Annotated in this window: 52 protein-coding genes (2 of these 52 only partly in view); 34 read left to right on the forward strand and 18 right to left on the reverse strand. The window is 70.0% G+C overall.

Annotated elements, in window-relative coordinates:
- On the forward strand, positions 1-96 hold the end of the coding sequence (locus tag PSESU_RS06890) for a rhomboid family intramembrane serine protease (protein WP_013535039.1). 522 nt of this gene lie to the left of the window's left edge; the window shows 96 of its 618 coding nt (coding positions 523-618); its start codon lies off the left edge, out of view; it ends in the stop codon at positions 94-96.
- A 46-nt stretch (positions 97-142) separates the two neighbouring features.
- On the opposite strand, the gene PSESU_RS16130 is transcribed toward PSESU_RS06890, so the two are convergent.
- Entirely contained in the window at positions 143-853 is a 711-nt protein-coding gene (locus tag PSESU_RS16130) for a hypothetical protein (protein ID WP_155942732.1), read from the reverse strand.
- 73 nt (positions 854-926) lie between these two features.
- Here PSESU_RS16130 and PSESU_RS15675 point away from each other — a divergent pair, with 73 nt between their 5' ends.
- On the forward strand, positions 927-1,145 hold the full coding sequence (locus PSESU_RS15675) for a hypothetical protein (protein WP_049782298.1): 219 nt from the start codon (positions 927-929) through the stop codon (positions 1,143-1,145).
- 26 nt (positions 1,146-1,171) lie between these two features.
- Here PSESU_RS15675 and PSESU_RS06900 read toward each other — a convergent pair whose 3' ends face one another.
- Positions 1,172-1,354 (reverse strand): hypothetical protein, encoded by a 183-nt coding sequence (locus PSESU_RS06900; protein WP_013535041.1) that lies wholly within the window; start codon positions 1,352-1,354, stop codon positions 1,172-1,174.
- A 130-nt stretch (positions 1,355-1,484) separates the two neighbouring features.
- Between PSESU_RS06900 and PSESU_RS06905 the strand changes: the two genes are divergently transcribed.
- From PSESU_RS06905 to cfa, 3 genes are read left to right on the forward strand one after another with little or no spacing between them, the layout of a single operon-like run.
- Positions 1,485-1,769, forward strand: coding sequence for a GNAT family N-acetyltransferase (locus PSESU_RS06905; RefSeq protein WP_013535042.1), 285 nt, complete (start codon positions 1,485-1,487; stop codon positions 1,767-1,769).
- A 52-nt stretch (positions 1,770-1,821) separates the two neighbouring features.
- Complete coding sequence (locus tag PSESU_RS06910; protein ID WP_013535043.1) at positions 1,822-2,667, forward strand: DUF3298 and DUF4163 domain-containing protein; 846 nt, start codon at positions 1,822-1,824, stop codon at positions 2,665-2,667.
- A gap of 10 nt (positions 2,668-2,677) precedes the next feature.
- The gene (cfa, locus tag PSESU_RS06915; protein WP_013535044.1) at positions 2,678-3,799 is read left to right on the forward strand and encodes a cyclopropane fatty acyl phospholipid synthase; all 1,122 of its coding nucleotides are present in this window, start codon (positions 2,678-2,680) and stop codon (positions 3,797-3,799) included.
- Between the two features lie 167 nt (positions 3,800-3,966).
- Here cfa and PSESU_RS06920 read toward each other — a convergent pair whose 3' ends face one another.
- From PSESU_RS06920 to PSESU_RS06945, 6 genes are all read right to left on the reverse strand, one after another.
- Positions 3,967-6,150 (reverse strand): M3 family metallopeptidase, encoded by a 2,184-nt coding sequence (locus PSESU_RS06920; RefSeq protein ID WP_013535045.1) that lies wholly within the window; start codon positions 6,148-6,150, stop codon positions 3,967-3,969.
- A gap of 166 nt (positions 6,151-6,316) precedes the next feature.
- Positions 6,317-7,099 (reverse strand): ferredoxin--NADP reductase, encoded by a 783-nt coding sequence (locus tag PSESU_RS06925; RefSeq protein WP_013535046.1) that lies wholly within the window; start codon positions 7,097-7,099, stop codon positions 6,317-6,319.
- A gap of 121 nt (positions 7,100-7,220) precedes the next feature.
- Positions 7,221-8,399, reverse strand: coding sequence for a PQQ-dependent sugar dehydrogenase (locus PSESU_RS06930; RefSeq protein WP_013535047.1), 1,179 nt, complete (start codon positions 8,397-8,399; stop codon positions 7,221-7,223).
- Positions 8,400-8,428: 29 nt separating this feature from the next.
- Complete coding sequence (locus tag PSESU_RS06935) at positions 8,429-10,309, reverse strand: ABC transporter ATP-binding protein (RefSeq protein WP_013535048.1); 1,881 nt, start codon at positions 10,307-10,309, stop codon at positions 8,429-8,431.
- A gap of 148 nt (positions 10,310-10,457) precedes the next feature.
- Complete coding sequence (locus PSESU_RS06940; RefSeq protein ID WP_013535049.1) at positions 10,458-10,892, reverse strand: c-type cytochrome; 435 nt, start codon at positions 10,890-10,892, stop codon at positions 10,458-10,460.
- Positions 10,893-10,906: 14 nt separating this feature from the next.
- Positions 10,907-11,299, reverse strand: coding sequence for a c-type cytochrome (locus tag PSESU_RS06945; protein WP_013535050.1), 393 nt, complete (start codon positions 11,297-11,299; stop codon positions 10,907-10,909).
- Positions 11,300-11,566: 267 nt separating this feature from the next.
- Here PSESU_RS06945 and PSESU_RS06950 point away from each other — a divergent pair, with 267 nt between their 5' ends.
- Genes PSESU_RS06950 through PSESU_RS06960 form a run of 3 tightly spaced genes read left to right on the forward strand, consistent with a single transcriptional unit; the run spans position 11,567 to position 19,279 of the window.
- Entirely contained in the window at positions 11,567-12,712 is a 1,146-nt protein-coding gene (locus tag PSESU_RS06950; protein ID WP_013535051.1) for an efflux RND transporter periplasmic adaptor subunit, read from the forward strand.
- Positions 12,712-16,191: an efflux RND transporter permease subunit gene (locus PSESU_RS06955; protein WP_013535052.1), complete on the forward strand. Its 3,480-nt coding sequence runs from the start codon at positions 12,712-12,714 to the stop codon at positions 16,189-16,191. The genes PSESU_RS06950 and PSESU_RS06955 overlap by 1 nt, the downstream gene beginning before the upstream one ends.
- A 4-nt stretch (positions 16,192-16,195) precedes the next feature.
- Positions 16,196-19,279, forward strand: coding sequence for an efflux RND transporter permease subunit (locus tag PSESU_RS06960; protein WP_013535053.1), 3,084 nt, complete (start codon positions 16,196-16,198; stop codon positions 19,277-19,279).
- Between the two features lie 78 nt (positions 19,280-19,357).
- Here the strand turns inward: PSESU_RS06960 and PSESU_RS06965 are convergent, their stop codons facing one another.
- The 5 genes from PSESU_RS06965 to ykgO all read right to left on the reverse strand — a co-directional run bounded on the left by PSESU_RS06965 (position 19,358) and on the right by ykgO (position 23,443).
- Positions 19,358-20,581: a TraB/GumN family protein gene (locus PSESU_RS06965; RefSeq protein ID WP_013535054.1), complete on the reverse strand. Its 1,224-nt coding sequence runs from the start codon at positions 20,579-20,581 to the stop codon at positions 19,358-19,360.
- 65 nt (positions 20,582-20,646) lie between these two features.
- Positions 20,647-21,531, reverse strand: coding sequence for a carbon-nitrogen hydrolase (locus PSESU_RS06970; protein WP_013535055.1), 885 nt, complete (start codon positions 21,529-21,531; stop codon positions 20,647-20,649).
- Between the two features lie 110 nt (positions 21,532-21,641).
- Positions 21,642-22,673, reverse strand: coding sequence for an agmatine deiminase family protein (locus PSESU_RS06975; protein ID WP_013535056.1), 1,032 nt, complete (start codon positions 22,671-22,673; stop codon positions 21,642-21,644).
- Between the two features lie 135 nt (positions 22,674-22,808).
- Positions 22,809-23,135 (reverse strand): hypothetical protein, encoded by a 327-nt coding sequence (locus tag PSESU_RS06980; protein ID WP_013535057.1) that lies wholly within the window; start codon positions 23,133-23,135, stop codon positions 22,809-22,811.
- 182 nt (positions 23,136-23,317) lie between these two features.
- Positions 23,318-23,443, reverse strand: a complete 126-nt coding sequence (gene ykgO / locus PSESU_RS06985) for a type B 50S ribosomal protein L36 (protein ID WP_005913193.1) — start codon at positions 23,441-23,443, stop codon at positions 23,318-23,320.
- Positions 23,444-23,618: 175 nt separating this feature from the next.
- On the opposite strand from ykgO, the gene cmk reads away from it, so the two are divergent.
- The 8 genes from cmk (at position 23,619) to galU (ending at position 31,905) form a co-directional block, all read left to right on the forward strand.
- Positions 23,619-24,296: a (d)CMP kinase gene (gene cmk, locus PSESU_RS06990; protein ID WP_013535058.1), complete on the forward strand. Its 678-nt coding sequence runs from the start codon at positions 23,619-23,621 to the stop codon at positions 24,294-24,296.
- Between the two features lie 183 nt (positions 24,297-24,479).
- A complete protein-coding gene (rpsA, locus tag PSESU_RS06995) occupies positions 24,480-26,168 on the forward strand; it encodes a 30S ribosomal protein S1 (protein ID WP_013535059.1) in 1,689 nt (562 codons plus the stop codon).
- 80 nt (positions 26,169-26,248) lie between these two features.
- Positions 26,249-26,560, forward strand: coding sequence for an integration host factor subunit beta (locus PSESU_RS07000; RefSeq protein ID WP_013535060.1), 312 nt, complete (start codon positions 26,249-26,251; stop codon positions 26,558-26,560).
- Between the two features lie 65 nt (positions 26,561-26,625).
- Positions 26,626-26,922, forward strand: coding sequence for a membrane protein (locus PSESU_RS07005; protein WP_013535061.1), 297 nt, complete (start codon positions 26,626-26,628; stop codon positions 26,920-26,922).
- 4 nt (positions 26,923-26,926) lie between these two features.
- Entirely contained in the window at positions 26,927-28,105 is a 1,179-nt protein-coding gene (gene lapB / locus PSESU_RS07010) for a lipopolysaccharide assembly protein LapB (RefSeq protein WP_013535062.1), read from the forward strand.
- Between the two features lie 2 nt (positions 28,106-28,107).
- Positions 28,108-29,091, forward strand: a complete 984-nt coding sequence (locus PSESU_RS07015) for an MraY family glycosyltransferase (RefSeq protein WP_013535063.1) — start codon at positions 28,108-28,110, stop codon at positions 29,089-29,091.
- Positions 29,092-29,107: 16 nt separating this feature from the next.
- On the forward strand, positions 29,108-31,018 hold the full coding sequence (locus tag PSESU_RS07020) for a polysaccharide biosynthesis protein (RefSeq protein WP_013535064.1): 1,911 nt from the start codon (positions 29,108-29,110) through the stop codon (positions 31,016-31,018).
- Complete coding sequence (gene galU, locus PSESU_RS07025; protein WP_013535065.1) at positions 31,015-31,905, forward strand: UTP--glucose-1-phosphate uridylyltransferase GalU; 891 nt, start codon at positions 31,015-31,017, stop codon at positions 31,903-31,905. Before PSESU_RS07020 ends, galU begins: the two co-directional genes overlap by 4 nt.
- Positions 31,906-31,974: 69 nt before the next feature.
- On the opposite strand, the gene PSESU_RS07030 is transcribed toward galU, so the two are convergent.
- The 3 genes from PSESU_RS07030 to PSESU_RS07040 form a co-directional block, all read right to left on the reverse strand.
- On the reverse strand, positions 31,975-33,183 hold the full coding sequence (locus PSESU_RS07030) for an acetyl-CoA C-acyltransferase (RefSeq protein ID WP_013535066.1): 1,209 nt from the start codon (positions 33,181-33,183) through the stop codon (positions 31,975-31,977).
- 141 nt (positions 33,184-33,324) lie between these two features.
- Entirely contained in the window at positions 33,325-35,697 is a 2,373-nt protein-coding gene (locus PSESU_RS07035; RefSeq protein ID WP_013535067.1) for a 3-hydroxyacyl-CoA dehydrogenase/enoyl-CoA hydratase family protein, read from the reverse strand.
- A gap of 28 nt (positions 35,698-35,725) precedes the next feature.
- The gene (locus PSESU_RS07040) at positions 35,726-36,355 is read right to left on the reverse strand and encodes a TetR/AcrR family transcriptional regulator (RefSeq protein WP_013535068.1); all 630 of its coding nucleotides are present in this window, start codon (positions 36,353-36,355) and stop codon (positions 35,726-35,728) included.
- A gap of 213 nt (positions 36,356-36,568) precedes the next feature.
- Here PSESU_RS07040 and ndk point away from each other — a divergent pair, with 213 nt between their 5' ends.
- The 11 genes from ndk to PSESU_RS07095 all read left to right on the forward strand — a co-directional run bounded on the left by ndk (position 36,569) and on the right by PSESU_RS07095 (position 48,182).
- A complete protein-coding gene (gene ndk / locus PSESU_RS07045) occupies positions 36,569-36,994 on the forward strand; it encodes a nucleoside-diphosphate kinase (RefSeq protein WP_013535069.1) in 426 nt (141 codons plus the stop codon).
- Between the two features lie 74 nt (positions 36,995-37,068).
- Entirely contained in the window at positions 37,069-38,277 is a 1,209-nt protein-coding gene (rlmN, locus tag PSESU_RS07050; RefSeq protein WP_041764621.1) for a 23S rRNA (adenine(2503)-C(2))-methyltransferase RlmN, read from the forward strand.
- Positions 38,264-39,076 carry a type IV pilus biogenesis/stability protein PilW gene (gene pilW / locus PSESU_RS07055; RefSeq protein WP_013535071.1) on the forward strand — a complete coding sequence of 271 codons (813 nt, stop codon included), beginning with the start codon at positions 38,264-38,266 and terminating at the stop codon, positions 39,074-39,076. The genes rlmN and pilW overlap by 14 nt, the downstream gene beginning before the upstream one ends.
- Positions 39,073-39,912, forward strand: coding sequence for a helix-turn-helix domain-containing protein (locus PSESU_RS07060; RefSeq protein WP_013535072.1), 840 nt, complete (start codon positions 39,073-39,075; stop codon positions 39,910-39,912). Before pilW ends, PSESU_RS07060 begins: the two co-directional genes overlap by 4 nt.
- 74 nt (positions 39,913-39,986) lie before the next feature.
- Positions 39,987-40,610, forward strand: a complete 624-nt coding sequence (locus PSESU_RS07065; RefSeq protein WP_013535073.1) for a YfgM family protein — start codon at positions 39,987-39,989, stop codon at positions 40,608-40,610.
- Positions 40,610-41,809 (forward strand): outer membrane protein assembly factor BamB, encoded by a 1,200-nt coding sequence (gene bamB / locus PSESU_RS07070; protein ID WP_013535074.1) that lies wholly within the window; start codon positions 40,610-40,612, stop codon positions 41,807-41,809. Before PSESU_RS07065 ends, bamB begins: the two co-directional genes overlap by 1 nt.
- A 28-nt stretch (positions 41,810-41,837) precedes the next feature.
- Positions 41,838-43,235: a ribosome biogenesis GTPase Der gene (der, locus tag PSESU_RS07075; RefSeq protein ID WP_013535075.1), complete on the forward strand. Its 1,398-nt coding sequence runs from the start codon at positions 41,838-41,840 to the stop codon at positions 43,233-43,235.
- Positions 43,232-43,825, forward strand: a complete 594-nt coding sequence (mobA, locus tag PSESU_RS07080) for a molybdenum cofactor guanylyltransferase (RefSeq protein ID WP_013535076.1) — start codon at positions 43,232-43,234, stop codon at positions 43,823-43,825. Before der ends, mobA begins: the two co-directional genes overlap by 4 nt.
- 34 nt (positions 43,826-43,859) lie before the next feature.
- Positions 43,860-45,077, forward strand: a complete 1,218-nt coding sequence (locus tag PSESU_RS07085; RefSeq protein ID WP_013535077.1) for a molybdopterin molybdotransferase MoeA — start codon at positions 43,860-43,862, stop codon at positions 45,075-45,077.
- A gap of 86 nt (positions 45,078-45,163) precedes the next feature.
- Positions 45,164-46,300, forward strand: coding sequence for a molybdopterin-synthase adenylyltransferase MoeB (gene moeB / locus PSESU_RS07090; RefSeq protein WP_041763968.1), 1,137 nt, complete (start codon positions 45,164-45,166; stop codon positions 46,298-46,300).
- 34 nt (positions 46,301-46,334) lie between these two features.
- Positions 46,335-48,182, forward strand: a complete 1,848-nt coding sequence (locus tag PSESU_RS07095; RefSeq protein WP_013535079.1) for a monovalent cation:proton antiporter-2 (CPA2) family protein — start codon at positions 46,335-46,337, stop codon at positions 48,180-48,182.
- 16 nt (positions 48,183-48,198) lie between these two features.
- On the opposite strand, the gene PSESU_RS07100 is transcribed toward PSESU_RS07095, so the two are convergent.
- On the reverse strand, positions 48,199-48,495 hold the full coding sequence (locus PSESU_RS07100) for a DUF1244 domain-containing protein (protein ID WP_013535080.1): 297 nt from the start codon (positions 48,493-48,495) through the stop codon (positions 48,199-48,201).
- A 69-nt stretch (positions 48,496-48,564) separates the two neighbouring features.
- On the opposite strand from PSESU_RS07100, the gene folD reads away from it, so the two are divergent.
- The 5 genes from folD (at position 48,565) to PSESU_RS07125 (ending at position 53,685) form a co-directional block, all read left to right on the forward strand.
- A complete protein-coding gene (gene folD, locus PSESU_RS07105) occupies positions 48,565-49,428 on the forward strand; it encodes a bifunctional methylenetetrahydrofolate dehydrogenase/methenyltetrahydrofolate cyclohydrolase FolD (RefSeq protein ID WP_013535081.1) in 864 nt (287 codons plus the stop codon).
- A gap of 172 nt (positions 49,429-49,600) precedes the next feature.
- The gene (coxB, locus tag PSESU_RS07110; protein WP_233275261.1) at positions 49,601-50,278 is read left to right on the forward strand and encodes a cytochrome c oxidase subunit II; all 678 of its coding nucleotides are present in this window, start codon (positions 49,601-49,603) and stop codon (positions 50,276-50,278) included.
- Positions 50,275-52,800 carry a cytochrome c oxidase subunit I gene (gene ctaD / locus PSESU_RS07115; RefSeq protein ID WP_013535083.1) on the forward strand — a complete coding sequence of 842 codons (2,526 nt, stop codon included), beginning with the start codon at positions 50,275-50,277 and terminating at the stop codon, positions 52,798-52,800. Before coxB ends, ctaD begins: the two co-directional genes overlap by 4 nt.
- On the forward strand, positions 52,800-53,147 hold the full coding sequence (locus PSESU_RS07120) for a hypothetical protein (protein WP_013535084.1): 348 nt from the start codon (positions 52,800-52,802) through the stop codon (positions 53,145-53,147). The genes ctaD and PSESU_RS07120 overlap by 1 nt, the downstream gene beginning before the upstream one ends.
- Before the next feature lie 7 nt (positions 53,148-53,154).
- Positions 53,155-53,685, forward strand: a complete 531-nt coding sequence (locus PSESU_RS07125; protein WP_013535085.1) for a DUF2231 domain-containing protein — start codon at positions 53,155-53,157, stop codon at positions 53,683-53,685.
- Here the strand turns inward: PSESU_RS07125 and PSESU_RS07130 are convergent.
- On the reverse strand, positions 53,634-54,149 hold the full coding sequence (locus PSESU_RS07130; RefSeq protein WP_013535086.1) for a CopD family protein: 516 nt from the start codon (positions 54,147-54,149) through the stop codon (positions 53,634-53,636). The genes PSESU_RS07125 and PSESU_RS07130 overlap by 52 nt on opposite strands.
- Between PSESU_RS07130 and PSESU_RS07135 the strand changes: the two genes are divergently transcribed.
- Both PSESU_RS07135 and guaB read left to right on the forward strand, forming a co-directional pair.
- Positions 54,123-55,118: a cytochrome c oxidase assembly protein gene (locus PSESU_RS07135; RefSeq protein ID WP_233275262.1), complete on the forward strand. Its 996-nt coding sequence runs from the start codon at positions 54,123-54,125 to the stop codon at positions 55,116-55,118. The two genes, PSESU_RS07130 and PSESU_RS07135, sit on opposite strands and share 27 nt — an antisense overlap.
- Positions 55,119-55,178: 60 nt before the next feature.
- Positions 55,179-56,047, forward strand: the 5' portion of a protein-coding gene (gene guaB, locus PSESU_RS07140; protein ID WP_013535088.1) for an IMP dehydrogenase. 592 nt of this gene lie beyond the right edge of the window; the window shows 869 of its 1,461 coding nt (coding positions 1-869); it begins with the start codon at positions 55,179-55,181; its stop codon lies beyond the right edge, outside the window.

Genomic DNA, 56,047 nt, shown 5'->3' on the forward strand with positions numbered 1-56,047 from the left:
GCCGGCGCCGCCTACGGCGTGCTGTTCATGGTGGCGATGGCGCCGGAAGTCCTGGAGCTGTTCTGGCAGCAGCTGCTCAACCCCCGCTTCGGCTGAGCGGGGATCACCTGCCGTGAATGCGGCGCGTGCCAGCCTGCCCCGGTCACCCAGCGACGGAGGCATCCATGGCGACACGCAAGGCCCGCACGCCCGCCACCCCGGCAGGCACCCGCGCTTCGCGCCCCGGGACATCCGCCCGCGGCAGCGCGAAGAAGACCGCAAGCCGCGCCAGCGCTGACAGCGCGGAGCCCAGGCGCAAGACCGCCAGCGCGTCCCGCACTACGGTGGCGAAGAAAGCCAGTGCGGCCAGCGGTAGTACCGCACGCAAGAGCGCCGCCAGGAAATCGACCGCGACCGCGGCGAGAAAGGCTGGGGCTCGCAAGGCCGCGACAGGTGCCACCAGAAAGGCTCCGGCGAAGAAGGCCGTGGCGAAGACGACCGCGGCACGGAGGTCACCCGCCAGCAAGGCCGCTACGACCCGCAAGCCCGCGGCGAAGAAGGCAGCGCCGGCAAGGAAAGCGACCGCGAAGAAGACGTCGACTGCCAGCAAGTCGGCAGCGGCGAACAAGCCGGCCGCGAAGTCTGCTGCCAGGAAGACCACCGCCAGGAAGGCCGCGACGAAGAAAGCCGCGGCGAAGAAGGCCGTAGCGAAGAAGGTTGTAGCGAAGAAGGCCGCCACGAAGAAGACCGTGGCAAGGAAGGCGCCCGCTTCGAAGGCCACGAGAACGCGCACTGCCGCCAACACTTCGGCGCCGAAGCCCACGGCACGCAAGCCGGCTATCGGCCAGGCGACGCGTGCGGCGGCCAGCGGCAAGCCCGATGGCGCCCGTCGTACGCGCCGCCCGCGCAAGCCCACGCCGGAGGAGGCGCTGCAGCGCACGCACGAGTTGCTCGAGGCGCACAACGAGCAGGCCAGGCAGGTCCCGGCATGGCGCCTGCTGGAGGGCGGGCAGGGTGGTGGCACCGCTCCGGCGCCGACCGAGGCCTCGCCCGAACTGGCGGTGCGCCAGAACGAACTGCACCTGGCCGAAACCCGGGCCAAGGCCACCCAGGGCAGCGCCAGCATCCAGGACCGTCGCAACCAGCGGCGGCGCGACCAGCGCTGAGAGCAGGGCAGCGCCCGGCGGCCGCCTCAGGCGGTGCCGGGCGCTTCGTCGGGGTAGTTCGCTTCCAGGCGGCTGTAGACGTCGGAGGCGAGCTGTTCGCACTCCGTGGTCTCGGTGCGGCCGTCCACCGCCATCTGGTAGAGGCCTTCGAGCAGGGAAGCCTCGCTGGGATTCCACTGCGCCTGTTGCTTCGGGTTCGTCGTGCTCATGCGGCGCCTGTTCGCGCACTCTTCACTTGGCTGAATCAAACCTCAGGTCAGGGGCGTATGCAAGCAGTCATCACGCAGGCTTGGCAGTCAGGTACGTGAAAATGCGCCCGTCCAACGTCCAGGGCGACCGATGACCACCAACCCCGAGATCCACCACGACGCCAACGCCCACCGCTTCCGCACCGAGGTGGAAGGCGAGGTCGCCGAGCTCAGCTATCGCCTTGATGGCGGGCTGCTGGTGATCGACCACACCTGGGTTCCCGAGGCGATCGGTGGCCGGGGCATCGCCGGGGAGCTGGTGCGCACCGCGTTCGAACATGCGCGCGGGGCGGGCCTGCGGGTAGTGCCGGCCTGTTCCTATGCCGCTTCCTGGGTGACACGACATCCCGAATTCGCCGACACCCTCGCCGGCTGAAACAACGCAACACACGGGGCGCGACCCCACGGCGCCCGCCAAGGAAGCACGCATGACCCGCCCCCGGACCTGGACCGTCCTGCTCCTCCCGCTCCTGATCGCACTTGCCTTGCCGGGTTGTCGCGACGAACCGGCCACTGCGCCCGGTGATGCCACTACCGCTGATGGCACCGCCGGCCAGGAGCCGGATCCCGCCGCACCCGTGGCGCAGCCGCCGGTGGACCTGAAGGACGTGATGGAGCGCGATCCGCGCTACCTGATCGGCATCAGTTATCCGCCGGGCATGTCCACCCATCCGGGCCTGGCCGCCGCACTGCACGCCTACGCCGAAGGCGCACGCGCCGAACTGCTGGATGCGGTCGGATCCCTCGATGCCCCGCCGACCGTGCCCTACGACCTGTCGCTGGGTTTCCGCCTGCTGCTGCAGACGCCGCAGGTGATCGCGGTGGCGGCCGACGGCAGCGTCTATACCGGGGGCGCCCATGGCCAGCCGCTGGTGGCGCGCTTCGTCTGGCTGGTCGGGCGCGAGGAGATGCTCACCGCCGACCGTCTGGTCCAGGATCCCCGCGGCTGGGAGGTTGTGGCCCGCCAGGTGTCCGAGCAGCTGGCCGCCTCGGCGCAGATCCGGGCGATCGACGGCTCGCTGAGCCCGGAGGAGCGCAAGAACCTGCTTTCCTCGGCGCTGCGCATGATCGACGAGGGCACCGGGGCCGATCCGGAGAACTTCGCCCAGTTCGAGCCGGTGCCCGCCGCGGACGGGCGGATCGCGGCCCTGCGCTTCGTGTTCCCCCCCTACCAGGTCGGTCCCTACGCGGACGGGGTACAGTACGCCGAGGTGCCGGCCGCTACGCTGCTGCCTTACGTGGCCGGGGAGTACCGGGAGCTGTTCGCGCAGTAGGAGGACGCTGATGGGGGCGGGATCCCTTGCCAGGCGTCGGGTCGAAGCGCTGCTCGCCGATGCCGACGTGAGGATCGGCGGCGATCGCGCCTGGGACCTGGAGCCACGTGACGAGCGGTTGTGGACGCGCCTGCTGGCGCAGGGCTCGCTGGGACTGGGCGAGTCGTACATGGATGGCTGGTGGGACACCGGCTCGCTGGACGGCCTGCTACTGCGGCTGATCCAGGCGCGGCTGGGCGAAAAGGTGCGTGGCCTGGCCGGGCTGCGCGACGTACTGGTCGCGCGCCTGACCAATCCGCAGACCCGCAGCCGTAGCGGCGAGGTCGGGCGCCGCCACTACGACCTGGGCAACGACCTGTACGCGGCGATGCTGGGCCGGCGGCTGGTCTACAGCTGCGGATACTGGCGCGATGCCGCCGACCTCGATGCCGCCCAGGAAGCCAAGCTCGACCTGGTCTGCCGCAAGCTGCGCCTGCAACCGGGCATGCGCGTGCTGGACATCGGCTGCGGCTGGGGCGAAGCGCTGAAGTTCGCGGCCGAGCGCTACGGCGTCTCCGGGGTGGGCGTGACCATCTCCGCCGAGCAGGCCGCCTACGCGCGCCAGCTGTGCGAAGGCCTGCCGATCGAGATCCGCCTGCAGGACTACCGCGACCTGGACGAGCGCTTCGACGCCGTGTTCTCCATCGGCATGTTCGAGCACGTGGGCGTGCGCAACTACCGCGAGTACTTCGAGGTGGTGCGCCGCTGCCTGCCGCCTGGCGGGCTGTTCCTGCTGCACACCATCGGCAGCAACGTCTCGGTGCGGCGCACCGATCCCTGGATCGCGCGCTACATCTTCCCCAACTCGATGCTGCCCTCGGCCGCACAGGTCACCCGCGCCAGCGAGGGGAAGTTCGTGGTCGAGGACTGGCACAACTTCGGCCCGGACTACGACCGCACCCTGCAGGCCTGGCGCGACAACATCGAGGCGGCGTGGGAGCGGCTGGGTCCGCGCTACGACGAGCGCTTCAGGCGCATGTGGCGGTTCTACCTGGCCGGGTCCATGGCCAGCTTCCGCGCGCGCCGCGCACAGCTGTGGCAAGTGCTGCTTTCGCCGGAGGGCGTGCCGGGCGGGCTACGGGTGCCGCGCTGAGGCGTGGCGAAAATCTAGCCAACCCTCTTGACACCCCCGCCACTGCTGGCGCGCAGACGCTTATCCACAGCTTCGTGCAGGTTTGATCCACACCGATTGTGGAAAACCCCCGCGAGCGGCGATCGCAGGAAAGAAGACGCCGCCCGTAGGCGGCGTCTTCGTGGACCTCAGCGGCCGGCCTTGTCCAGGCCGCGCTTCTCGAGCAGCGGTTCGATCCGCGGCTCGTGTCCGGCGAAGTCGCGGAACAGGTCCAGCGCCTCGCGGGTGCCGCCGCGCGAGAGCAGGGTGGCGCGGAAGCGGTCGCCGTTCTCGCGCTTCAGGCCGCCGTTCTCCAGCATCCAGGCCTGGGTGTTGGCGTCCAGCACCTCCGACCAGATGTAGGCGTAGTAGCCGGCCGAGTAGCCGCCCATGATGTGGCTGAAGTACGGGGTGCGGTAACGCGGCGGCACCGGGGCGTAGGCGATGCCGTCGGCGGCCAGCGCATCGGCCTCGAACTTCATCACGCCATCGGCTTCCGGCAGCTTGTCGGCTCCGACCTGGTGCCAGCGCTGGTCGAGCATGGCCGCGCCCAGGTACTCGGTGGTGGCGAAGCCCTGGTTGAAGGTCGAGGTGGCCTTGACCTTGTCCAGCAGCGCCTGCGGCATCGGCTCGCCGGTCTCGTGGTGCTTCGCGTAGTTGGCCAGCACTTCCGGCCAGTCGGCCCACATCTCGTTGACCTGCGAGGGGAACTCGACGAAGTCGCGCGGGACCGAGGTGCCGCTGAAGTACGGGTAGGTCACGTCCGAGAACATGCCGTGCAGGGCGTGGCCGAACTCGTGGAAGGTGGTGGTGACCTCGTCCCAGGTCAGCAGGGTCGGGCCGCTGGCCGGCTTGGTGATGTTGAGGTGGTTGGCCACCACCGGCTTGGTGCCGCGCAGCCTGGACTGCGACACGTACGAGTTCATCCAGGCACCGCCGCGCTTGGACGCGCGTGCGTACGGGTCGAAGATGAAGATCGCCAGCTGGCTGCCGTCGGCGTCGAGCACGTCGTACACCCAGGTGTCGGGGTGGTACTTCGGCAGGTCGGTACGCTCCTTGAAGCTGATGCCGTAGAGCTTGCTGGCGGCGAAGAACACGCCGTTCTCCAGCACGCTCTTCATCTCGAAGTAGGGCTTGAGCTGCGACTCGTCGAAGTCGTAGGTCGCCTTGCGCACCTTCTCGGTGTAGTAGGCCCAGTCCCAGGCCTCGAGCTGGAAGGTCGGCTCGCCCTTGGCGGCCTGCTCGCGGTCGATCATCTTCTGCAGCTCGGCGGCCTCGCGCCTGGCGTTGGCGACGGCGGCGGGCGCCAGCTTGCCCAGCATCTCATTCACCGCTTCCGGGGTTTTGGCGGTGGACTGCTCCAGCGAGAACGCGGCGTGGTTCGGGTACCCGAGCAGGGCGGCGCGCTCGGCGCGCAGCTTCATCACCCGGGCGACGATGCCGGTGTTGTCGTACTCGTTGCCGCGGGCGCCACGGCCGACCGAGGCCTCGTGGATGCGGCGGCGGGCCTCGCGGTTCTCCAGGTAGGCCAGCGGCGGCTGGCCGGTGGTGTTGAGCAGGGTCACCACGTACTTGCCATCGAGGCCGCGCTTCTTCGCTTCCTCGGCGGCCGCGGCCACCTGGGCGTCGGTCGAACCGGCCAGCTCCTCGGCGCTGTCAAACACCACGGCCGAGGCGTTGACCTCGTTGAGCACGTTCTGGTCGAACTGGGTGCCCAGCTTGGCCAGCTCGGCGTTCATGTCCCGCAGCCGCGCCTTGTCCTCGTCGGACAGGTTGGCGCCGGAGCGGACGAAATCGGTGTAGTAACGCTCGACCAGGCGCACGCCCTCGGCGTCCAGGCCCAGGCTGTCGCGCTGGTCATGCAGCGCCTTGATCCGCTCGAACAGGGCGCCGTCGAGCATGATCGCGTCGCGGTGCGCGGCGAACTTCGGCGAGTAGTCGGCCTGGATGGCCTTGCGCGCGTCGTTGGTGTCGGTGCCGACCAGGTTGAAGAACACGGCGCGGGCGCGGTTGAGCACCTGGCCGCTGTTCTCCAGGGCGATGATGGTGTTCTCGAAGGTCGGCGCCTCGCTGTTGGAGGTGATCGCCTCGATTTCCTCCAGCTGCTCGGCCATGCCGGCGTCGAACGCCGGGGCGAAGTGCTCGTCCTTGACCCGGTCGAAGTGCGGGTACTGCAACGGCAGCTCGCTCTCGACCATGAACGGGTTGTCCTGGGTCGAAGCGGCCGTGGAGGCCTCGGCGTTGCCGGGGGAGGGACCCTCGGCGCTGGTGCAGGCGGTCATGCCGAGTCCGAGGGCGGCAGCGAGTGCCAGGGAAAGGCCGGTCTTCTTCATGGGTTGGAACAGTTCCTTGGGAAACAAACCTCCCAAGGGTACCCCAGCCCGCGCCGGCCCGGGGCGGCCTCAGCCTCCCGGCTGCGGCAGGTCCCTGCGCGGCGGCCGGTTCTTCACCTGTTCCGGCAGCAGCGACAGGATGTCATCGACGATGCCGGGTATGGCGTCACTTCTCCACGAAGGCGCGTTCGAACACATACTGGCCGAGGCTGCCGATGCGCGGCGAGGCGGTGAAACCACGGCTGTCGAGCAGGGTGCGGAAATCGGCCAGCATCTGCGGGCTGCCGCAGATCATGGCGCGGTCATGTTCCGGATCCAGCGGCTCCAGGCCGAGGGTGCGCATCATCTCGCCGCTGGCCATCAGGTCGGTCAGGCGGCCGCGGTTCGGGAACTCCTCGCGCGAGACGGCCGGGTAGTACAGCAGTTTCTCGCGGATGATCTCGCCCAGGATCTCGTGGTTGGGCAGTTCCTTCTCGAAATAGTCGCGGTAGGCCAGGTCCTGCACGTGGCGCACACCGTGGCAGATGACGATCTTCTCGAAGCGCTCGTAGGTTTCCGGGTCCTTGACCACCGACAGCCACGGGGCCAGGCCGGTGCCGGTGCCCAGCAGGTACAGGTTGCGGCCGGGGTGCAGGTCGCTGATCAGCAGGGTGCCGGTGGGCTTGCGCCCGATCAGGATGCTGTCGCCGGGCTTGATGTGCTGCAGGCGCGAGGTCAGCGGGCCGTCCTGGACCTTGATCGAGAAGAACTCCAGCTGCTCTTCCCAGTTGGCGCTGGCGATCGAATAGGCGCGCAGGATCGGCTTGCCGCTCTCGGTGGGCAGGCCGATCATCACGAACTGCCCGTTCTCGAAGCGGAAACCGTCGTCGCGGGTGGTGGTGAAGCTGAAGTAGGCGTCGGTCCAGTGACGGACGTCGAGCACCGTTTCGGTGCCGTAGGCGGAGGACATCGGGGAGGGATTGCCGGTTCTGGTTCGCCGCCCATTGTATCCGACCGCCCGGGCCCGACCCTTGAGCGTGGTCAAACGGCCGGATGGCGGCGGCCCGGGCGAGGCCGCCGCCGGCGTGCGCTCAGCCCTGCGGCGGCTCCAGCTTCAGCAGCTTGCCGTCGGCCTCGTCGGTGACCAGGTAGATGTTGCCGTCGGTCCCGGCGCGGACGTCGCGGATGCGCTCGCCCAGGCTGTCCAGCAGGCGCTCCTCGCCGACCACCCGCTCGCCCTCCAGCTGCAGCCGGATCAGGTTGCGGTGGGCCAGCGCGCCCAGGAACAGGCTGTCGTTCCAGGGCTTGCCCTCGTGGCCGGTGTAGAACGCCATGCCCGACAGGCCCGGCGAGATCTCGAACACGTGGTGGGCCGATTCGGTGCCCTCGTATTCCTTGCCCCGGGCCTCGGCGATCGGCTGGCCGGAGTAGTCGATGCCGTGGGTGGCCAGCGGCCAGCCGTAGTTGAGGCCCGGCAGGGGCAGGTTGATCTCGTCGCCGCCGCGCGGGCCGTGCTCGCTCTCCCACAGCTTGCCGGTGCGCGGGTCGAAGGCCAGGCCCTGCGAGTTGCGGTGGCCGTAGCTCCAGATCTCCGCGCGCGCGTCGTCGCGGCCGACGAACGGGTTGTCCTCGGGGATGCCGCCGTCCAGGCGCAGGCGCACCAGCTTGCCCTGCAGCTTGTCCAGCTGCTGCGCCATCGGCTTGAACGAGCGGTCGCCCTGGCTGATGAACACATGCCCCTGGTCGTCGAATGCCAGGCGCGAGCCGTAGTGGTGCTCGGCGTCGACCTTCGGTTCCTGGCGGTAGATCACGGTCAGGTCGGTGAGGGTGTCGCCGTCGAGGGTGGCGTAGGCGGCCGCGGTGCCGGAGGTGTTGTTCTCGCCCGGCTCGGCGAAGGTCAGGTAGATGCGCTGGCTGGTGGCGAAGTCCGGGGCCAGGGCCACGTCGAGCAGGCCGCCCTGGCCGCGCGCGGCGACCACGGGCACGCCCTTGACCGGCGCGGAGATGCTGCCGTCGGCGCCGATCCGGCGCAGGTTGCCGCCGCGCTCGGTGACCAGGAAGCCGCCCTCCGGCAGCGGGGCCACCGCCCACGGGTGCGCCAGGCCGCTGGCGACCACGCTCAGCTTCGCCTGGCCCTGCTGGCTCTCCAACACCTGCGGCTCGCTGGCCTGCGGTGCGTCCACGGCGGGCGCCGGGGCGCGGTCGCAGGCGGCCAGGCCTGCGGCCAGGGCGATGGCAAGGAGGGAGGGCAGGTGCCGGGTGTGCTGCATGCGTGGACGCTCCAATGGTGCAAAGAGCGTCAACGATAGCCGGCGGCCTGCAGCTCGAACAACTCGGCGTAGCGCCCGCCCTGGGCCATCAGCTCGGCGTGGGTGCCGCTGGCCTCGACTTTGCCGCCGGACAGCACGAGGATCCGGTCGGCCATGCGCACGCTGGAGAAACGATGCGAGATCAGCACGGCGGTGCGGCCCCGCGAGAGTTCCTTGAAGCGCTGGAACACCTCGAACTCGCTGCGCGCGTCCAGCGCCGCGGTGGGCTCGTCGAGGATCATGACCTGGGCGTCGCGCATGTAGGCGCGCGCGATCGCCAGCTTCTGCCACTGTCCGCCGGACAGGTCCACGCCGGTCTTGAAGCGGCGCCCGATCAGCTGGTCGTAGCCCAGCGGCAGGCCTTCGATTACTTCGTCGGCCATGCCGCGGCGGGCGGCGTCGCGGATCCGCTCCATGTCCTCCAGCGCCTCGATCCGGCCCACGCCGATGTTCTCGCCGGCGGTCAGGTGGTAGCGCACGAAGTCCTGGAAGATCACGCCGGTGTTGGAGCGCAGGTCGTCCAGGTCGTAGTCGCGCAGGTCGCGGCCATCGAGCAGGATGCGTCCCTCGTCCGGGTCGTACAGGCGCGCGAGCAGCTTGACCAGGGTGGTCTTGCCCGCGCCGTTCTCGCCGACCAGGGCCAGGACCTCGCCGGCGCGCAGCTCGAAGCTGAGCCCGCGCAGCGCCCAGTGCTCGTTGCCCGGGTAGCGGAAACCGACGTCCTCGAACACGAAGCCGCGCTGGATCGGGCGCGGGACCGGCACCGCGTCGGGACGCGAAGCGATCTCCGGCTCGATCTCGAAGAAGGAGAACAGGTCGTCCAGGTACAGGGCCTGGCCGGCGACCTGGGAGAAGCCGACCAGCAGGCCCTCCAGCAGCTGGCGCAGGCGCATGAAGCTGCCGGCCAGGAAGGTGAGGTCGCCGATGCTGAAGTCGCCGCGCACCGTGCGCCAGGCGATGTAGGCGTAGGCCACGTAGTAGCCCAGGGTGCCAAGCGCCGCCAGCACCGTGCCCCACAGCGCACGGCGGCGGGCGAGGGCGCGGTTGGCCAGGTAGAACTTCTCCGCCAGCACCTTGTAGCGGTCGACCAGGAAGCGGTGGAGGTTGAAGATCTTCACCTCCTTGGCCGTTTCCACGCTGGCGCCGGTCTGGCGCAGGTATTCGAGCTGGCGCCGCTCCGGGGTCCACTGGAAATTGAGCGAGTAGCCCAGCGCGTTGAAGTGCGCCTCGCCGACGAAGGCCGGGACCAGGGCCACCGCCAGCAGCAGGATCAGCCAGGGTGCGTACACGAGCAGGCCGACCGCGAAGCTGACCACGGTGATCGCGTCCTGGACCTGGCCGAACAGCTGGCTCATCAGGTTCATGCGGCTCATGGTCTGGCGCCGCGCGCGGTCCAGCTTGTCCTGCAGGTCCGGGTCCTCGAAGTCCTCCAGGTCCAGGGTCGCCGCGTGCTCCATCAGGCGCACGCTGCTGGCGTTGGTGAACAGCTCCGAGAGCAGGCTGTCGGCATAGCTGACCAGGCGGCCGGTCAGGTCCGAACCCACCGCCACCGCCAGCTCCAGTGCCAGCAGCCACAGCAGCGGCGACAGCAGCCCGCTGCGCATGGCATCGCCGAGGCGGTCGAAGCCGACGCCCAGCCCGGCCAGGCGGATCACCTCGTCGATGATCAGCTTGCCGATGTAGAGCATCAGCACCGGCATCAGCGAGCGGACCAGGCGCAGGCCGAGGCTGGCCAGGGTCAGCCCGGGGCTGGTGGCCCAGATCTGGCGCAGGAATGGCGGCAGGTTGCGCAGGGCATCGAAGCGCTCGCGCAGGCTGGGACTGCCCTGGCCACGGGCGGGCCGGGTCTTCGGTTCGGGAGAGGCACTCATCGACGCATTGTGCCGGGACCAAGGTGGCCCCGTCGTCCACGGCCCCCGCCAGCCGCGAATGCCGCCCCCAATCCCGAATCCCGAATCCCGAATCCCGCCCAATAAAAAGGCCCGCCGAAGCGGGCCTTCTTATTGGGCTGAACCAGACTCAGAACGCGCCGTGCAGATCCTTCAGCTGCGACTCGCGCGAACCGAAGTAGGCCGCCAGGTCGGCGATCTCCTGGTCGTTCAGGTCGGTGGCCTGCGGGGTCATCAGCGCGTGCTGGCGGGCGCCGCTGCGGTATTCCTTCAGGGCGTGGGCCAGGTAGTCCGGGTACTGGCCGCCGAGCTTGGGGTAGCTGGCGTCGATCGGGGCATTGCCTTCGGCACCGTGGCAGTCGATGCAGCTCTGGGCGGTGGCCTTGCCCTTGGCGGTGGCAAGCTGCTCGCCGATCGGGGCGCGGCCGGCCGGCAGGCCGGCGGAGGAGCTGGCCGGCGCGTGGCCTTCGGCGGCGGTGGAGCCGTCGCCGCCACCACAGGCAGACAGGGCCAGGACGGCGGTCAGGGCGAGGGCGAGACGCGGGGCGTGCACGGCTTTCGACATGGGCGGCTGGCTGCTTACTTGATGGTGGAAAGGAAGGCGGAGATGTCGGCGATGTCCTGCTCGGTGAAGCTCTGCGCCTGGGCACGCATGGTCGGGTGCCGGCGCTTGTTGTCGCGGTACTCGTGCAGGGCCTGGCTCAGGTACTCCGCCGACTGGCCGCCGATCTTCGGCACCTTGAAGCTGGGGTACGCATTCTTGTAGCCGGTGATGCCGTGGCAGCCCTGGCAGGTGTAGGCCAGGGAGCGGCCGCGCTCGGCGTCCCCGGCGACGGAGGCGGGAGCTTCGGTCGTGGCCCCGGTCGCGGCCTCCGGCCCGGTCGGCTGGGTGGCGTCCTGGGCGATGGCGCCGAAGGACAGGGAGGTAACCAGGGCAAGGCAGGCGGCTAGCGGCAGCGGGCGGCGCATCATTCGTTAGTCCGGTCGGTCTCGTATGGAGTCGGTCGTGCCGGTCTACCCCTCCGGACACGAAAACCGCCGCAGTATAGCCCTGCCTTAACGAAAGCGGGAACCGCCCGCATTGCGCTCGATCAATGACCCCGTCCCGGCAACCGCCAACCGGTCGATCATGGGTGGACCATGACCTTCGGCGCATGGCGGCTGACCGTCTGGGTGATCTACTTGCATACAACACCTGATCACACTCCTTCCTGGACCCCGACCCGCATGGACACCCTTATGTCCCGTCCTACCATTCGTAACCTCGCGCGCACCGGCCTGCGGGCCACTGCCATCGCCCTGGCGCTGGCCACCGCCCTGGCGGCGTGCAAGGGCGGAGCCGGCGGCCCGCCCGCCGCGGAAGGCGACAAGCCCGCCGCCGTGGACGCCACCCCGGTCGAGGTGGCCAACGCCACCCGCCGCGCGATCGCCGCCAGCTACGCCGGCACCGCCGCCCTGGAGCCGCGCGCCGAGTCCCAGGTCGTGGCCAAGACTTCCGGCGTCGCGCTCGCGGTGCTGGTCGAGGAAGGCCAGCAGGTCCGTGCCGGCCAGCCGCTGGTGCGCCTGGATCCGGACCGCGCGCGCCTGGCCGTGGCCCAGAACGAGGCCCTGGTGCGCAAGCTGGAGAACAACTACAACCGCGCCCGCCAGCTGATCCAGCAGCAGCTGATCAGCGCCGGCGAGGTCGACCAGATGCGCTACGACCTGGAGCAGGCACGCGCCGCCTACGACCTGGCCCGGCTTGAACTGTCCTACACCACGGTGGTGGCGCCGATCTCCGGCGTGGTCGCCTCGCGCGACATCAAGCCGGGCAATTTCGTGCAGATCAACTCGCCGATCATCCGCATCGTCGACAGCAGCCGCCTGGAAGCGACCCTCAACGTCCCCGAGCGCGAGATGGCCAAGCTGCGCGCCGGCCAGGCCGTGACCCTGGCCGCCGACGCGCTGCCGGGTCGCAGCTTCACCGGCGTGGTCGACCGCGTCTCGCCGGTGGTGGACACCGGCACCGGCACCTTCCGCGTGGTGACCTCGTTCTCCGGCGACAACGAGCTGACCGCCGGCATGTTCGGCCGCCTGAGCATCAACTACGACCAGCGTGCCGATGCCCTGGTGGTGCCGCGCACGGCACTGCTGGAGGATGGCGGCGAGCCGGCCGTGTACGTGGTGCGCGACGGCCATGCCGCGCGCGTGGGCCTGAAGCTGGGCTACAACGACAGTGGCTGGGTCGAGGTCCGCGAGGGCCTGTCCGAGGGCGACGCGGTGGTGGTGGCCGGCAAGGCCGCGCTGCGCGAGGGCACCGCGGTGCAGGTGCTGGACCGTGATCCGCCGGCCGAGGTCGCCGGCAAGACGCCGGCGCAGGCGGCCGCGGCGCAGGCGGCCAACTGATGAGCGCGCACGAACCCGCACCCGCACGCGGATTCGACCTGGTCGAGTTCGCCACCCGGCGCCGCGTCACCATCGCGATGATGACGCTGACCCTGGTGCTGTTCGGACTGATCTCGCTGTCCAGCCTCAAGGTCGAGCTGCTGCCGGACCTGAGCTACCCGACCCTGACCGTGCGCACCGACTACGAGGGTGCGGCGCCGTCGGAGGTCGAGACCCTGATCTCGCAGCCGGCCGAGGAGGCCCTCGGCGTGGTCAAGGGCCTGCGCAAGCTGCGCTCGATCTCCCGCACCGGCCAGAGCGACGTGGTCCTGGAATTCGCCTGGGGCACGGACATGCAGCAGGCCGGCCTGGAAGTGCGCGACAAGATGGAGACCCTGCAGCTGCCGCTGGACGCCAAGCCGCCGGTGCTGCTGCGCTTCAATCCCTCGACCCAGCCGATCATGCGCCTGGCGCTGAGCGCGAAGCAGGAGCCGGCCGACGAGGCCGACGCCGTGCGCCGGCTGATGGAGCTGCGCCGCTATGCCGACGAGGACCTCAAGCGCAAGCTGGAGGCGGTCAGCGGCGTGGCCGCGGTCAAGGTCGGCGGTGGCCTGGAGGACGAGATCCAGGTCGACATCGACCAGCGCAAGCTGGCCCAGCTGGGCCTGTCCCTGGACAAGGTCATCGAGCGCCTGAAGCAGGAGAACGTGAACCTGTCCGGCGGCCGCCTGGAGGAGGGCACACAGCGCTACCTGGTGCGCACGGTCAACCAGTTCTCCTCGGTCGAGCAGATGCGCGAGATGCTGCTGACCACCGCCGGCGGGCAGTCCTCCAGCGCCACTGGCGAGAACCGGCAGCTGATGATGGCCATCCTCGGCAGCCGCGATCCCAACGTGATCGCCGCCCTGCGTGGCGACGGCAGCGGCGGCAGCGGCATGGCGCCGGTGCGGTTGAAGGACGTGGCCGAGGTGCGCCAGGGCTACAAGGAGCGCGAGGCCGTGATCCGCAGCGGTGGCATGGAGGCGGTCGAACTGGCGGTCTACAAGGAAGGCGACGCCAATACCGTGGCCGCGGCCGATGCCCTGGCGCAGAAGCTGGAGCAGGTGCGCAAGAGCCTGCCGAAGGACATCGAGCTGACCGCGGTCGAGGACCAGTCCACCTTCATCCGCCACGCCATCAAGGACGTAAAGGTGGACGCGCTGGTCGGCGGCATGCTGTCGATCCTGATCATCTTCCTGTTCCTGCGCGACGGCTGGAGCACCTTCGTCATCTCGCTGTCGCTGCCGGTCTCGATCATCACCACGTTCTTCTTCATGGGCCAGCTGGGCCTGAGCCTGAACGTGATGTCCCTGGGCGGCCTGGCCTTGGCCACCGGCCTGGTGGTGGACGACTCGATCGTTGTGCTGGAATCGATCGCCAAGGCGCGCGAGCGTGGCCTGGGCGTGCTGGAGGCGGCGATCAGCGGCACCCGCGAGGTGTTCATGGCCGTGGTCGCCTCGACCCTGACCACCATCGCGGTGTTCCTGCCGCTGGTGTTCGTCGAGGGCATCGCCGGCCAGCTGTTCCGCGACCAGGCCATGACCGTGGCCATCGCGATCGCCGTGTCGCTGGTGGTGTCGATGACCCTGGTGCCGATGCTCAGCGCGCTCAAGGGCCGTCCCCCGCTGGAGTTCCAGCCCGAGCCCGAGCGCGCGCCCTGGCGCCCGCAGCGCACCTGGCAGAAGCCGGCGGCGCTGACCGGGCGCGGCATCGGCGCCCTGTTCCGCTACGGCTTCTACGCGGTGGCGTGGCTCGTGGTGCGCGCCTTCCGCCTGGTCGCCGCGGTGGTTGGCCCGGTGATGCGCAAAGCCAGCGACCTGGCCATGTACCCGTACAACCGCGCCGAGGCCGGCTACCTGCGGATCCTGCCGCGCGCGCTGGAACGTCCCACCCTGGTGCTGGGCGGCGCGGCCCTGGCTTTCGCCCTGACCATGGCGACCCTGCCGCTGCTGGGCGTGGACCTGATCCCGCAGCTGGCCCAGGACCGCTTCGAGATGACCGCCAAGCTGCCTCCTGGCACGCCGCTGGCGCAGACCGATGCCCTGGTGCGCGAGGTGCAGCGCAAGCATGCCGGCGAGGAGGGCGTGAGCCTGCTGTACGGCGTGTCCGGCACCGGCACCCGGCTGGATGCCAGCCCCACCGAAAGCGGCGAGAACATCGGCAAGCTCACGGTGGTGATGACCGACACCTCGCGCGAGGCCGGACTGCTGGAGAAGCTGCGCCAGACCATGAAGGCGTACCCGTCCGCGCAGGTCGACTTCGCGCGGCCGGAGCTGTTCGCGCTGGCCGCGCCGCTGGAGATCGAGATCGAGGGCAACGACCTGGAGACCATCCGCGTGGCCGGCACCCGCCTGGCCGGGATGCTGCGCCAGAACCCGCACTACGCCGACGTGAAGTCGACGGTGGAGCAGGGCTTTCCCGAGATCCAGGTGGTCTTCGACCAGGACCGCGCCGCGGCCATGGGCCTGACCACCCGGCAGATCGCGGACGCGGTGGTCAACAAGGTGCGCGGCAACGTCGCCACCCGCTACAGCTTCCGCGACCGCAAGATCGACGTGCTGGTGCGGGTGGGCGAGGCCGAGCGCTCGTCGGTGGAGGACATCCGCCGGCTGATCGTCAACCCCAGCGGCAGCAACCCGATCGAGCTTGCGGCGGTGGCCGACGTGGTTTCCACCAGCGGCCCCAGCGAGATCCACCGCGTCGACCAGCGCCGGGTGGCGATCGTCTCGGCCAACCTGCGCGGCATCGACCTCGGCGCGGCCGTGGCCGAGGTCCAGCAGATGGTGGCGCAGAACCCGCTGGGCACCGACGTCGGCATGCGCATCGGCGGCCAGGGCGAGGAGCTGGGCGAATCCCTGCGCTCGCTGCTGTTCGCCTTCGGCCTGGCGGTGTTCCTGGTCTACCTGGTGATGGCCTCGCAGTTCGAGTCGCTGCTGCATCCCTTCGTGATCCTGTTCACCATCCCCCTGGCCCTGGTCGGAGCGATCGCGGCGCTGCTGCTGACCGGCTCGCCGATATCGGTGGTGGTGTCGATCGGCCTGATCCTGCTGGTCGGGCTGGTGGTCAAGAACGCGATCATCCTGATCGACAAGGTCAACCAGCTGCGCGAGGCCGGGGTTGCCAAGCGCGAGGCCCTGGTCGAGGGCGCGCGTTCGCGCCTGCGCCCGATCATGATGACGACCCTGACCGCGGTGTTCGGCTTCATGCCGCTGGCGCTGGCGCCGCTGTTCGGCAGCCCCGGCGCGGAGGTGCGTTCGCCGATGGCGATCACCGTGATCGGCGGCCTGCTGGTCTCGACCCTGTTGACCCTGGTGGTGATCCCGCTCGTGTACGACCTGCTGGACCGCAAGCCGGACGGCTACTACGCCGAGCGTGGCGCGCGGGCGCGGCGCGACGCTCGCGAGGCGGGGCAGGTGCTGGCGCACGACCAGGACCCGATCGGCGGCGGCGCGGAGGCCTGAGCGGATGAACATCACCGAGCTGTCCATCCGCCGCCCGGTCACCACCATCATGCTGTTCGTGTCGATGGTGGTGATCGGCCTGATCGCCGCGCTGCGCCTGCCGCTGGAGGCCGAGCCGGAAGCCACGATCCCGTTCTTCTTCGTCTGGCTGCCGTACGACGGCTCGACCCCGGAGGAGATCGAGCGCAACGTGCTGCGGCCGGTCGAGGAGGCGCTGTCGACCATGCCCGGCATCCGCTCGATGAACTCGCGCGCCAATGCCGACAGCGCCCAGATCCAGGTCGAGTTCAGCGACTGGAACCGGGACATCGCCATCGCCGCTTCCGAGGCGCGCGAGCGCATCGACGCGATCCGCGACCAGCTGCCTGACGACTTCCGCCGCTACTACGTCTACCGCTGGACCACCTCCGACCGCGAGGCCATGAGCCTGCGCCTGGACAGCGAGGAGGACCTGACCTCGCGTGCCGACCTGATCGAGCAGGTGATCAAGCGCCGCCTGGAACGCGTTCCGGGCGTTGCCCGCATCCAGGTCGAGGGCGTGGCCAGCCAGGAACTGCTGGTGGCGCTGGACAAGGACCGGCTCAGCGCCCACGGCGTGGCCCTCAACGAGCTGGTGCAGCGGCTGCAGGCGGCCAACTTCTCGGTTTCCGCGGGGCAGATCACCGAGGCCGGGCGCCGGCTGCGGGTGCAGCCTCGCGGCGAACTGCAGGAGGTGCAGGCGCTGCGCGACCTGCCGGTCAACAACCGCGGCGTGCGCCTGTCCGATGTCGCCGAGGTCTCGTTGCAGCCGCAGCGCATGAACTACGTGCGCAAGCTCGACGGCCGTCCCAGCGTGGCGGTGGACATCTTCAAGGAGCGCGCCGCCAACCTGGTCGACCTGTCGCGCTCGGTGCGCAAGGAGATCGAAGTCCTGCGGGAGGACCCGGCGATGCGCGGCATCGGCATCGAGGTCATCGACGACCAGGGCCAGGCCGTGACCAGTTCGCTGGCGGCGCTGGCCGAGGCCGGCGCGATCGGCCTGGCGCTGTCGGTGATCGTGCTCTACGGTTTCCTGCGGCACTGGCCCTCGACCCTGATGGTCAGCCTGGCGATCCCGATCTGCTTCGCCATGACCCTGGGCTTCATGTACTTCGCCGGCATCACCCTCAACATCATCTCGATGATGGGCCTGCTGCTTGCGGTCGGCATGCTGGTGGACAACGCCGTGGTGGTGGTGGAGAGCATCTACCAGGAACAGGAGAAATACCCGGGGCGCCAGGCCCTGGCCTCGATCATCGGCACCCGCCACGTGGCCATCGCGCTGTCGGCCGGCACCCTGTGCCACTGCGTGGTGTTCCTGCCGATGCTGTTCGGCGAGAAGAACATCATCAGCATCTACCTGGGGCAGCTGGCGGTGACCATCTCGGTCTCCCTGCTGGCCTCGTGGCTGGTGGCCATCAGCCTGATCCCGATGCTGTCGGCACGGATGAAGACCCCGCCGGCGGTGAAGTCGCCGCTGATCAGCCGGCTGCAGTCGCGTTATGCCAACGCACTGCGCTGGACCCTGCAGCACCGCGGCTGGAGCGTGGCCGGCATCGTCTTCATCACCCTGGCCAGCATCGTCCCGATCATCAATGCCAGGAGCGGCGGGGACGACAGCTCGCCGGACGAGATCAACATCTTCTACCAGTGGAAGGGTGCCTACTCGAAGGAGGAGATGGGCCGCGAGGTGGCGCGCGTGGAGGCGTTCATCAACGCCAACCGCGAGGAGTTCAAGGTCGACCGCGTGTACAGCCGCTACAGCGAGCAGGGCTGGGCCTCGACCCGCCTGTACCTGACGATCGACGACAGCGAGCTCAGCAGCCAGATCCAGGAGAAGATCCGCAAGGGCCTGCCGCAGTCTGCGCGCGCCAGGATCGGGCTGGGCTGGCCGGGCAGCTCCGGCAACCAGAACCAGGGCGTGAGCTTCTCCCTGATCGGCGATTCCTCGCAGACCCTCGAGGAGCTGGCCGCCGACATCGTGCCGCTGCTCAACCGCAACGAGAACCTGCGCGACGTGCGCGTGGACACCGGCGACGCCAACACCGAGCTGTCGGTGCGGGTGGACCGCGAGCGCGCGGCGGCCTACGGCTTCAGCGCCCAGCAGGTGGCCGAGTACGTGGGCATGGCCCTGCGAGGCTCCTCGCTGCGCGACTTCCATCGCGACAACGTGGAGATCCCGGTGAACGTGCGCTTCGCCGGTGCCGAGCACTACGGCGTGGAGGACCTGGCCTCGTTCATGGTGCGCGCGCCCAACGGCGTGGAGGTGCCGCTGCTGGCGATGGTGGACGTGGGCTTCAATCCGTCCGCCACCTCGATCCAGCGCCTGAACCGGCAGACCATGCTGAAGGTGGAGTCGGGCGTGGCCAAGGACGTGTCGGTGGCCGACGCGCGCAAGGCGATCGAGGAATCGCTGAAGGCGGTGCAGTTCCCGCCGGGCTATGGCTACACCTTCGACAGCGGCAGCTTCAACATCAACTTCGACGGCATGAACCAGATGCTGATGGCCATCGCGATCGCGCTGGTGCTGATGCTGGTGATCATGGCCGCGGTGTTCGAGTCGATGCTGTTCCCGGTGGCGATCATGTCCTGCGTGCTGTTCTCGATCTTCGGCGTGTACTGGCTGTTCTGGATCACCGGCACCGAGATGAACATCATGGCAGTGATCGGCATCCTGGTGCTGATGGGCGTGGTGGTGAACAACGGCATCGTGATGATCGAGCACATCAACAACCTGCGCCGCCGCGGTATGCCGCGTACCGATGCGCTGGTGGAAGGCAGCCGCGAACGCCTGCGCCCGATCATGATGACCATGGGCACGGCGATCCTGGCGATGATCCCGATCGCGCTGAACACCCAGACCGTGGACGGCATGCCGCCGTACTACCCGATGGCGCGTGCCATCGCCGGCGGCCTGGCGTTCTCCACGGTGGTCAGCCTGCTGTTCCTGCCGACCATCTACGCGATCCTGGACGACCTGCGCACCGGCACCTCGCGGCTGGTGCGCAAGGCCCGGGGCCTGGACCGTGGCGACCCTGGCGCCCAGGTGCCGGCCGTCGTCGTGGAGTAGGCGGCGCGCTAAAAGCCGGAACGGAAAAAGCCCGGCGCGAGCCGGGCTTTTTTTCTTCCACCACGTTTGCCGGCTGCTTCAGCCAACCAGCTTGCCCAGCATGCGCAGGCCGCCGGTCCACACGCCGATGGCCGTGCCCAGGCTGGTGAGGAAGAAGTTCAGCAGGATCCGCGCCACCCGGTTGCGCCACCAGCCCTTCAGGCTCTGCACGTCGTCGCGCAGGGCCATGAAGTCGGCGTAGGTCGGCTTGCGCAGGTTCGCCTCGACGAATGCGCTGACCGTGCCCGAAGCCAGCGCCGGATGCAGCGGGGTGAGCGGGGAGGCGATGAAGGCAGCGAGGATGCTCAGCGGATGGCCGCCGGCCAGCAGGCAGCCCAGCGCGCCGAGCAGGCCGGTGGCCAGCACCCACTGCAGCAGCAGGTCCGCGCCCACGTCGACGCCGCCCTGCCAGAAACCCCAGGCGAAGCCGCCCACCAGGAAGGCGCCGATGATGGTTTCCAGCCACGGGAAGCTGGACTTCTCGCGCACCGACTCCAGTTCTCCAAGGGCCGCCGCAGGCTCGTCCTGGTCCTCGGCCAGGTGCCGGGCCAGGCCGGGCAAGTGGCCGGCACCGACCACCGCCAGCACGTTGCGCGCGCCGCGCTCCTGCCGCAGCCGGGTGGCCATGTAGCGGTCGCGCTCGGCGATCACGGTGTCGTACAGCGCCGGGCTGTGCGAGGCGAACTCGCCGAAGCTGGCCTCCAGCATGTCGCCCTGCTTGAGCTTCTCGATCTCGTCGTCGCCGACTTCCTCGTCGCCGAACATCGCCAGCAGGATGCCCGCGCTGGTCTTGGCACGGCCCCACCAGCCCAGCCGCTCCATCGCGCGGCGGAAGGTCAGGCCGACCTCGCGGTCGATCAGCTGCACCGGCAGGCCACGCTCGCGTGCATCCAGCACCGCCGCCTTCAGTTCCGCGCCGGGCTCCACGCCCAGTTGTTCGGCAAGGCGCCGCTGGTAGGCAGACAGGGCCAGGTTGGCGGCGAACAGGCTGGTCTTGCCGTTGCGGATCACCTGGACGATGTCCATCTTCGCCAGCACGTCCGGATCGGTCAGCGACTGCAGGCGGCCGGGATCGAGCTCGACCGCGACCGCGTCGTACTCGCCGCTGGCTACCGCGGCGCGCACCGCCTCGATGCTGGCCTGGGAAACGTGCGCGGTGCCCAGCAGGGTGTAACGCACGCCATCGCGTTCGACCACGCGCAGCGGCTGGTCGGTGAGCGGGCTCTCGGTAGCGGATTCGGGCTGGGCGTCGATCGTGGTCATCTCTGGCGTGCTGTCGGCGTCCCGGCGGGACCCGTCATGGGGGAGGGCGGCCGGGGCCGGCGGCGTCAGTCGATGTAGCGCTTGAGCAGGTCGCCGTAGGCGTCGATCCGGCGGTCGCGCAGGAACGGCCAGATCCGGCGGACGTGCTCGCTGCGCTGCAGGTCGACCTCGCACACCAGCACGGTGGCGTCCTCGCCGGCCTGGGCCAGGAACTCGCCCTGCGGGCCCAGCACGTGGCTGTTGCCCCAGAACCGGATGCCCGAGGCGCCCAGCGGCGAGGGCTCGTGGCCGACGCGGTTGCAGGACAGCACCGGCAGGCCGTTGGCCACGGCATGCCCGCGGTGGCTGAGGATCCAGGCGTCGCGCTGGCGGTCCTTCTCGTCCTGGGCGTCGTCCGGGTCCCAGCCGATGGCGGTGGGGTAGAGCAGCAGCTCGGCGCCGGCCAGCGCCATCAGGCGCGCGGCCTCCGGATACCACTGGTCCCAGCACACCAGCACGCCGAGGCGGCCGATGGAGGTGTCGATCGGCCTGAAGCCGATGTCGCCCGGGGTGAAGTAGAACTTCTCGTAGAAGCCAGGATCGTCCGGGATGTGCATCTTGCGGTACTTGCCCAGCAGGGTGCCGTCCTTCTCCAGGACCACCGCGGTGTTGTGGTACAGGCCGGGGGCACGGCGCTCGAACAGCGAGCCGACGATGACCACGCCGTGCTTCCTGGCCAGCGCACCCAGGCGCTCGGTGCTGGGTCCGGGGATCTGCTCGGCCAGGTCGAACTCGGACACCGACTCGTGCTGGCAGAAGTAGGCGCCGTTGTGCAGTTCCTGCAGCAGCACCAGCTGCGCGCCGGCTGCGGCGGCCTCGGCCACGCGGGCTTCGATCGCGGCCAGGTTGGCGTCGGCATCGCCCTGGTTGCGTTCCTGCACCAGGGCGACGGTAAGGGTCTTGCGGCTCATGGGCGGGGGCGTCTTGCGTAGTGGAAGCGGATGGTAACCCGTGCCCTGCGCACGGGGCCTGAAGCCCGGCGCGTGGCGCGGGCTTCAGCGGGCATTGCCTGCGTGGGGGCTCAGCGGCCGAGGCCGGCCGGCAGCTGCATGCTGATGCAGTGCAGGCTGCCGTTCTGCCAGATCAGGGCACGGCACGGCACCTGCACGATCTCGCGGCCGGGGAATGCCTGCGCCAGAACCGCGGCAGCGGCATCGTCGGCCGGATCGCCATAGGCTGGCATCAGCACCGCGCCGTTGACGATCAGGAAGTTCGCGTACGAGGCGGCCAGGCGGCGGCCTTCGTCGATCACCGGTGCCGCCCACGGCAGCGGGAACAGGCGGTACGGCCTGCCGTCGGTGGTGCGCAGCGCGGCGATCTCGTCGGCCATCGCCTTCAGTTCGGCATGGTGGCTGTCGGTCTCGTCGTCGCAGGCCTGGAACACGATGGCGTCGCCCGGCGCGAAGCGGGCGAGGGTATCGATGTGGGCGTCGGTGTCGTCGCCCTCCAGGTAGCCGTGATCCAGCCACAGCACCCGGTCCTGGGCCAGCCAGCCGGCCAGCTTCGCGGTCAGCTCCTCGCGGCTGGCCTGCGGGTGGCGTTCGTGCAGGCAGCGCCAGGTGGTCAGCAGGGTGCCGGCGCCGTCGGTCTCGATGCCGCCGCCTTCCAGGGCGAAGTCGATGCGCTGGTGCGCGGCGTCGCCGAACAGGCCCTGCGCGGCCAGCGCCTGGACCAGGCGGTCGTCGCGCCCGGCCTCGAACTTGCCGCCCCAGGCGGTGAAGCGGAAATCCAGCACCCGGAAGCCTTCGCCTTCGCGCAAGGTAATGGGGCCGGAGTCGCGCAGCCAGGTGTCGTCATAGTCGAACGGGATGAAACGCACCCGCTCCATGTCGATCCGGGCCGAGCGCAGGCGCGCCTCGGCGTAGGCCTCGACATCGTCGTCGGCCACGCAGATCCACGCCTCCTGGAAACGGGTGATCGCGGCGACCAGGGCGATATAGGTCTCCTCGACCTCGCCCAGGCGGTCGGCCCAGTCGGTGCCGGCGTGCGGCCAGGCGACCAGGATCGCGGACTGGGGTTCCCACTCCGCGGGGAAGCGCAGGTTCTCGGTCATTCCATTCGGGTCATGCAGGCCCGGCCAGGCCGGGCGGGGCGGGGGACGCAGCGGGGGCTGCGGCGGTGCCGGCAGGCGCCGGCCGGACTTCGCCGCCCCGCGTGGCAGGGCGGCACTGGAGCGGGTACGGCTGGATCAGCGGACCGGCGGCTTGGGGCCGATCTCGTTCGGCGAGGCCTTGTGCGCGACCACGTCGATCACGCGGCTCTTCTCGAAATACACCACGAATTCCGGATAGACCCAGCGGTTGATGGTCGGCCACTGGCTCTTCTGGCCGCCGCGCGGGTCCAGCTTCTCCTGCGGCGCGCCGAAGCGGGCCTCGACCTGGGCCATGGTCAGGCCGCGCGCGGGCGTGGCGGCCGCCGGCTTGTCGACGCGCTCGATCAGCAGGGTATCGGCCTGCGCACCGGCCGACAGGGCGGCCAGCGCGAGCAGGGACAGGACTTGGAAGCGGTGCTTCATCGTGGTGTCTCCCCAGACAAGGATCCGCGCGGCCGGGGTGGCCGGGCGGGGTACAGGGCCGATTGTAAGCAGAACGGGTGCAGATGCGGTCGCGGCCGGCTGGCGGGGCCCGGAAACGCGAAAGGCCGCATCGCTGCGGCCTCCCGGTTACAAGCCTGCGGCCTGGCGGCCGCCTGCCGGCTTCAGCGCTGGCGGGCCTTGAAGCGCGGGTTGGACTTGCAGATCACGAAGACCTTGCCGCGGCGGCGGACCACCTTGCAGTCGCGGTGACGGGTCTTCGCCGACTTCAGGGAGGACAGGACTTTCATGACACACCTCGGAGGACGACGGATAGGGAAGCCAGGGCCGGACGGCCGAGGCATGAAAATAAGCCCGCCATTCTAGCCATGTTTCCACAGCCCTTTCAAGCAGTTGCGCAAACGGGGCGTGTGAAGGGCGTCGCGGGCTACAATTCCGGCATCCCCACGACCCCCTGGAGCCGCCATGTCCCACCCTGTTCCCGTCCTGACGATCGACGGTCCTTCCGGGGCGGGCAAGGGCACGGTGAGCCGGATCGTGGCCGGCCGGCTGGGCTGGCATTACCTTGATTCCGGGGCACTTTACCGGGCGGTGGGCGTGGCGGCCAGCTGGGCCGACCTGGACCTGGCGGACCCCTCGGCCCTGGTCCGCTGCACCTTCGACACCTCGATCGAGTTCCGCGACGGCGCCGAGGGCCTGCGGGTGCTGGTCAACGGCACCGACGCCACCTCCGAACTGCGCCTGGAGACCGCCGGCGCCGTGGCTTCGGCCATCGCCGCCATCCCCGAGGTCCGCGAGGCGCTGAAGGAGCGCCAGCGCGCGTTCCGCCAGGCACCGGGCCTGGTGGCCGACGGCCGCGACATGGGTACGGTGATCTTCCCCGACGCCACCGCCAAGGTGTTCCTCACCGCCAGCGCCGAGGAGCGCGCCCGGCGGCGCTATAAGCAGTTGAAGGAAAAAGGGGTTTCGGTTACCTTAGACGGTCTGCTGCGAGAGATCCTCGCCCGCGATGCCCGCGACGCCCAGCGCGCGGTCGCACCGCTGAGGCCGGCTGATGATGCCGTCCTCATCGATACGACCGGGCTGGACATCGACCAGGTCGTCGCACGCGTGCTGGCCACCGTGCCGTCGCACGCCGCCTGACCCGGCCAGCCGGACCGTCGCGGAAACAGCAGAAGGCGCATCCTGCGCCAGGTCCCGTCGCGGGAACGCGACGGGGTTCAATCAACCAACCACACAGGGCGCCTGCACGGGCCTGCTACAGGGGGGCGCGGTAGCCATCGCGAGCGATGGGCCACGCCCGTGTGTTCAACCGAGTATTCACTAATGACCGAATCTTTTGCCGAGCTGTTCGAACAGAGCCAGGCCAACCTTGCCAAGCTGAAGCCGGGCGCGATCGTCGTCGGCACCGTCGTGGACGTCCGCGGCGACGTGGTGGTGATCAATGCCGGCCTGAAGTCGGAAGGCATCGTGCCGATCGAGCAGTTCCGTAACGACGACGGCGAGATCGACGTGGGCGTGGGCGACCAGGTCAAGGTCGCGCTCGACTCGCTCGAGAACGGCTTCGGCGAGACCGTGCTGTCGCGCGAGAAGGCCAAGCGCGCGATGGTGTGGGACGAGCTGGAAGAGGCGCTGGAGAAGAACGAGACCATCACCGGCCGCATCAGCGGCAAGGTCAAGGGTGGTTTCACCGTCGACATCAAGGACGTCCGCGCGTTCCTGCCGGGCTCCCTGGTCGACGTCCGTCCGGTGCGCGATCCGGCCTACCTGGAAGGCAAGGAACTGGAGTTCAAGCTCATCAAGCTGGACCGCAAGCGCAACAACGTGGTCGTCTCCCGCCGTGCGGTGGTCGAGAGCGAGCACAGCGAGGAGCGCGAGCAGCTGATGGAGAAGCTGGTCGAGGGCGCCAAGCTGAAGGGCGTGGTCAAGAACCTGACCGACTACGGCGCGTTCGTGGACCTGGGCGGCATCGACGGCCTGCTGCACATCACCGACATGGCGTGGAAGCGCGTGCGCCATCCGTCCGAGGTGGTCAACGTCGGCGACGAGCTGGAAGTGCGCGTGCTGAAGTTCGACCGCGAGCGCAACCGCGTCTCGCTGGGCCTGAAGCAGCTGGGCGAGGATCCGTGGGACAACATCGCCCGCCGTTACCCGGCCAACAGCCGCGTGTTCGGCAAGGTCTCCAACGTCACCGATTACGGCGCGTTCGTCGAGATCGAGCCGGGCGTCGAGGGCCTGGTGCACGTGTCCGAGATGGACTGGACCAACAAGAACGTCAACCCGTCCAAGGTCGTGCAGGTCGGCGACGAGGTCGAGGTCATGGTCCTGGACGTGGACGAGGAGCGTCGCCGCATCTCGCTGGGCATGAAGCAGGTCGCCGCCAACCCGTGGGAGACCTTCGCCGCCATCCACAAGAAGGGCGACAAGGTTTCGGGCCAGATCAAGTCCATCACCGACTTCGGCATCTTCATCGGCCTGGACGGCGGCATCGACGGCCTGGTCCACCTGTCGGACATCAGCTGGAACACCACCGGCGAGGACGTGCTGCGCAACTTCAAGAAGGGCGACACCCTGGACGCCGTCGTCCTGGCCGTCGACCCGGAGCGCGAGCGCATCTCCCTGGGCCTGAAGCAGATGGAGCAGGATCCGTTCGGCCAGTACATGGCCGCCAATCCGAAGGGCTCCAAGGTTTCCGGCGTGGTGAAGGAAGTCGACGCGAAGGGCGCCGTGGTCGAGCTGGCCGACGGCATCGAGGGTTATGTCGCCGCGCGTGACATCTCCTACGACCGCGTCGACGACGCCACCCAGCACCTGAAGGTCGGCGACAAGGTCGAGGCCAAGTTCGTGGGCATGGACCGCAAGGGCCGCAGCCTGCAGCTGTCGATCAAGGCCAAGGACGAAGCCGAGACCGCCGAGGCCCTGGCCGAGTACAACAAGGCCGCCGCCGAAGCCGCTACCGGCACCACCAGCCTGGGCGCGCTGCTGCGTGCGCAGCTGGGCAACAAGTCCGAGTAATACCGAAAGTGCGTTAGGCCCCGCGGCGACCCGGTGATCCCGGGTCGCCGCGGCGTATCGGCCCGCTTCCATAGTCCGAGATGACCAAGTCCGAACTGATCGAGATCCTGGCCCGCCGCCAGTCGCACCTGAAGGCCGAGGACGTCGACCTCGCCGTCAAGTCGCTGCTGGAAATGATGGCCGGTTCGCTGGCTTCCGGCGAGCGCATCGAGATCCGGGGCTTCGGCAGCTTCTCGCTGCATTACCGTCCGCCGCGCATCGGCCGCAACCCGAAGACCGGCGAGTCCGTGGCCCTTCCGGGCAAGCACGTGCCGCATTTCAAGGCCGGCAAGGAACTGCGCGAGAAGGTCAGCGACGTGGTCCCGGCGCCGTCCGAGCCGCAGGACGCCTGATCCACCGCGCCGTACCGGTTCCGGTCGGCTAAGCTTGGGGGTGCCCGCGCACGGAGCCTCCGCCCATGAACATCTTCCGCCTGCTGGTCCTGCTCGCGTTCCTTGCGATCGGGCTGGTAGTGGGGTCGCTCAATTCGCAGCAACTCCGACTCGACTTCGGCATGATCGAGGTCAACACCACTTCGGGCATCGCCCTCGTCACCTCGCTGCTCGCGGGCGTCCTGCTCGGCGGTGGCCTGGTCGTCGCCAGCACGGTGCTGCCGCTGCACGCGCGCCTGCGCCGGCTCGAGCGGACCCGCACGGCCGACGGCACCGCCGTCGATGCCATCCAGACACCGGCACCGTACCGGGAAGGCAACTAAGCAAATGGAATTCATCTCCGAGTGGTTCTGGTTCTTCCTGTTCCTGCCGCTGGCCGCGCTCAGTGGCTGGGTCGTCGGCCGCAGGGGCGGGCAGCGCCACGGTGACACCCAGGTCAGCCGCCTGTCCGGCACCTATTTCCGCGGCCTGAACTACCTGCTCAACGAACAGCCGGACAAGGCGATCGAGCTGTTCCTGCACATCGCCGAGCTCGACAAGGAAACCTTCGAGACCCAGCTGGCCCTGGGCCACCTGTTCCGCCGCCGTGGCGAGGTCGACCGCGCGATCCGCCTGCACCAGGGCCTGGTCCAGCGCAGCGACCTGTCCGACGCGCAGCGCGTCCAGGCCCTGCTGGCGCTGGGCGAGGACTACATGAAGTCCGGCCTGCTGGATCGTGCCGAGACCGTATTCACCGACCTGGCCCGGATCGACCAGCGCGCGCCGCAGGCGCTCAGGCACCTGATCGGCATCTACCAGGCCGAGCGCGACTGGGAGCGGGCGATCGAGAACGCCATGCGCTTCGAGGAAGCGACCGGCGAGCCGATGGGCAAGCTGGTGGCCCAGTTCGAGTGCGAGCTGGCAGAGCGCCTGCGCGGCAACGGTGACCTGGCCAGCGCCCGCGCCGCGATCGCGCGTGCCTACCAGGCCGATGCCACCTGCGTGCGCGCCGGCATCCTCGAAGGCCGCATCGAATCCGATGCCGGCAACCCCGAGGGGGCGATCCGCGCCTTCGAGCGCGCCGCCCGCCACGACCCCGACTACCTGCCGGAAGTGCTGCCCGGCCTGCTGGCCGCGTACGCCCAGGTCGGCGACACCAGCGGCGCGCGTGCCTTCCTGGCCGAGATGAGCGAGCACTACCGCGGCATCGCCCCGGTGCTGGCCCTGACCCGCCTGATCGAGCAGCAGGAAGGCGCCGTGCAGGCGCGCGACTACCTCGGCCGCCAGCTCAAGGACCGCCCCTCGGTGCGCGGCGAGGCCGCCCTGATCGACCTGACCCTCGCGGTCGGCGCCGACAGCACCGCGACCCTGCACGACCTCAAGCACATCACCGACCAGCTGCTGGTGCGCAATCCCAGCTACCGCTGCACCCGCTGCGGCTTCGGCGCGCGCACCCACCACTGGCAGTGCCCGAGCTGCAAGGAGTGGGGCACGGTCAAGCCGCTGCTCAACTACGCGGTGGTGTGAGCATGATCGCGGCCGCGGGCACCGTGGCGCTGCTGGCCGCGGTCTCGGCGGTGGCGACCTGGCTGACCCTGCGCTACGCGCGACGGCGCCTGCTCGACCTGCCGGGCGAGCGTCGCAGCCACAGTGTCCCAACCCCGCGCGGCGGTGGCCTGGGCATCACCGTCGCCCTGTTGCTGGGCACGCTGCCTGCAGTCGCCGGCGGCGTGCTGGCGCCAATGCCCGCCGCGGCGTTTGCCGTCGGCCTGGTGCTGGTCGCAGGGATCGGATGGATCGACGACCACCGCCCGCTGTCGCCCTGGTCGCGACTTGCGATCCAGTGCCTGGCCGGACTGGTCCTCGGCGCGGGCGTGCATGCAGGGCAGGGTGAGCTTCGCTGGGCACTGCTGGCCTTCGCCGCCGTACCGGTGCTGGTAAACGTCTGGAACTTCATGGATGGCATCGACGGCATCGCCATCACCCAGGCGATGATCGCGCTGGCCAGCTTCGCCATGGTCACGCCGCCGGCCGTCTCGCTGCTGGCATGGGCCGCGTGCGCGGCCTGCCTGGGCTTCCTTCCGTTCAACTGGCCGCGGGCGCGCATCTTCCTGGGCGATGTCGGTTCCGGGACGCTCGGTTACCTGCTGGCCGCGGTGCTGGTATGGACAGTGGCCTCGCTCTGGGAAAGCCGGGGCTGGAACGTGCTGGTGCTGGTGCTGCCGCTCTCGGCCTTCCTGGTCGACGCCTCCATGACCCTGGCGCGACGGGTGCTGCAGGGGGAGCGTTTCTGGCTTCCACATGTATCGCACCTGTACCAGCGCTGGGCGAAGCATGCAGGCAGTCATCCAGCAGTTAGTAACTACTACGGTTTGTTCAGTCTGCTGGCAGGTTTGCTCACGTATGTTGCGGTGGCATCTGGAACAGTTATTGCCGTCGCAGCAACGGTCCTGTGGCTCGTGCTCGCGGCCGTGATCTGGCTGGTCCAGGGGAGACGCATCCAGCACACCTGACAGGACCGCCGTACGCATGAAAACCGGCCCAGCACTGCCAGTCTCACTCCCGCGTACGGCCATCGTCCTGCACGACCTGCTCATGGCGGCCGTGTGCTGGCAGGCACTGCACGTGCTGCGTTACGGCGCCCGCTCCGAGACGTACGACTGGACCCAGCTGACGCCGACCCTCGCCATCGTGCTGGTCGCACAGGGCCTGGTGTTCTGGCGGGTCGGGCTCTATCGCGGCCTGTGGCGTTTCGCCAGCGTTCCGGACATCTGGAACATCCTCAAGGCCGCCGGTCTTGGCACCGTCGCCATCGTCATCTGCCTGGCAATCTACAACCGCATGGACGCGCTGCCGCGTGCAGTGCTGTTCCTCTATCCGCTGGCCCTGGCCGCGATGCTCGGCGTGCCGCGCCTGCTGTACCGGGTGTGGAAGGACTACAACCTTTCCCGCAGCACCGCGACCCAGCAGCGCGTCCTGATCATGGGTGCCGGCCAGGCGGCCGACGCCCTGGTGCGCGACCTGCGCCGCTCCGGCGCCTACCAGCCGGTCGGTTTCCTCGACGACGCCCCGCACCTGCAGGGATCGCAGCTGCACGGCATGCCGGTGCTGGGAACGCTTGAGGAAGCGGCTACCGTGGCCCGCGAGGTCGGCGCCGGCATGCTGGTGATCGCCATTCCCTCGCTCGACGCCGCCGGCATGCAGCGCGTGCTCGGCATCTGCGAGCACAGCGGCCTGCCGTTCCGCACCGTGCCGCGCCTGACCGACGTGCTCGAGGGCAAGGCCCTGCCGGGCGAGCTCAAGGAAGTGGCGATCGAGGACCTGCTGCACCGCAAGCCGGTGACGCCGGACTGGGGCCTGATCCGCGACTGGCTGGGCGGCCGCACCGTGATGGTGACCGGCGCCGGTGGATCGATCGGCTCGGAGCTGTGCCGCCAGTGCGCGCGCCACGGTGCCAGCCGGATCGTGCTGCTGGAGATTTCCGAACTGGCCCTGCTGACCATCCATGCCGAGCTGCAGGACGCGTTCCCCGGCGTCGAGGTCGTGGCGGTGCTGGGCGACTGCGGTGACCCGGCGGTGACCCGCCGTGCCCTGGAGCGTTGCGCACCCGACGCTGTCTTCCATGCCGCCGCCTACAAGCAGGTCCCGCTGCTGGAAGGCCAGCTGCGCGAGGCCGTGCGCAACAACGTGCTGGCGACCCACACCGTGGCCGAGCTGTGCCGCGAGTACCGGGTGGGCACCTTCGTCCTGATCTCCACTGACAAGGCGGTCGATCCGGCCAACGTGCTGGGCGTGTCCAAGCGGGTGGCCGAGATGATCGCCCAGTCCATGGACGAGCGGGTCGAGGGCACGCGCTACGTCACCGTGCGGTTCGGCAACGTGCTGGACTCGGCCGGCAGCGTGGTCCCGCTGTTCCGCGAGCAGATCCGCCGCGGTGGCCCGGTGACCGTCACCGACCCCGAGGTCACCCGCTACTTCATGACCATCCCCGAGGCCTGCCAGCTGATCATGCAGGCCGCCGCCTCCGGTTCGCACGCGGCGATCTACACCCTGGACATGGGCGATCCGGTGCCGATCCGGCTGCTGGCCGAGCAGATGATCCGCCTGGCCGGCAAGCAGCCGGGGCGGGACATCGCCATCGTCTATACCGGGCTGCGCCCGGGCGAGAAACTGCACGAAACCCTGTTCTACCCGGACGAGCACTACCGTCCCACCGCCCACCCCAAGATCCTCGAGGCGGGGGCGCGGGGGTGCCCGGCCGACCAGGTCCTGCAGGAAGTCGAACACATGCGCTTCGCAGTCTCGCGCTATGATGAGAGCACGTTGCGGCAGGCCCTGCAGGTCCTCGTCCCCGAGTTCTCGCCCCGGGCTGCCGCTGAACCCGAAAACACCGCAACGGTGGTTCAGTTCCCAGCTCGAGAGGCAGCAAGGACAAGATGACGAAAAGGATTCGCAAGGCAGTCTTCCCGGTAGCCGGTCTTGGTACCCGGTTCCTCCCCGCAACCAAGACCGTTCCCAAGGAAATGCTGCCGATCATCGACCGGCCGCTGATCCAGTACGCGGTGGATGAGGCCATCGAGGCCGGGTGCGACACCCTGGTGTTCGTCACCAACCGCTACAAGCATTCGATTGCCGACTATTTCGACAAGCACTACGAGCTGGAGCAGAAGCTCGAGCAGGGCGGCAAGCTGGAGCAGCTGCAGCTGGTCAGCAAGCCGCTGCCGGACCACGTCCGCGTGGTGTACGTCACCCAGAAGGAAGCCCTGGGCCTGGGCCACGCCGTGCTCTGCGCCAAGGACGTGATCGGCGACGAGCCGTTCGCGGTCCTGCTGCCGGACGACCTGATGTGGAACCGCGGCGACGGCGCGCTGAAGCAGATGGCCGACCTGGCCGAGCGCACCGGCGGCGGCGTGATCGCGGTCGAGGAAGTGCCGCGGGAGAAGACCTCCAGCTACGGCATCGTCGCCACCCGCGACTTCCAGGGCCGCAGCGGCCGCATCGAGGCCATGGTCGAGAAGCCCAAGCCCGAGGACGCGCCGAGCAACCTGGCCGTGGTCGGCCGCTACATCCTGCCCGGCGGCATCTTCCAGAAGCTGGAGACCACCGGCCGCGGTGCCGGCGGCGAGATCCAGCTGACCGACGCGATCGCCGCGACGATCAAGGACGGCGGCCATATCGATGCCTACCACTTCGTCGGCCGTCGCTTCGACTGTGGTGCGCACATCGGCCTGATCGAGGCGACCGTGCACTTCGCGCTGGAGCACCCGAAGCATGGTGCGGCCGCGCGCGAGGCGATGCAGGCGGCGCTGGACGAGAAGCGCGGCTGACCGGCCCGCGAAGCTGCAAACGAAAACGGCGCCCGAGGGCGCCGTTTTCATGTCCGCGAGGGGCGAGGCTCAAAGCGCCTCGAAGATGCCCGCCGCGCCCATGCCGGTGCCAATGCACATGGTGACCATGCCGTACTTCTGCTGGCGGCGGCGCAGGCCGTGGACCAGGGTGGCGGTACGGATGGCGCCGGTGGCGCCCAGCGGGTGGCCCAGGGCGATGGCGCCGCCCAGCGGGTTGACCTTGGACGGGTCCAGCTGGCTGTCGCGGATCACCGCCAGCGCCTGCGCGGCGAAGGCCTCGTTGAGCTCGATCCAGTCCAGCTGGTCCTTGCTGAGGCCGGCCTGCCTGAGCGCCTTCGGGATCGCGGCGATCGGGCCGATGCCCATCACCTCCGGGCGCACGCCGGCCACGGAGAAGCTGACGAAGCGGGCGAGGGGAGTCAGGCCGTATTCCTTGATCGCCTTCTCCGAGGCCAGCAGCACTGCACCGGCGCCGTCGCTCATCTGCGAGGAGTTGCCGGCGGTGACGCTGCCGCCGAACTGGCCGTTGCGGAACACCGGCCGCAGCTTGCCCAGGCCCTCGATCGAGGTGTCCGGACGCGGGCCTTCGTCGGTATCGACCAGGCGCTTCTTCAGCTGGATGGTGTTGCCGGCCAGGTCGGGCAGGTGCGAGACGACCTCGTACGGCGAGATCTCGTCGCGGAACTCACCGGCGGCGATGGCGGCCAGCGCCTTCTGGTGGGAGGCGAGGGCAAAGGCGTCCTGGTCCTCGCGCGAGACCTTCCATTCCTCGGCGACCTTCTCGGCGGTGATGCCCATGCCATAGGCAATCGCCACGTTCTCGTCGTGGGCGAACACCTGCGGGCTCAGGGCGACCTTGTTGCCCATCATCGGCACCATCGACATCGACTCGGTGCCGCCGGCCAGCATCAGGTCGGCGTTGCCCAGGCGGATCTGGTCGGCGGCCAGGGCCACGGCCTGCAGGCCGGATGAGCAGAAGCGGTTGATGGTCTGGGCGGCGATGGTGTTCGGCAGGCCGGCCAGCAGCAGGCCAATGCGGGCCACGTTCATGCCCTGCTCGCCCTCCGGCATGGCGCAGCCGATGATGGCGTCGTCGATGCGGCTGGTGTCGATGCCCGGGGCCTGGGCGACCACGGCCTTGAGCACGTGGGCCAGCATTTCATCGGGACGGGTGTTGCGGAAAACGCCCTTGGGCGCCTTGCCAACCGGGGTGCGGGTGGCGGCGACGATGTAGGCGTCCTGGATCTGCTTGGTCATGGCTTTCTCCGAAAGCCGGGATTCGTGATTCGTGATCCGTGGTTCGCGATAGCGCATCACGGTCGAATCCTTCACGCCGGCATCAATGGTTTCCCGGGAGGGGATGCGCTCTTGCGAATCCCCGATCCCGAATCACGAATCTCAGTTCCTGAGCGGCTTGCCGGTCTTGAGCATGTGGCCGATGCGCGCCTGGGTCTTTTCCTGCTGGGCCAGTTCGACGAAGTGCTTGCGCTCCAGGCGCAGCAGCCACTCCTCGTCGACCTGGCTGCCGCGGTCGACTTCACCGCCGCTGACCACGGTCGCGATGCGGGTCGCGATCTCGTCGTCGTACGGGCTGATGAAGCGGCCTTCCAGCATGTTGACCAGCAGCATGCGGAAGGTGGCGATGCCGACGTCGCCGGCGACCTGGATGCGGCGCTCCGGCAGCGGCGGGCGGTAGCCACCCTCGGCCAGGTTGCGCGCCTCGGCCTTGGCCACGTGCAGCAGCTCGTAAGCGTTGAACACGATGCGGTCGGTCGGGCGCAGCAGGCCCAGTTCCTTGGCCTCGAAGGCCGAGGTCGACACCTTGGCCATCGCCACGGTCTCGAAGGTCTTCTTCAGCTCGGCGAACACGTCGCCGCCCGGACCGGCCGCACGCGAGGCACGCACCGCCAGCTCCTTCAGGCCGCCGCCGGCCGGCAGCAGGCCCACGCCGGCCTCGACCAGGCCGATGTAGCTCTCCAGGTGGGCCACGGTGCGGGCGCTGTGCATCTGGAACTCGCAGCCGCCACCCAGGGCCAGGCCGCGCACGGCCGCGACCACCGGGACCAGCGCGTACTTGATGCGCTGGCTGGTGCGCTGGAAGTTGGCGACCAGGGCGTCGAACTCGTCGACCTTGCCGGCCTGGAGCAGGCCCAGCGCGCCGGCCAGGTCGGCGCCGGCGGAGAAGGGCTCCTTCTGCTGCCAGATCACCAGGCCCTGGAAGTCGCGCTCGGCGATCGAGATCGCTTCCTGCAGGCCGTTGAGCACGTGGTCGGACACGGTGTTCATCTTGGTCTTGAACGAGACCACGGCGATGCCGTCGCCGTCGTGCCACATGCGCACGCCGTCGTTCTCGTAGACCGTGGTGCCCTGGTCGAACTTCTCGCCCAGCAGCGGATCGGGGAAGCGCTGGCGCTGGTAGACCGGCAGCGACGAGCGCGGCACAACGGAATTACTGGCCGGGCTGTAGCTGCCCTCGGCGGCGTGCACGCCCTCGCGGCCGTCCAGCACCCACGCCGGCAGCGGGGCGTCGCTCATGGCCTTGCCGGCGGCGATGTCGTCGGCGATCCACTGCGCCACCTGCTTCCAGCCGGCGGCCTGCCAGGTCTCGAACGGGCCCAGCGACCAGCCGTAGCCCCAGCGGATGGCCAGGTCGACGTCGCGCGCGGTGTCGGCGATGTCGGCCAGGTGGTAGGCGCTGTAGTGGAACAGGTCGCGGAACGCGGCCCACAGGAACCGGGCCTGCGGGTGCTGGCTCCCGCGCAGTTTCGCGAACTTCTCGGCCGGATTCCTGATCTTGAGGATCTCGACGACCTCGTCGGCGGCCTTGCGGTCGGCCGGGCGGTAGTCCTGCTTCTCCAGGTCCAGGACCACGATGTCCTTGCCGACCTTGCGGAAGATGCCGGCGCCGGCCTTCTGGCCCAGGGCGCCCTTGGCGATCAGCGCCTGCAGCCAGTCGGGCGACTGGAAGTACTTGTGCCACGGATCCTGCGGCAGGGTGTCGGCCATGGTCTTGATGACGTGGGCCATGGTGTCCAGGCCCACCACGTCGGAGGTGCGGTAGGTGGCCGACTTCGGACGGCCGACCAGCGGGCCGGTGATGGCGTCGACCTCGTCGAAGCCCAGGCCGAACTGGCGGGTGTGGTGGATCACCGACAGGATCGAGAACACGCCGATCCGGTTGCCGATGAAGTTCGGGGTGTCCTTGGCGTAGACCACGCCCTTGCCGAGGTTGGTGGTCAGGAAGGTCTCAAGGCCCTCCAGCACCGCCTTGTCGGTGGTCTCGGCCGGGATCAGCTCGGCCAGGTGCATGTAGCGCGGCGGGTTGAAGAAGTGCACGCCGCAGAAGCGGTGGCGCAGCTGCTCCGGCAGCACCGCGGCCAGGGCGTTGATGCCCAGGCCCGAGGTGTTGGAGGCCAGCACCGCGGTGTCGTTCACGAACGGCGCGATCTTCTTGTACAGGTCCTGCTTCCAGTCCATCCGTTCGGCGATCGCCTCGATGACCAGGTCGCAGTCGCGCAGCTGCTCCAGGCCGGTCTCGTAGTTGGCCGGGGTGATGGCGGCCGCCAGCGACTTGCTGGCCAGCGGGGCGGGGCTGAGCTTGGCGAGGTTGCCGATGGCCTTCAGGACGATGCCGTCGGCCGGGCCCTCCTTGGCGGGCAGGTCGAACAGCACGGTGTCCACGCCGGCATTGGTGAGGTGGGCGGCGATCTGCGCACCCATGACGCCGGCACCAAGCACCGCGGCGCGACGTACAAGCAGTTTCTGAGACATATCTTGCAACCTCTTGATAAATGAATGATTACTTGGTTTCCGCCTGCAATCCTGCGGCGGCAAAGCGGATGAGTTCCCGGGCGGCCCGGCTGCGATGGGCGGCCTCGCTGGCGCTGGCCGGGCGCTTGATCAGGCCGAAATCGGACATCGCATAGGTCAGGGCGCCGGCCAGGAAGTCCAGGCGCCAGTACAGGGTTTCCTTGTCCAGCCCCGGCAGCAGGCCGGACAGCGCCTTGCCGAACTCCCGCAGCACGTGGCCGTAGTGGTCGGACAGGAACCGGCGCAGGCTTTCGTTGTGCTCGGCGTAGGCGCGGGCGATCAGCCGCACGAAGGCGGCGCCGCCGTTGCGATCCTGCGCCAGGGCCAGGGCAGGATCGATGAAGGCGGCCAGGATCGGCTCCAGCTGGCCGGGGTGGTCGCGCAGGGCGGTCTCCAGCTGCCGCAGGCGGTCGGCCGTCATCACGTCCATGCGCCGGCGGAACACCTCGTTGATGAGGTTTTCCTTGGAGCCGAAGTGGTAGTTCACCGCGGCGATGTTGACCGCGGCCTGGCTGGTGACCTGGCGCAGCGAGGTGCCGGCGAACCCGTGCTGGGCGAACAGCTCCTCCGCCGCGGCCAGGATGCGTTCCTTGGTGGAGAAGTGGGTGGGCTTGCCCATCGGTCCAGGGTGTGAATCAAACGATTGTTTTATCCTGCGCCGGGCCCGCTCCGGTGTCATTTTGCGGTGCAACATCCGGCTCCCTGCAAAGGCCGGCCGCGGATGCTAGAATTGTCCAACGCTACCCAAGCTAAGCCCGCGCCCCGTCGCGGGTTTTTCCTTCAAGGCCCGGTCCCGGGCCGGTCCCGTCCCCTCTACCTGGAAGCAGAACCAATGGCGCTGGAGCGCACCCTTTCGATCATCAAGCCCGATGCCGTCGCCAAGAACGTGATCGGTGAGATCTACACCCGTTTCGAGAAGGCCGGCCTGAAGGTCGTCGCCGCCAAGTACAAGCAACTGTCGCGCCGCGAGGCCGAGGGCTTCTACGCCGTGCACCGCGAGCGTCCGTTCTTCAACGCGCTGGTCGAGTTCATGATCTCCGGCCCGGTGATGATCCAGGTCCTGGAAGGCGAGAACGCCGTGCTCAAGCACCGCGAGCTGCTGGGCGCCACCAACCCGAAGGAAGCCGCGCCGGGCACCATCCGCGCCGACTTCGCCGAATCCATCGACGCCAACGCCGCCCACGGCTCGGACTCGGTCGAGAATGCCGCCATCGAGGTGGCGTACTTCTTCGCCGCCACCGAAGTCGTGTCGCGCTGAGCGCACTGAAGTAGAAGGTCGAATACGTGTCCGGACTGCAGCCGATCCCCAGCGTGACCACCACCGGCGAGCCGATCGCCGCGGCGGCGCCCGCGCGCGCGGACCTGCCGCAGGCCGCGGCTCCGGGGAAGCAGAACCTCCTGGAGCTGGACCGCGAGGGCCTGGAGCGCTTCTTCGAGGAAACCCTCGGCGAGAAGCGCTACCGCGCCCACCAGGTGATGAAGTGGATCCACCACCGCTATGTCACCGACTTCGACCAGATGACCGACCTCGGCAAGGCGCTGCGCGCCAAGCTGCATGCGCATGCCGAGGTCGTCGTCCCCAACGTCGTGTTCGACAAGCCCTCCGCCGACGGCACCCACAAGTGGCTGCTGGCGATGGGCGCCGATGGCAAGAACGCCATCGAGACCGTGTACATCCCCGACAAGGGGCGCGGCACCCTGTGCGTGTCCTCGCAGGTCGGTTGCGGCCTCAACTGCACCTTCTGCTCGACTGCCACCCAGGGCTTCAACCGCAACCTGACCACCGCCGAGATCATCGGCCAGGTCTGGGTCGCCGCCCGCCACCTGGGCAACGTGCCGCACCAGCAGCGCCGCCTCACCAACGTGGTGATGATGGGCATGGGCGAGCCGCTGATGAATTTCGACAACGTCGTGCGCGCCATGAGCGTGATGCGCGACGACCTGGGCTACGGCCTGGCCAACAAGCGCGTGACCCTGTCGACCTCCGGCCTGGTGCCGCAGATCGACCGGCTCTCGGTCGAGAGCGACGTCTCCCTGGCGGTGTCGCTGCATGCGCCCAACGATGCGCTGCGCGAGACCTTGGTCCCGCTCAACAGGAAGTATCCGATCGCCGAGCTGATGGCGTCCTGCGCCCGCTACCTGCGCGCCAACAAGAAGCGCGAGTCGGTGACCTTCGAATACACCCTGATGAAGGGCGTCAACGACCAGCCGGAGCATGCCCGCCAGCTGGCCAGGCTGATGCGCCAGTTCGACAACGCGGTGCAGGCGCGCGATTCGGGCAAGGTCAACCTGATCCCGTTCAACCCGTTCCCGGGCACCCGCTACGAGCGCTCGGACGAGGCCACCATCCGCGCCTTCCAGAAGATCCTGCTCGACTCGCAGGTGCTGACCATGGTCCGCCGCACCCGCGGCGACGACATCGATGCGGCCTGCGGCCAGCTGAAGGGCCAGGTCATGGACCGCACCCGCCGCCAGGCCGAGTTCCGCCGCAGCATGGAACGCAACGACCAGTCACCGGCCGGGGGCCATGCGGCGCTCTGAGCGGATCCTGCTGATCCTGCTTGGCGCCCTGCTTCTGGCAGGCTGCGCCCGCCCGGCGACGGTCAAATCCCCGAAGATCCGCGGCGCCGAGCGCATCGCCCCGGTGTACAAGCTGGGCGACGGCGCCGACACCAAGCGCCGGGTGCAGTTCCGCGACACCGTGGGCCTGGCCGCGCAGCGCCTGGCCGCCGGCGACCTCGCCGAGGCCGAGCGCCTGGCCCGCCGTGCCCTGTCGCTCGATGCCTCCGTCGCCGACGGCCACACCCTGATGGGTGCGATCGAGTCGGCCCGTGGCAACCACCAGGCCGCCGGCGGGTATTACCGCAAGGCCGCCGAGCTGGCGCCCAACGACGGCGACGTGCTCAACAACTACGGTGCCTGGCTGTGCGCCAATGGCTTTGCGGCCGAGTCGCTGGTCTGGCTGGACCGGGCGATGGCCGCGCCGACGGCGGGTTCGCGCGCCTCGGCCCTGGCCAATGCCGGCGCCTGCGCGCTGCGCAGTGGCCAGTCCGAGCGCGCCGAGCAGGACCTGCGCAAGGCGCTGGAGCTGGAGCCGTCGCATCCGGGCGCGCTGGAACAGATGGCGACCCTCGCCTACGGGCAGGGCAGGCTGATGCAGGCGCGGGCATTCGCCGAGCGTCGGCTGGCGGCTGCGCCCGCCGACGCATCCGTGCTACAACTCGCGGTCAGGATTGAACAGGGGCTCGGCGACAGGGTGGCCGCCAGCCGGTATCAACAGCGGCTAAGGGAGGAGTTCCCGCAGGCCGTCACTGGAAAAACCGGGGAAGATCCACAGTGATCCAAGCTGACAACGCGAACGTCGGGGGAGACGCTCGGGGTTGCGGAGAGCTGCTGAGGGAGGCACGCATCGCAGCCGGACTGGACGTGCGGGAGGTCGCATCGCGGCTCCACATGCCGGTACACGTGGTCGAAGCGCTTGAACAGGGCCGTTGGGACGTCATCGGCGCGCCCGTGTTCGTCCGTGGCCAGCTGCGCAGCTATGCGCGGCTGCTGCGCGTGGACCTGGAGCCGCTGCTGCAGGCCCAGGTCGCCGCGCCGGTGCCGGTCGAACTGGTCAGCCATGCGCATACGCCGCGGCTGCAGCGGATCATGGAGAACGTCGGCCGCCGTGCGGTCTACGTGGTGATCACCGCCACCATCGCCGTGCCGGTATGGCTGGCGACCCGCTCCCACTTCACCGAGCAGCCGCCGGCTACCGCGTCGCTGGACGTGGTGCCGCCGGCGGTGGTGGAAGGCGCCCCGGTCGGCAGTCCGGCCCCGGCGCCGCGCGTCGTCGCACCGTCCGCGCAGGACGGCACGCCGTACGTGGCCTCGCTGGCCCCGGCGGTACGCCAGGCCCAGGCCGCCGCGCCGGCGACCCTGGAACTGGCCTTCGATGGCGACAGCTGGCTCGAAGTCACCGGCCGCGACGGACAGGTGCTGGAGCAGCGACTGGTGCGCCAGGGCGAGTCCCGCAGCTTCCAGGCCACCGAGGTGGCCGGGGTCGTGCTCGGCAATGCCGCGGCGGTACGCGTTCAGCGGGCGGGCAGTATCGTGGACCTGTCGCCCTTCAAGCGGGCGAACGTGGCCCGCTTTGCGGTATCCTCTGACGGCTCCGTCAAGCCCGCGCAGTAACACGCGGTCCGCGGACCCATCCAACAAGAACAAGAACACAACCCCGCTGCGTACCGCGCGGGGCAGGACACCGCATGGCAATCGACGACCTTCTGGACGAGCACGAACAGGGCGAACGCGTCCGCGCATGGCTGCGCAAGAACCTCCCCGGCATCATCGCCGGCCTGGCCTTGGGCCTGGCTGCGATCTGGGGCATGCGCCAGTGGCAGGAACGCAACCTGGGCGCGCAGCAGCAGGCCCATGCCGCCTACACCCAGGCGCTGGCCAAGGTCGAGGCGGGCGAGGAAGACCCCGGCGCGGCACTGGCTGGCCATGAAGGCGTGTACGCCACCCTCGGCGCGCTGCACGTGGCCAAGGCCCAGGTCGAGGCCGGCAAGACCGAGGACGCGATCACGACCCTGCGCGGGATCAAGGCCGAGCCGGAGCTGGAGCCGGTGGTCAAGCAGCGCCTGGCGCAGCTGCTGGCGGCGACCGGCAAGGCCGACGAAGCGGTCAAGCTGCTGGAAGGCGACGATTCGGGCCTGGGCCTGGAGCTGCGCGCCGACGCCCTGGTGGCCGCGGGCAAGCCGGAAGAGGCGCGCGCGCAGTACCAGCGTGCGCTCGAGGTGCTGGACGCCGAAGCGCCCGCGCGCCGGCGCATCGAACTGAAGTTGCAGGACGCCGGTGGCGACCTGCCGGAAGTGGCGGAGTCGAACTGATGGAGCGCACCGACATGATCAAGCGCGTGGCGGTAGCACTCGTCATGGTTTCGCTGCTGGGCGGTTGCAGCACCATGAAGAGCTGGTTTGGCGGCAAGAACGCCGCGGCCAAGAAGGCGGCCGAGCCGGCCGAGCTGGTCAAGTTCGATGCGACGATCAAGCCGCGCAAGGCCTGGTCGGTCGACCTCGGCGACGGCGAGCGCCGCATCGGCGCCCGCCAGGGCCCGGCGGTGGCCGATGGCCGCGTGTTCGCCGCGGCCGGCGAGGGCAGGGTGCTCGCCCTGGACCTGCAGACCGGCAAGCGCGTGTGGGAATTCAAGGCCGACAAGAAGGAAGGCCTGCGCCTGACCGGCGGCCCCGGCGTGGGCGGTGGCCTGGTCGCGGTCGGCGGTCTGGACGGCACGGTGCTCGTGCTGGACGCCCAGGACGGCAGCGAGCGCTGGCGCGCCAAGGTGCGCAGCGAGATCATCGCCGCCCCGACCGTGACCCAGGGTGTGGTCGTGGTCCGCGGCAACGACGGCCGCATCACTGCGTTCGACGCCGCCAACGGCGAGGAGCGCTGGTCCGTCACCCGCGAGCTGCCGAACCTGACCGTGCGCGGCAACGCCAAGGTCACCGCGGCGCCCGGCCTGCTGTTCGTCGGCCACGATGACGGCGCGCTGGTCGCGCTGGCGCTGCAGGACGGCCGCGTACTGTGGGAACAGGCCGTGGGCCTGCCCGAGGGCCGCACCGAGCTGGAGCGCATGGCCGACGTCGACAGCCCGGTGGTGATCGACGGCACCATGCTCTATTCCAACAGCTACCGCAGCCGCACCCTGGCCATCGACGGCCCCAGCGGCCGGCCGATGTGGCAGAGCGACCACGGTGGTGCCGGCGCGATCGGCGTCGCCCCGTCGGCGGTGCTGGTGTCCACGGCCGCCGGTTCGGTCTATGCGCTGGACAAGTCCAACGGCGTGGCCCTGTGGTCGCAGCCGGCGCTGGCGCGCCGTTCGCTGACCGGCCCGGCCGTGCAGGGTGATTACGCGGTGGTCGGCGACTATGCCGGCTACCTGCACTGGCTGCGCCTGGACAACGGCGAGATGGCCGGCCGCGCCAAGGTCGGTCGCAAGCGTGCCATCCGCGGCGCGCTGGTCGAGGCGGACGGATTGCTGCTGGTGCAGGACGTCAAGGGAGGCCTGACCGCCTTCCGCCTGGACTGACCGGACGGATGCGGGCAGGAATTTCGCGATGCTACCGCTGGTTGCCCTGGTCGGACGGCCCAATGTCGGCAAGTCCACCCTTTTCAATGCGCTGACGCGCAGCCGTGATGCGCTCGTCCACGACGAGCCCGGCGTCACCCGTGACCGCCACTACGGCGTGTGCCGGCTCGATCCCGATCGCCCGTTCCTGCTGGTGGACACCGGCGGCATCGCCGGCGACGAGGAGGGCCTGGCCGGCGCCACCGCGCGCCAGGCGCGCGCCGCCGCCGCCGAGGCCGACCTGATCCTGTTCGTGGTCGATGGCCGCGAGGGCACCTCCGCGCTGGACGACGAGATCCTGTCCTGGCTGCGCAAGCTGGCGCGTCCGACCCTGCTGGTGGTCAACAAGATCGACGGCACCTTCGAGGAGGCCGTGCGCGGCGAGTTCGCGCGCTACGGCTTCGCCGACATGCTGGCCGTGTCCGCTGCCCACCGCCAGGGCCTGGACGACCTCCATGCCGAGGTCCTCGAGCGCCTGCCGGAAGAGGGCAGCGTCGAGGAACTGGACAACGATCCGGACCGCCTGCGCATCGCCTTCGTCGGCCGCCCCAACGTGGGCAAGTCGACCCTGGTGAACCGCGTGCTGGGCGAGGAGCGCATGATCGCCTCCGAGGTCCCCGGGACCACCCGCGACTCGATCGCGGTGGACTTGGAGCGCGACGGCCGCCTGTACCGGCTGATCGACACCGCCGGCATCCGCCGCAAGGGCAAGATCGAGGAAGCGGTCGAGAAGTTCAGCGTGGTCAAGACCCTGCAGGCGATCGAGCGCTGCCAGGTCGCGGTGCTTATGCTCGACGCCACCGAGGGCGTGACCGACCAGGACGCCACCGTCCTGGGCGCCGTGCTCGACGCCGGCCGCGCCCTGGTGATCGCGGTCAACAAGTGGGACGGCCTGACCACCTACCAGCGCGAGCAGGCCGAGGCACTGCTGGAGCGCAAGCTCGGCTTCGTGCCCTGGGCCGAGGCGGTGCGCATCTCCGCCAAGCACGGTTCGGGCCTGCGCGAGCTGTTCCGCGCCATCCACCGCGCGCACGCCTCGGCGATCCGCACCTTCAGCACCAGCGAGGTCAACAAGGCGCTGGAGATCGCGGCCGAGACCAATCCGCCGCCGAGCATCCGCGGCCACGTGTCCAAGCTGCGCTACGTGCATCCGGGCGGCGAGAACCCGCCGACCTTCGTGGTCCACGGCACCCGCCTGAAGGTGCTGCCGGATTCGTACAAGCGCTACCTCGAGAACTTCTTCCGCAAGCGCTTCAAGCTGGTGGGTACCCCGGTGCGGATGCTGTTCCGCGAGGGCGCCAACCCGTACGAAGGCAAGAAGAACGAACTGACCGACCGCCAGGTGCAGCGGAAGCGCCGGCTGATGCGGCACGTCAAGCGCAAGTGAGCCTCGCGCCCGCCGCCGCGGAGATCACCCTGGGCCTGCTGGCCGGTGGTCGCGGCAGCCGGCTCGGCGGGATCGACAAGGCCTGGATGCAACGCGATGGCCAGCCGCAGGTGCTGCGGCTGGCGCGGCGTTTCCCGGGTGAGACCGGCCCGGTGCTGGTGAGCGCCAATCGCGACCCCGAACGCTACGAGGCCGAAGGCCTGCAGGCGGTGGCCGACCGCCTGCCACCTGGCAGCGGGCCGCTGGCCGGGATCGATGCACTGGCCGCCGCCTGTCGCACGCCGTGGCTGCTGACCCTGCCGGTGGACCTGTTCGATACCAACGACTGCCTGGTGCGTACCCTGGTGTCCTGCCGCGACGCCGACGGCGCGGTGGCCGAGGATGCCGACGGGCTGCAGCCGCTGGTCGCGCTGTACCGGGTGGAGGCGCTGCGCGAGGTCCTGTCGGTGGCGCTGGCCGCCGGCGAGCTTGCGCCGCGGCGGATGCAGGAACGCCTGCGCATGGCCCGGGTGGGTTTTGCTGGCGTACGCTTCGGCAACCTCAATACCCCCGAAGACCTGGCCGCGGTGCGCATCGTGCCGCCGCGCTGAGGCGCACCTCCCGACCCATCGCAAAGGAGCCGCGATGACCGACGCATTCCCCAGCCGCATCACCGTCAAGCACGCCCTGGAGCTGCTGCGCGCCGCCGCGGCCGAACGCGGACGCGCGACCGAGCAGGTGGCGACCCGCCGCGCCGACGGCCGCGTGCTGGCGGCCGACGTGGTCGCACCGATCCCGTTGCCGGCATTCGACAACAGCGCGATGGACGGCTTCGCGGTACGCCATGCCGACCTGTCCGCCGCTGCACCGGTGACGCTCGAGCTGGCCGGCGAACAGTTCGCCGGTCCGGACCTGGGCCTGGCCGTCGGCCCCGGCCAGTGCGTGCGCATCACCACCGGCGCGCCGCTGCCGTCCGGTGCCGACACCATCGTCATCCGCGAGGACGCCATCGAACAGGATGGGCGCGTGCAGGTGCCGGCAGGCATCCGCGCCGGTGCACACGTGCGCCGCCAGGGCGAGGACGTGGCCACGGGCGACGTGGTGCTGCGCGCCGGCCAGGTACTGACCCCGGCGCGGATCGGCCTGGCCGCTGCGCTGGGCATCGACCGCCTCGAGGTGGCAGCCCGGCCCACGGTCGCCGTATTCGCCAGCGGCGACGAGCTGGCCGAGCCGGGCATGCCGCTGCGCCCGGGCCAGGTCTACAACAGCAACCGCGAGCAGCTGATGGCCCAGCTGCGCGACGCGGGCCTGGAGCCGGTGGCCTGGCCGACCCTGCCGGACGACCCGGTGCTGATCGCCGCGGTGCTGGACGACGCGGTGGAGAACTTCGACCTGGTGCTGACCTGCGGCGCGGTCTCGGCGGGGGAGAAGGACCACCTGCCGCGCTGGCTGCAGGCGCGTGGCCGCATCCGCTTCTGGAAGGTGCGCATGCGCCCGGGGATGCCGGTGCTGTTCGGCGAGGCCGGACGGGCGCTGGTGCTGGGACTGCCGGGCAACCCGGTATCGGTGCTGGCGACCTTCCACGTCTTCGGACGGACGCTGCTGGACGCGCTCCAGGGCCGGGAGCCGCGCCCATGCTGGCGCGCGCGCCTGGCCGCGCCCTGGCACAAGCGCCACGACCGCCTGGAGTTCCTGCGTGGACGCCTGGACCAGGACGCCAACGCCACCCTGTGCGTGCATCCGGAGCCGGCCGACGGCTCGCACCGGCTGCGCGCCGCCGCATCCAGCGACGTGCTGATCGTGCTGGAGGACGGCGCGAATGCCTACGTGGCCGGCGACGTGGTCGAGGTGCTGCCGCTCTAGGCCCGGAGGCGCGGCGACGCAGCGTTGCGCGAGGCCGGTGCAATCCCGCTTCCGCCCGCGGGGCGATGGCGTCGATAATCCGGCGCATGGAGAGCGTAATGGTGACGCCGCGGCAGGCCCGCGAACGCCAGCGGCAGGGCGTGCTGCTGATCGACATCCGCGAGCCGCACGAGCGCGTTTCCGGCCAGGCCGAGGGCGCGCTCGCGGTGCGCCGCGCCGAGCTGGAGGCCGAGCCTGCGCGCCACCTGCCGGACCCAGCGGCCGAGGTGCTGCTGATCTGCCAGGTCGGCAAGCGTTCGCAGGCGGCCGCCGAGGCCTTGCGCGGTGCCGGTTTCGCCAGGGTGTACTCGGTCGATGGCGGCACCAGTGCCTGGTCCCGCGACGGCCTGCCGCTGGTGCGGCCGCAGCTGGAACCGGCCGAGGCCGACTTCCTCGAGCGCTATTCGCGGCACCTGCGCCTGCCCGAGGTCGGCATCGAGGGCCAGAAGCGCCTGGCTGGCGCGCACGTGCTGATGGTCGGCGCCGGTGGCCTCGGCTCGCCGGCGGCGTTCTACCTGGCCGCGGCCGGCTTGGGCCACCTGCGCCTGGTCGATGACGACATCGTCGACCGCAGCAACCTGCAGCGCCAGATCCTGCATACCGAATCCTCGATCGGCACGCCCAAGGTGGAGTCGGCTCGCGAGCGGCTGCAGGCACTCAATCCCTCGATCAGGGTCGAGCCGGTGCAGGCACGGGTCACCTCGGAGAACGTCGAGGCGCTGCTGGAAGGCATCGACGTGGTGGTCGACGGGTCGGACAACTTCCCGCTGCGCTACCTGCTAAACGACGCCTGCGTGAAGCTGGGCAAGCCGCTGGTGTACGGCGCCGTGCAGCGGTTCGAAGGCCAGGTGTCGGTGTTCGACGCCGGCCGCCATCGTGGCCGGAAGCCCTGCTACCGCTGCCTGTTCCCGGAACCGCCACCGCCGGAGTTCGCACCCAGCTGCGCCGAGGCCGGGGTGCTGGGCGTGCTGCCGGGCATCGTCGGCCTGCTCCAGGCCAACGAGGCGATCAAGCTGCTGCTGGGGATCGGCGAACCGCTGGCCGGGCGCCTGCTGCAGTTCGACGCGCTGGCCATGCGCTTCCGCGAGCTGCGCCTGCCGGCGGATCCGGATTGCCCGGTCTGTGCCGCGGGCCGGCCGTTCCCGGGTTACATCGATTACGCGGCGTTCTGCGCCTCAAGCTGAGCAGCGGGCCACGGCCCGCGGGGAGACGATACCGATGGCGGTTGAAGCCGGAAGCGGGGAACTGGTCAAGGTGGTGGCCCTGCTGGGCGCCGCCGTGGTGATGGTGCCGCTGTTCCGGCGCCTGGGGCTGGGCTCGGTGCTCGGCTACCTCAGCGCCGGACTGCTGGTCGGGCCGTTCGGCCTGGGCTGGTTCTCCGATCCGCAGGCGATCCTGCACGTGGCCGAGCTGGGCGTGGTGATGTTCCTGTTCGTGATCGGGCTGGAGATGCGCCCGGCCCACCTTTGGAGCCTGCGCCGGCAGATCTTCGGCCTGGGCACGCTGCAGATCGGCCTGTGCACCGTGGTCCTGGCCGCGGTGGCCTGGCTGTGCGGACTGCGCATGCCGGCCGCCTTCATCGGTGCGGCGGGCTTTGTCCTGACCTCGACCGCGGTGGTGATGCAGCTGCTGGGCGAGCGCGGCGACATCGCCCTGCCGCGCGGGCAGCGGATCGTCTCCATCCTGCTGTTCGAGGACCTGCTGATCGTGCCGCTGCTGGCGCTGGTGGCGTTCATGTCGCCGCTGCCGGCCGAGGCGGGCGAGGGCAGCCGCTGGATGGCGGTGCTGGTGGGTATCGGCGCGCTGGCCGGGCTGGTGGTGGCCGGCGTATGGCTGCTCAATCCGCTGTTCCGGCTGCTGGCACGGGTGCAGGCGCGCGAGGTGATGACCGCCGCGGCCCTGCTGGTGGTGCTGGGCGCGGCGGCGCTGATGGAGGTTGGCGGGCTGTCGGCGGCGATGGGCGCGTTCCTGGCCGGCGTGCTGCTGTCCGGCTCGACCTTCCGCCACCAGCTGGAAGCGGACATCGAGCCGTTCCGCGGCCTGCTGCTGGGCCTGTTCTTCCTCGGCGTGGGCATGGCCCTGGACCTGTCGGTGGTGGCCGCCAACTGGCCGCTGATCCTGTCCGGCCTGCTGGCGATGATGGCGGCCAAGGCCGCCTGCATCTACGTGGTCGCGCGGATCACCCGCACCGGTCATCGCGACGCCCTGGACCGCGCGGTCCTGATGGCCCAGGGCGGCGAATTCGCCTTCGTGCTGTTCTCGGCGGCGCAGGCGGCCGGGGTGATCGACGGCACGGCCAACGCCAACCTGACCGCGATCGTGGTCCTGTCGATGGCCCTGACCCCGCTGGCGGTGCTGGCCGTGCGCGGCCTTGCCGGACGCGAGGCGGGACCATCGATGGATGGCATCGAGGAGGTGGATGGCCAGGCCGGCAGCGTGCTGATCGTCGGCTTCGGCCGCTTCGGCCAGGTCATGAGCCAGGCACTGCTGGCGCGCGACGTGGACGTGACCATCATCGACACCGACATCGAGATGATCCGCAGCGCCGGCGAGTTCGGCTTCAAGGTCTACTACGGCGATGGCACCCGGGTGGACGTGATGCGCGCATCCGGCGCCGCCACCGCCCGGGTGATCGCGGTCTGCGTGGACGACCGCCGTGCCGCCAGCCGCATCGCCCGGCTGTGCCGCGACGAGTTCCCGCAGGCCCGCGTGCTGGTGCGCGCCTTCGACCGCGAGCACGCGCTGGAGCTGGCGCAGCTGGACGTGCATTTCCAGGTCCGCGAGACCTTCGAGTCGGCGGTGCGCTTCGGCCAGGCCGCGCTGGAGGCGCTGGACATGGAGCCGGAGCTGGCCGCGCGGATCTCCGACGCGATGCGCCGGCTGGACGCCGAGCGTTTCGCCCTGGAGCTGGCCGCCAGCGACGTGAATGCCGGCAAGCCGCTGGTCATCGGCAATACCCCGCCGGCCACGCCGACGCCGTTCACCCCGCCCAGGCGGGCCTCGAAGCGCCTGGATGCAGGCGAGGGAGGGGAATCCGGGGGCGCGGGCGCGCCGCCGGCCGCCTGAGCATGGCGGCCCCGGCTCAGCCGTGGCGCTTGCGCGCGGCCTCGAACGCGGCCAGCTGTTCCGGCGTGGCCTCGCGCTGGTGGTGGGCCTTCCACTCGGCGAAGGGCATGCCGTAGATGGCCTCGCGGGCTTGTTCCTTGTCCATTTCCAGGCCAGCCTCGAGCGCGGCCTCGCGGTACCAGTCGGCCAGGCAGTTGCGGCAGAAGCCGGCCAGGATCATCAGGTCGATGTTCTGGACATCGCTGCGTTCCTGGTTGAGATGCCGCAGCAGCCGGCGGAACGCCGCCGCCTCCAGTTCCACCTTGTCGACCATGCTCCTACCTCGCGCGTCCGGAATCGGGGACAATGTGCCGGTCCGCCGTCCCGCCCCGCAAGCATCCCGATGACCGCACGCATCCTCGATGGCCGCCGCGTTTCCGAAGACCTGCTCGACGAACTGAAGACGCGGGTCGATGCGCGCGTGGCCCGCGGCCTGCCGCGGCCGGGTCTGGCCGTGGTCCTGGTCGGCGACGACCCGGCCTCGTCCGTATACGTGCGCAACAAGCGCCGGGCCGCGGAGAAGGTCGGGATCGAGGCGTTCGACTACGACATGCCGGCCGGCACCAGCGAGGCCGAGCTGCTGGCCCTGGTGGACCAGCTCAACGCCGATCCCAAGATCCACGGCATCCTGGTGCAGCTGCCGCTGCCGGGCATCCCCGACGCCAGCCGCCTGATCGAGCGGATCGACCCGCGCAAGGACGTGGACGGCTTCCATCCCTCCAACGTTGGCCACCTCGCCCTGCGCCAGTTCGGCCTGCGCCCGTGCACGCCGCGCGGGATCATGACCCTGCTGGCCCATACCGACCGCCCGGTGCGCGGCCGCAACGCCACCGTGGTCGGCGTGAGCAACCACGTCGGCCGGCCGATGGGCCTGGAGCTGCTGATCGCCGGCTGCACCGTGACCAGCTGCCACAAGTTCACCCCGGCCGAGGTGCTGGAGCAGTCGGTGCGCAATGCCGACATCCTGGTGGTGGCCGTGGGCCGCCCGGGCATCGTCCCCGGCGAGTGGGTCAAGCCCGGCGCGGTGGTGATCGACGTTGGCATCAACCGGCTCGAGGACGGCCGCCTGGTCGGCGACGTCGGCTACGAGGCCGCGGCCGGGCGCGCCAGCTGGATCACCCCGGTGCCTGGCGGCGTGGGCCCGATGACCGTGGCCACCCTGATGCAGAACACCCTGGAAGCGGCCGAGGCGGCCACCGCCGCCTGATCGCTGGTCACTGACCGCTGATCGCTTGCCGGGCAGCGCCCCGGCAGCCTTGCCAACCACCGCTCGCGACGGCTTCACGACGCCGTCGCCACACTGCCACGCTGGACTGCGGGTGGAGGAGCGGCTTATCGGCGCCATGGACAGACGCTGCTGGCGGACGGCCGCGCTCGCGATGCCGTGCCTGCTCGCCGGTTGCGCCGGGCCGCAGTCGGCGCTGGACCCGGCCGGTCCTTCGGCCTCGGCGATTGCCGGGATCTGGTGGGCGATGTTCTGGGGCGCCCTGGTGGTCTGGGTGCTGGTGACCGTGCTCCTGCTGCTCGGCCTGCGCCGTCGCCGCAACCTGTCCGAGGCCGGCGGCCGGCGCATGATCGTCGCCGGCGGACTGGTGCTCCCGACCGTGGTCCTGCTGGCGCTGCTGGTGCATGGCACCCTGGCCAGCGACCGGGTCACCGGCCGCAGCGTCGATGCCCGGCACGTCGTCGCCGTCACCGGCCGGCAGTGGCACTGGGACTTCGTCCACCTGGGCGATGACGGCCAGCCGCTGGCCGCATCCACCGACCTTCTGGTCATGCCGCTGGGGCGGATGGTCGAGTTCCGGATCCAGAGCGCCGACGTGATCCACAGCTTCTGGATCCCGCGCCTGGGCGGGAAGATCGATGCCATCCCCGGGCGCACCAACGTGCTGCGCCTGCAGGCCGACCAGGCCGGGCCGATCCGCGGCCAGTGTGCCGAGTTCTGCGGACTCGAACACGCGTTCATGGGCTTCGAGGTGCAGGTGCTGGCGCCAGCCGAGTACGAGGCCTGGCTGCGCGACAACGCGGTGGCGCTGGCCGGGGAGGGCAGGCCATGAGCGAGGCCCGCATGGACACCCTGCCCCCGGAGGAGAACCGCCGCCGCCTGGAAGCGCTGGCGCGGATCTGGGACAACGCGCCGGGCTGGCGCGGCCAGCTGACCGCGGTCAACCACGGCACGGTCGGGCTGCGCTTCATCGCCACCGGCTTCGCCTTCCTGCTGGCCGGCGGCGCGCTGTCGATGTTCATCCGCCTGCAGCTGGCCTGGCCGGGCAACCAGGTGCTGGATCCGGAGCGCTACGCCCAGTTCGTGACCCTGCACGGGACCACGATGATGTTCCTGTTCGCGGTGCCGATCATGGAAGGCTTCGCGATGTACCTGCTGCCGAAGATGCTGGGCGCGCGCGACCTGCCGTTCCCGCGGCTGGGTGCGTTCGGCTACTGGTGCTACCTGTTCGGCGGGCTGTTCCTGTACTCCGGGCTCCTGTTCGGGGAGGCGCCGGACGGCGGCTGGTTCATGTACGTGCCGCTGACCGATGCCACCTATTCACCCGGCCGCGGGGTGGACTTCTGGCTGATCGGCGTGACCTTCGCCGAGATCGCGGCGGTGACCGCGGCGGTGGAGCTGATCGTGATGATCCTGCTTTGCCGCGCGCCGGGCATGGACATCCGGCGCATGCCGCTGTTCGCCTGGGCGATGCTGGTCACCGCGTTCATGATCGCCTTCGGCTTCCCGCCGCTGATCCTCGGCAGCATCCTGCTGGAGATCCAGCGCGCCTTCGGCTTCGTGTTCTTCGACGTGGCCCGCGGCGGCGACCCTCTGCTGTGGCAGCACCTGTTCTGGCTGTTCGGGCACCCCGAGGTCTACATCATCTTCCTGCCCGCGGCCGGGGTGGTGTCGATGGTGGTGGCGACCTTCGCCCGCCGGCCGATCGTCGGTTACCTGTGGATCGTGCTGGCCCTGGTGACCACCGGCTTCCTCAGCTTCGGCCTGTGGGTGCACCACATGTTTGCGGTCGGCATCCCGCTGCTGGCGCTGGCCTTCTTCAGCGCCGCAAGCATGGCGGTGGCCATCCCCACCGGCATCCAGGTGTTCGCCTGGCTGGCCACGCTGTGGGCGGGGCGACCGTGGCTGCGGGTGCCGATGCTCTACCTGGTGGGGTTCTTCATCACCTTCGTCGGTGGTGGCCTGACCGGGGTGATGGTGGCGCTGGTACCGTTCGACTGGCAGGTGCACGACACCCACTTCGTGGTCGCGCACCTGCACTACGTGCTGATCGGCGGATTGATGTTCCCGATGTTCGCCGGCCTGTACTACTGGCTGCCGCTGGCCAGCGGGCGCATGCCTTCGGAGAGCCTCAGCCGCACTGCGTTCTGGATGGTGTTCACCGGCTTCCACCTGACCTTCCTGCCGATGCACCTGACCGGACTGCTGGGCATGACCCGCCGCGCCTACAGCTACCCGGAGCAGCTGGGCGTGCACTGGCTCAACCTGCTGTCCACGGCCGCCGGCTTCGTGCTGGCCGCCGGCACGATCGCGATCCTGGTCGACGCCGCGCTGTGTTTCCGCCATGGCCGCCCCGGACGGCGCAATCCATGGCGCGCGGGCACCCTGGAATGGGCGCTGTCGCATCCGGTGCCGGCCTACAACTTCGCGTCGCTGCCGGTGGTCGCCGACCGCTACCCGTTGTGGCGGGACCGTGGACTGGCCGCACGCACCATGGAGGCCGACGGGCTGCTGGGCGATCCGTCGTCCGGGCGCCGCGAGTCACTGGGCACCTCGATCCTCGGTGGCGTGCCCGAGCAGGTGATCCGCCTCTCCGGCTCCAGCTGGCAGCCGCTGCTGTGCGCGCTGACGATCGCCGTGCTGCTGGCCTGCTTCATCGCCGGGTTCTACCTGGGCTCGGCGCTGATGCTGGTGGTCCTGCTCGGCCAGTTCTGCACGTGGGCCTGGACCACCGGCGACCGCCATGCCCCGGCCACGGTCCAGGCCGGGCCGCGGCTGGAGCTGCCTGTCCAGTACGCCTGCCGCAACGCGCCGGGCTGGTGGGCGCTGGTGGTGTCGCTGCTGATCGATGGTTCGCTGTTCGCCTCGCTGGTGTTCGCCTACTTCTACCTTTGGCTGGGCACCGATGCCTGGCCGCCGGCGCCGATGCACGCGGGCGCCGGCGCCGGGGCCTGGGCCGCGCTGGCGCTGCTGGGCGTGTGCTGGATCGCCTCGGCCACCTCCGCACGACTGATGCGCCGCGGTGGCGGGCGCGCGCTGGCCTTGCCGCTGGGCGTGGCCGCGCTGGCCGGCGCCGGGTTCCTGTGGATGCAGTGGCGGGCGGTCGCCTCGGGAACCGGCGCGCCGGGCGAGCACGCCTATGCCTCGGTGGTCTGGACCCTGGCCGGCTTCCACGCGGTGCATGTCGCGGTGGCGATGGTGGTCGGCCTGTTCGTCGCCGCGCGCGGCCAGCGCGGCTACGTCGGCGTCGAACGCCCGCTGGAGCAGCGCATCGCCGCGGCATTGTGGGCCTACGTGGCCGCCCAGGGCGTCATGGCCTGGGGCGTGATCCACCTGTTCCCGGAGTGGGCGTGATGGCCGGGTTCGCGAGGCCATCGACCCTGGTCGGCATCGCCGCGCCGATGGCGGTATGGGCGCTGCACTTCGTCGTGCTCTACAGCCTGCAGGGCCTGACCTGCGGCGAGGGCTGGAACCCGCGTTCGTCGTTCTGGGCGATGGTCGCGCTGACCATTCCGGCGCTGGCGGTGATCGCCTGGCTGGGGCTGCGCGCGCTGCGCACCGCCAGGGCCGCCGCTTCCGGCGAGCCGGCCGCGCGGCGTGCGCGCTTCGCTGCCCAGGCCACCGGGTTGTGTGCGGTGCTGGCGGCGGTGGCGGTGCTGTTCACCGTGGTGCCGGTGCTGCTGCTGCCGGTCTGCAGCTGAGGTCGCCATGCGCAGGAGCCTGAAACAACCCGTCCCCGACAACCGCAGCCACACCGTGGCCAGCCGGGTGGCGATCAAGCAGCACCCGCTGCATCCGATCCTGGTGGTGTACCCGGTGGCGGCGCTGACCCTGCTGCCGCTGGCGGACCTGCTCTACCTGTGGCTGGACGATCCGTTCTGGGCCCAGGCGGCGTGGTGGCTGAGCGTGCTGGGCCTGGCAGGCGGGGTGTTCGCCGCGCTGTTCGGGATCGCCGACATGTTCCTGATCCGGGTGGTGCGCCGGCATGTCTCGGCCTGGATCCACTTCATGGCCGGGGTGATGCTGCTGGCCCTGGCCGCCGCCGGCGTCAGCCTGCGCCTGCCGGACCCGGCCGCGGCGATCTGGCCCTGGGGCCTGTTCCTGTCCGGGATCGGCTTCGTGATGGTGGTGATCGTGGGCTGGCTGGGCGGCGCGCTGACCTTTCGCCACGGCATCGGCGTCTACGGCTACAAGGCGGCCGAAGAGGAGGGCGGCGACGACGCGCCGCCGGCGGCATGAGGATCACCGGTGCCGGCGGCCGCGACCGGAGGGGCGGGCAGGTCGCCGAAAGTGCGCGGCTTGGCTCCGGTCAGCGCCGCCAGGGCCATCAGGAGCAGCAGCGGGATCCAGCCCACGACCCGGTAGAAGCCGGCGCTGTGGCGTTCGTGGCCCTGGCCGAGCTGGTACAGGTGCAGGCCGAAATACAGGTGCAGCAGCACCGCGGCCATCACCACCAGCAGCTTGGCCGCCAGCCAGGCCCCGAACGGGACCATGCCGATCAGGACCATGCCCAGGGCGATCGCGATGATCCCCGCCGGGGTCGCGATGCGGAAGAACAGCAGGTTGGTGACCGGATTGAAGTAGGCCGGATGGGCGTCGCGGCCGCCCCGGTGGCGAGCCACGAACAGCCGCGGCAGGAAGAACAGGCCGCAGAACCAGACCAGCACCGCGCCGATGTGCAGCAGCTTGAGCCAGAAGTACACGCGCGGTTCCTCGCGGGGCGGATTGCCAGGAAGGCTACGCGCCCGCGCGCGAAGCAGGCGTGGGCGGCCGCGGTCGGCGCCGCGGTCCTGCTGCCGCTGCCCGCGCTGGCCCTGCCGGTGTGCCGGCCGCCGGGCAGCCTGGCCGAACCCTGGGCGCCGCCAGGCGCGTGGCTGCTGCCGCCGGCGCTGCTGCTGGCGCTTTACCTGGCTGGCCTGTGGCGGCTGTGGCGGCGTGCGCCCGGGCGCGGGATCACGCCGCTGGAGGCCGCCGGCTTCGTCGCCGGGATCCTGCTGCTGGCCTTCGTCCTCGGCGGCCCGCTCAATGCCTATGCACGCTGGTCGCTGGGCGCGCACATGGCCCAGCACATGCTGCTGCTGGCGGTAGTGCCGCCACTGCTGCTTGCCGGGCGTGCGTGGGCCGCGATCTCGCTGGCCCTGCCACGGGCGGTGGCCGGCGGGCTGCACCGGCTGCTGCATCCAGCCAGCACTTGGCTGGCGGCCCGGCTGGGACCGGCCACGGTCGCGCACGCGGCGGTCATGGTGCTGTGGCACCTGCCGGGCTCGCTGCAGGCGGCGCTGGCCAGCGAGCGCCTGCACGAGGCCATGCATGCCAGCTTCCTGCTGGCCGGGCTGTGGTTCTGGAGCGCGCTGTGGCGGCGGATCCGCGGGCAGGGCGCGGGGCCGGCGCCGGGCGTGGTGGCCACGGTGTCGCTGATGATGGTGATGGGCTTCCTGGGGGCGCTGCTGACCTTCGCCCCGCGTCCGCTGTACCCGCTGTACGGGTTCCGGGCGCCGGAGGTGGGCCTGGAGGCCCTGGCCGACCAGCAGCTGGCGGGCCTGCTGATGTGGGTGCCCAGCTGCCTGCCGTACCTGGCCGGGGCGCTGTGGCTGACCTGGCGGGGCCTGGGCCGGGCCGGCAGGGCGGTCCGGCGGCCCGCGGCGGGGTTGCCTGGACGGAACACTGGATAGCGCCGGCGGCCCCCGCTTCGGGCGTATAATGACGCGCTTCCCCACATCCGGGTAATGCCGATGCTGCGCATCCAGGCCGAAGCACTCACCTACGACGACGTCTCGCTCGTCCCCGCCCATTCCACCGTGCTGCCGAAGGACGTCTCGCTGGAGACGCGCCTGACCCGCGACCTGCGGGTGAAGCTGCCCATCGTCTCGGCGGCGATGGACACGGTGACCGAAGCGCGCCTGGCCATCGCCATGGCCCAGCTCGGCGGCATCGGCATCATCCACAAGAACCTGACCGCCGAGCAGCAGGCCGGCGAGGTCGCCAAGGTCAAGAAGTTCGAGGCCGGAGTGATCAAGGATCCCTTCACCGTCGGTCCGGACGCGACCATCGGCGAGGTCCTGCAGCTGACCCGCGCGCGCAACATCTCCGGCGTGCCGGTTGTCGACGACAACGGCCAGCTGGTCGGCATCGTCACCAGCCGCGACATGCGCTTCGAAAAGAAGCTCGACGACCCGGTGCGCCACATCATGACCAAGAAGGACCGCCTGGTCACGGTGAAGGAAGGCGCCAGCGACGAGGAGATCTTCCAGCTCCTGCACAAGAACCGCATCGAGAAGGTGCTGGTGGTCAACGATGATTTCGCCCTGCGCGGCCTGATCACCGTCAAGGACATCCAGAAGAAGACCGACAACCCGAACGCGGCCAAGGATTCGCATAGCCGCCTGATGGTCGGTGCCGCGGTCGGCGTGGGCGGCGACACCGAGCAGCGCGTCGAGGCGCTGGTGGCCGCGGGCGTGGACGTGCTGATCGTCGACACCGCGCACGGCCATTCGCAGGGCGTGCTGGACCGCGTGGCCTGGGTCAAGAAAAACTTCCCGCAGGTGCAGGTGGTCGGCGGCAACATCGTCACCGGCGAAGCCGCGCTGGCCCTGTACGACGC

Source organism: Pseudoxanthomonas suwonensis 11-1, assembly GCF_000185965.1.
Classification (GTDB): domain Bacteria; phylum Pseudomonadota; class Gammaproteobacteria; order Xanthomonadales; family Xanthomonadaceae; genus Pseudoxanthomonas; species Pseudoxanthomonas suwonensis_A.

Excerpts from the sequence above, each read along its gene's own strand:
- PSESU_RS06900 (WP_013535041.1), bottom strand. The coding sequence starts at position 1,354 with ATGAGCACGACGAACCCGAAGCAACAGGCGCAGTGGAATCCCAGCGAG.
- PSESU_RS06905 (WP_013535042.1), top strand. The coding sequence starts at position 1,485 with ATGACCACCAACCCCGAGATCCACCACGACGCCAACGCCCACCGCTTC.
- PSESU_RS06910 (WP_013535043.1), top strand. The coding sequence starts at position 1,822 with ATGACCCGCCCCCGGACCTGGACCGTCCTGCTCCTCCCGCTCCTGATC.
- cfa (WP_013535044.1), top strand. The coding sequence starts at position 2,678 with ATGGGGGCGGGATCCCTTGCCAGGCGTCGGGTCGAAGCGCTGCTCGCC.
- PSESU_RS06920 (WP_013535045.1), bottom strand. The coding sequence starts at position 6,150 with ATGAAGAAGACCGGCCTTTCCCTGGCACTCGCTGCCGCCCTCGGACTC.
- PSESU_RS06925 (WP_013535046.1), bottom strand. The coding sequence starts at position 7,099 with ATGTCCTCCGCCTACGGCACCGAAACGGTGCTCGACGTCCGTCACTGG.
- PSESU_RS06930 (WP_013535047.1), bottom strand. The coding sequence starts at position 8,399 with ATGCAGCACACCCGGCACCTGCCCTCCCTCCTTGCCATCGCCCTGGCC.
- PSESU_RS06935 (WP_013535048.1), bottom strand. The coding sequence starts at position 10,309 with ATGAGTGCCTCTCCCGAACCGAAGACCCGGCCCGCCCGTGGCCAGGGC.
- PSESU_RS06940 (WP_013535049.1), bottom strand. The coding sequence starts at position 10,892 with ATGTCGAAAGCCGTGCACGCCCCGCGTCTCGCCCTCGCCCTGACCGCC.
- PSESU_RS06945 (WP_013535050.1), bottom strand. The coding sequence starts at position 11,299 with ATGATGCGCCGCCCGCTGCCGCTAGCCGCCTGCCTTGCCCTGGTTACC.
- PSESU_RS06950 (WP_013535051.1), top strand. The coding sequence starts at position 11,567 with ATGTCCCGTCCTACCATTCGTAACCTCGCGCGCACCGGCCTGCGGGCC.
- PSESU_RS06955 (WP_013535052.1), top strand. The coding sequence starts at position 12,712 with ATGAGCGCGCACGAACCCGCACCCGCACGCGGATTCGACCTGGTCGAG.
- PSESU_RS06960 (WP_013535053.1), top strand. The coding sequence starts at position 16,196 with ATGAACATCACCGAGCTGTCCATCCGCCGCCCGGTCACCACCATCATG.
- PSESU_RS06965 (WP_013535054.1), bottom strand. The coding sequence starts at position 20,581 with ATGACCACGATCGACGCCCAGCCCGAATCCGCTACCGAGAGCCCGCTC.
- PSESU_RS06970 (WP_013535055.1), bottom strand. The coding sequence starts at position 21,531 with ATGAGCCGCAAGACCCTTACCGTCGCCCTGGTGCAGGAACGCAACCAG.
- PSESU_RS06975 (WP_013535056.1), bottom strand. The coding sequence starts at position 22,673 with ATGACCGAGAACCTGCGCTTCCCCGCGGAGTGGGAACCCCAGTCCGCG.
- PSESU_RS06980 (WP_013535057.1), bottom strand. The coding sequence starts at position 23,135 with ATGAAGCACCGCTTCCAAGTCCTGTCCCTGCTCGCGCTGGCCGCCCTG.
- ykgO (WP_005913193.1), bottom strand. The coding sequence starts at position 23,443 with ATGAAAGTCCTGTCCTCCCTGAAGTCGGCGAAGACCCGTCACCGCGAC.
- cmk (WP_013535058.1), top strand. The coding sequence starts at position 23,619 with ATGTCCCACCCTGTTCCCGTCCTGACGATCGACGGTCCTTCCGGGGCG.
- rpsA (WP_013535059.1), top strand. The coding sequence starts at position 24,480 with ATGACCGAATCTTTTGCCGAGCTGTTCGAACAGAGCCAGGCCAACCTT.
- PSESU_RS07000 (WP_013535060.1), top strand. The coding sequence starts at position 26,249 with ATGACCAAGTCCGAACTGATCGAGATCCTGGCCCGCCGCCAGTCGCAC.
- PSESU_RS07005 (WP_013535061.1), top strand. The coding sequence starts at position 26,626 with ATGAACATCTTCCGCCTGCTGGTCCTGCTCGCGTTCCTTGCGATCGGG.
- lapB (WP_013535062.1), top strand. The coding sequence starts at position 26,927 with ATGGAATTCATCTCCGAGTGGTTCTGGTTCTTCCTGTTCCTGCCGCTG.
- PSESU_RS07015 (WP_013535063.1), top strand. The coding sequence starts at position 28,108 with ATGATCGCGGCCGCGGGCACCGTGGCGCTGCTGGCCGCGGTCTCGGCG.
- PSESU_RS07020 (WP_013535064.1), top strand. The coding sequence starts at position 29,108 with ATGAAAACCGGCCCAGCACTGCCAGTCTCACTCCCGCGTACGGCCATC.
- galU (WP_013535065.1), top strand. The coding sequence starts at position 31,015 with ATGACGAAAAGGATTCGCAAGGCAGTCTTCCCGGTAGCCGGTCTTGGT.
- PSESU_RS07030 (WP_013535066.1), bottom strand. The coding sequence starts at position 33,183 with ATGACCAAGCAGATCCAGGACGCCTACATCGTCGCCGCCACCCGCACC.
- PSESU_RS07035 (WP_013535067.1), bottom strand. The coding sequence starts at position 35,697 with ATGTCTCAGAAACTGCTTGTACGTCGCGCCGCGGTGCTTGGTGCCGGC.
- PSESU_RS07040 (WP_013535068.1), bottom strand. The coding sequence starts at position 36,355 with ATGGGCAAGCCCACCCACTTCTCCACCAAGGAACGCATCCTGGCCGCG.
- ndk (WP_013535069.1), top strand. The coding sequence starts at position 36,569 with ATGGCGCTGGAGCGCACCCTTTCGATCATCAAGCCCGATGCCGTCGCC.
- pilW (WP_013535071.1), top strand. The coding sequence starts at position 38,264 with ATGCGGCGCTCTGAGCGGATCCTGCTGATCCTGCTTGGCGCCCTGCTT.
- PSESU_RS07065 (WP_013535073.1), top strand. The coding sequence starts at position 39,987 with ATGGCAATCGACGACCTTCTGGACGAGCACGAACAGGGCGAACGCGTC.
- bamB (WP_013535074.1), top strand. The coding sequence starts at position 40,610 with ATGGAGCGCACCGACATGATCAAGCGCGTGGCGGTAGCACTCGTCATG.
- der (WP_013535075.1), top strand. The coding sequence starts at position 41,838 with ATGCTACCGCTGGTTGCCCTGGTCGGACGGCCCAATGTCGGCAAGTCC.
- PSESU_RS07085 (WP_013535077.1), top strand. The coding sequence starts at position 43,860 with ATGACCGACGCATTCCCCAGCCGCATCACCGTCAAGCACGCCCTGGAG.
- moeB (WP_041763968.1), top strand. The coding sequence starts at position 45,164 with ATGGAGAGCGTAATGGTGACGCCGCGGCAGGCCCGCGAACGCCAGCGG.
- PSESU_RS07095 (WP_013535079.1), top strand. The coding sequence starts at position 46,335 with ATGGCGGTTGAAGCCGGAAGCGGGGAACTGGTCAAGGTGGTGGCCCTG.
- PSESU_RS07100 (WP_013535080.1), bottom strand. The coding sequence starts at position 48,495 with ATGGTCGACAAGGTGGAACTGGAGGCGGCGGCGTTCCGCCGGCTGCTG.
- folD (WP_013535081.1), top strand. The coding sequence starts at position 48,565 with ATGACCGCACGCATCCTCGATGGCCGCCGCGTTTCCGAAGACCTGCTC.
- coxB (WP_233275261.1), top strand. The coding sequence starts at position 49,601 with ATGCCGTGCCTGCTCGCCGGTTGCGCCGGGCCGCAGTCGGCGCTGGAC.
- ctaD (WP_013535083.1), top strand. The coding sequence starts at position 50,275 with ATGAGCGAGGCCCGCATGGACACCCTGCCCCCGGAGGAGAACCGCCGC.
- PSESU_RS07120 (WP_013535084.1), top strand. The coding sequence starts at position 52,800 with ATGGCCGGGTTCGCGAGGCCATCGACCCTGGTCGGCATCGCCGCGCCG.
- PSESU_RS07125 (WP_013535085.1), top strand. The coding sequence starts at position 53,155 with ATGCGCAGGAGCCTGAAACAACCCGTCCCCGACAACCGCAGCCACACC.